Annotated in this window: 47 protein-coding genes and 2 tRNA genes; 20 read left to right on the top strand and 29 right to left on the bottom strand. The window is 64.6% G+C overall.

Translation table 11 applies throughout. The features are described 5' to 3' along the window. Positions 1-219: 219 nt before the first annotated feature. The 3 genes from J6595_RS02700 (at position 220) to J6595_RS02710 (ending at position 4153) form a co-directional block, all read left to right on the top strand. On the top strand, positions 220-612 hold the full coding sequence (locus J6595_RS02700; protein WP_209592878.1) for a response regulator: 393 nt from the start codon (positions 220-222) through the stop codon (positions 610-612). A gap of 285 nt (positions 613-897) precedes the next feature. Then, entirely contained in the window at positions 898-2667 is a 1770-nt protein-coding gene (ggt, locus tag J6595_RS02705) for a gamma-glutamyltransferase (RefSeq protein ID WP_209592879.1), read from the top strand. A gap of 229 nt (positions 2668-2896) precedes the next feature. Continuing rightward, a complete protein-coding gene (locus tag J6595_RS02710) occupies positions 2897-4153 on the top strand; it encodes a sensor domain-containing diguanylate cyclase (RefSeq protein WP_245197544.1) in 1257 nt (418 codons plus the stop codon). Between the two features lie 55 nt (positions 4154-4208). Here J6595_RS02710 and ilvA read toward each other — a convergent pair whose 3' ends face one another. The 3 genes from ilvA to J6595_RS02725 all read right to left on the bottom strand — a co-directional run bounded on the left by ilvA (position 4209) and on the right by J6595_RS02725 (position 8414). Next, positions 4209-5468 carry a threonine ammonia-lyase IlvA gene (ilvA, locus tag J6595_RS02715; RefSeq protein WP_209592881.1) on the bottom strand — a complete coding sequence of 420 codons (1260 nt, stop codon included), beginning with the start codon at positions 5466-5468 and terminating at the stop codon, positions 4209-4211. Between the two features lie 843 nt (positions 5469-6311). Continuing rightward, positions 6312-8126, bottom strand: a complete 1815-nt coding sequence (gene ade, locus J6595_RS02720; protein WP_209592882.1) for an adenine deaminase — start codon at positions 8124-8126, stop codon at positions 6312-6314. A 204-nt stretch (positions 8127-8330) separates the two neighbouring features. Next, positions 8331-8414, bottom strand: a tRNA-Leu gene (locus tag J6595_RS02725). Positions 8415-8623: 209 nt separating this feature from the next. Here J6595_RS02725 and J6595_RS02730 point away from each other — a divergent pair. Continuing rightward, positions 8624-8785 (top strand): hypothetical protein, encoded by a 162-nt coding sequence (locus tag J6595_RS02730; RefSeq protein ID WP_209592883.1) that lies wholly within the window; start codon positions 8624-8626, stop codon positions 8783-8785. A 344-nt stretch (positions 8786-9129) separates the two neighbouring features. On the opposite strand, the gene J6595_RS02735 is transcribed toward J6595_RS02730, so the two are convergent. Continuing rightward, positions 9130-9972: a class I SAM-dependent DNA methyltransferase gene (locus J6595_RS02735; protein WP_209592884.1), complete on the bottom strand. Its 843-nt coding sequence runs from the start codon at positions 9970-9972 to the stop codon at positions 9130-9132. 33 nt (positions 9973-10005) lie between these two features. Further along, on the bottom strand, positions 10006-10638 hold the full coding sequence (locus J6595_RS02740; RefSeq protein ID WP_209592885.1) for a pyroglutamyl-peptidase I: 633 nt from the start codon (positions 10636-10638) through the stop codon (positions 10006-10008). A 290-nt stretch (positions 10639-10928) separates the two neighbouring features. Between J6595_RS02740 and J6595_RS02745 the strand changes: the two genes are divergently transcribed. Then, positions 10929-11141 (top strand): cold-shock protein, encoded by a 213-nt coding sequence (locus J6595_RS02745; RefSeq protein ID WP_163464969.1) that lies wholly within the window; start codon positions 10929-10931, stop codon positions 11139-11141. 393 nt (positions 11142-11534) lie between these two features. Here J6595_RS02745 and J6595_RS02750 read toward each other — a convergent pair whose 3' ends face one another. After that, a complete protein-coding gene (locus J6595_RS02750; RefSeq protein WP_209592886.1) occupies positions 11535-12674 on the bottom strand; it encodes a site-specific DNA-methyltransferase in 1140 nt (379 codons plus the stop codon). A 280-nt stretch (positions 12675-12954) separates the two neighbouring features. Between J6595_RS02750 and J6595_RS02755 the strand changes: the two genes are divergently transcribed. Continuing rightward, positions 12955-13635 (top strand): HAD family hydrolase, encoded by a 681-nt coding sequence (locus tag J6595_RS02755; RefSeq protein WP_209592887.1) that lies wholly within the window; start codon positions 12955-12957, stop codon positions 13633-13635. Between the two features lie 310 nt (positions 13636-13945). Here the strand turns inward: J6595_RS02755 and J6595_RS02760 are convergent, their stop codons facing one another. After that, on the bottom strand, positions 13946-14509 hold the full coding sequence (locus J6595_RS02760) for a hypothetical protein (protein WP_209592888.1): 564 nt from the start codon (positions 14507-14509) through the stop codon (positions 13946-13948). A 129-nt stretch (positions 14510-14638) separates the two neighbouring features. Between J6595_RS02760 and thrC the strand changes: the two genes are divergently transcribed. The 4 genes from thrC to J6595_RS02780 all read left to right on the top strand — a co-directional run bounded on the left by thrC (position 14639) and on the right by J6595_RS02780 (position 21124). Next, entirely contained in the window at positions 14639-16063 is a 1425-nt protein-coding gene (gene thrC / locus J6595_RS02765) for a threonine synthase (protein WP_209592889.1), read from the top strand. Then, positions 16060-17361: a M16 family metallopeptidase gene (locus J6595_RS02770; RefSeq protein ID WP_209592890.1), complete on the top strand. Its 1302-nt coding sequence runs from the start codon at positions 16060-16062 to the stop codon at positions 17359-17361. The genes thrC and J6595_RS02770 overlap by 4 nt, the downstream gene beginning before the upstream one ends. Positions 17362-17440: 79 nt before the next feature. After that, positions 17441-18058 (top strand): GNAT family N-acetyltransferase, encoded by a 618-nt coding sequence (locus tag J6595_RS02775; protein ID WP_209592891.1) that lies wholly within the window; start codon positions 17441-17443, stop codon positions 18056-18058. 171 nt (positions 18059-18229) lie between these two features. Next, the gene (locus tag J6595_RS02780) at positions 18230-21124 is read left to right on the top strand and encodes an EAL domain-containing protein (protein ID WP_209592892.1); all 2895 of its coding nucleotides are present in this window, start codon (positions 18230-18232) and stop codon (positions 21122-21124) included. Positions 21125-21349: 225 nt separating this feature from the next. On the opposite strand, the gene J6595_RS02785 is transcribed toward J6595_RS02780, so the two are convergent. Then, a complete protein-coding gene (locus J6595_RS02785) occupies positions 21350-21964 on the bottom strand; it encodes a YqgE/AlgH family protein (protein ID WP_209592893.1) in 615 nt (204 codons plus the stop codon). A gap of 313 nt (positions 21965-22277) precedes the next feature. On the opposite strand from J6595_RS02785, the gene J6595_RS02790 reads away from it, so the two are divergent. Together J6595_RS02790 and J6595_RS02795 are read left to right on the top strand one after the other, a co-directional pair. Next, complete coding sequence (locus J6595_RS02790) at positions 22278-23177, top strand: protein-disulfide reductase DsbD domain-containing protein (protein WP_209592894.1); 900 nt, start codon at positions 22278-22280, stop codon at positions 23175-23177. A 139-nt stretch (positions 23178-23316) separates the two neighbouring features. Continuing rightward, positions 23317-23802 (top strand): peroxiredoxin, encoded by a 486-nt coding sequence (locus J6595_RS02795; RefSeq protein ID WP_209592895.1) that lies wholly within the window; start codon positions 23317-23319, stop codon positions 23800-23802. 95 nt (positions 23803-23897) lie between these two features. Here J6595_RS02795 and J6595_RS02800 read toward each other — a convergent pair whose 3' ends face one another. The 13 genes from J6595_RS02800 to coxB all read right to left on the bottom strand — a co-directional run bounded on the left by J6595_RS02800 (position 23898) and on the right by coxB (position 35004). Continuing rightward, positions 23898-24935: a M42 family metallopeptidase gene (locus J6595_RS02800; RefSeq protein WP_209592896.1), complete on the bottom strand. Its 1038-nt coding sequence runs from the start codon at positions 24933-24935 to the stop codon at positions 23898-23900. Between the two features lie 403 nt (positions 24936-25338). Next, a complete protein-coding gene (locus J6595_RS02805; protein ID WP_209592897.1) occupies positions 25339-25620 on the bottom strand; it encodes a hypothetical protein in 282 nt (93 codons plus the stop codon). 28 nt (positions 25621-25648) lie between these two features. Beyond that, positions 25649-26113, bottom strand: a complete 465-nt coding sequence (rnhA, locus tag J6595_RS02810) for a ribonuclease HI (RefSeq protein ID WP_209592898.1) — start codon at positions 26111-26113, stop codon at positions 25649-25651. Beyond that, positions 26110-27099, bottom strand: coding sequence for a homoserine kinase (locus J6595_RS02815; protein WP_209592899.1), 990 nt, complete (start codon positions 27097-27099; stop codon positions 26110-26112). Before J6595_RS02815 ends, rnhA begins: the two co-directional genes overlap by 4 nt. 1 nt (position 27100) lies before the next feature. Further along, the gene (gene ispH / locus J6595_RS02820) at positions 27101-28111 is read right to left on the bottom strand and encodes a 4-hydroxy-3-methylbut-2-enyl diphosphate reductase (RefSeq protein ID WP_209592900.1); all 1011 of its coding nucleotides are present in this window, start codon (positions 28109-28111) and stop codon (positions 27101-27103) included. Positions 28112-28199: 88 nt separating this feature from the next. Next, positions 28200-28928, bottom strand: coding sequence for an SURF1 family protein (locus tag J6595_RS02825; protein ID WP_209592901.1), 729 nt, complete (start codon positions 28926-28928; stop codon positions 28200-28202). Positions 28929-29016: 88 nt separating this feature from the next. After that, complete coding sequence (locus tag J6595_RS02830; protein ID WP_209592902.1) at positions 29017-29415, bottom strand: DUF983 domain-containing protein; 399 nt, start codon at positions 29413-29415, stop codon at positions 29017-29019. Positions 29416-29510: 95 nt separating this feature from the next. Beyond that, positions 29511-30389 (bottom strand): cytochrome c oxidase subunit 3, encoded by an 879-nt coding sequence (locus J6595_RS02835; RefSeq protein WP_209592903.1) that lies wholly within the window; start codon positions 30387-30389, stop codon positions 29511-29513. Between the two features lie 103 nt (positions 30390-30492). After that, positions 30493-31107 (bottom strand): cytochrome c oxidase assembly protein, encoded by a 615-nt coding sequence (locus J6595_RS02840; protein WP_209592904.1) that lies wholly within the window; start codon positions 31105-31107, stop codon positions 30493-30495. Next, positions 31104-31241, bottom strand: a complete 138-nt coding sequence (locus J6595_RS02845) for a protoheme IX farnesyltransferase (protein ID WP_425342115.1) — start codon at positions 31239-31241, stop codon at positions 31104-31106. Before J6595_RS02845 ends, J6595_RS02840 begins: the two co-directional genes overlap by 4 nt. Before the next feature lie 2 nt (positions 31242-31243). Beyond that, positions 31244-32185 (bottom strand): heme o synthase, encoded by a 942-nt coding sequence (locus J6595_RS02850; protein ID WP_209592906.1) that lies wholly within the window; start codon positions 32183-32185, stop codon positions 31244-31246. 255 nt (positions 32186-32440) lie between these two features. After that, on the bottom strand, positions 32441-34042 hold the full coding sequence (ctaD, locus tag J6595_RS02855; RefSeq protein WP_209592907.1) for a cytochrome c oxidase subunit I: 1602 nt from the start codon (positions 34040-34042) through the stop codon (positions 32441-32443). 26 nt (positions 34043-34068) lie between these two features. Then, positions 34069-35004: a cytochrome c oxidase subunit II gene (gene coxB, locus J6595_RS02860; RefSeq protein ID WP_209592908.1), complete on the bottom strand. Its 936-nt coding sequence runs from the start codon at positions 35002-35004 to the stop codon at positions 34069-34071. Positions 35005-35392: 388 nt separating this feature from the next. Here coxB and J6595_RS02865 point away from each other — a divergent pair, with 388 nt between their 5' ends. Together J6595_RS02865 and tldD are read left to right on the top strand one after the other, a co-directional pair. Next, positions 35393-35947: an invasion associated locus B family protein gene (locus J6595_RS02865; RefSeq protein WP_209592909.1), complete on the top strand. Its 555-nt coding sequence runs from the start codon at positions 35393-35395 to the stop codon at positions 35945-35947. Between the two features lie 212 nt (positions 35948-36159). Then, a complete protein-coding gene (gene tldD, locus J6595_RS02870) occupies positions 36160-37578 on the top strand; it encodes a metalloprotease TldD (protein WP_209592910.1) in 1419 nt (472 codons plus the stop codon). Positions 37579-38000: 422 nt separating this feature from the next. Here tldD and ldtR read toward each other — a convergent pair whose 3' ends face one another. After that, complete coding sequence (ldtR, locus tag J6595_RS02875; protein WP_209592911.1) at positions 38001-38510, bottom strand: transcriptional regulator LdtR; 510 nt, start codon at positions 38508-38510, stop codon at positions 38001-38003. A 186-nt stretch (positions 38511-38696) separates the two neighbouring features. Next, positions 38697-39119, bottom strand: a complete 423-nt coding sequence (locus tag J6595_RS02880; protein WP_209592912.1) for a DUF6163 family protein — start codon at positions 39117-39119, stop codon at positions 38697-38699. 289 nt (positions 39120-39408) lie between these two features. Between J6595_RS02880 and hemB the strand changes: the two genes are divergently transcribed. The 6 genes from hemB (at position 39409) to J6595_RS02910 (ending at position 44694) form a co-directional block, all read left to right on the top strand. Further along, a complete protein-coding gene (gene hemB / locus J6595_RS02885; protein WP_209592913.1) occupies positions 39409-40431 on the top strand; it encodes a porphobilinogen synthase in 1023 nt (340 codons plus the stop codon). Between the two features lie 635 nt (positions 40432-41066). After that, positions 41067-41942, top strand: a complete 876-nt coding sequence (locus tag J6595_RS02890; protein ID WP_209592914.1) for an ABC transporter permease — start codon at positions 41067-41069, stop codon at positions 41940-41942. Further along, positions 41939-42922, top strand: a complete 984-nt coding sequence (locus J6595_RS02895) for an ABC transporter permease (protein WP_209592915.1) — start codon at positions 41939-41941, stop codon at positions 42920-42922. The genes J6595_RS02890 and J6595_RS02895 overlap by 4 nt, the downstream gene beginning before the upstream one ends. A 50-nt stretch (positions 42923-42972) precedes the next feature. After that, on the top strand, positions 42973-43968 hold the full coding sequence (locus J6595_RS02900; protein WP_209592916.1) for an ABC transporter substrate-binding protein: 996 nt from the start codon (positions 42973-42975) through the stop codon (positions 43966-43968). 154 nt (positions 43969-44122) lie between these two features. Continuing rightward, positions 44123-44198, top strand: a tRNA-Lys gene (locus J6595_RS02905). Positions 44199-44331: 133 nt separating this feature from the next. Beyond that, positions 44332-44694, top strand: coding sequence for a hypothetical protein (locus J6595_RS02910; RefSeq protein WP_209592917.1), 363 nt, complete (start codon positions 44332-44334; stop codon positions 44692-44694). A 146-nt stretch (positions 44695-44840) separates the two neighbouring features. On the opposite strand, the gene J6595_RS02915 is transcribed toward J6595_RS02910, so the two are convergent. The 6 genes from J6595_RS02915 to J6595_RS02940 all read right to left on the bottom strand — a co-directional run. Further along, a complete protein-coding gene (locus tag J6595_RS02915) occupies positions 44841-45023 on the bottom strand; it encodes a hypothetical protein (protein WP_209592918.1) in 183 nt (60 codons plus the stop codon). A gap of 164 nt (positions 45024-45187) precedes the next feature. Then, complete coding sequence (locus J6595_RS02920; RefSeq protein WP_209592919.1) at positions 45188-48130, bottom strand: DNA translocase FtsK; 2943 nt, start codon at positions 48128-48130, stop codon at positions 45188-45190. Positions 48131-48387: 257 nt separating this feature from the next. Next, positions 48388-49893 carry a cytochrome P450 gene (locus J6595_RS02925; protein WP_209592920.1) on the bottom strand — a complete coding sequence of 502 codons (1506 nt, stop codon included), beginning with the start codon at positions 49891-49893 and terminating at the stop codon, positions 48388-48390. Positions 49894-49989: 96 nt separating this feature from the next. Next, entirely contained in the window at positions 49990-51267 is a 1278-nt protein-coding gene (locus J6595_RS02930) for an NAD(P)/FAD-dependent oxidoreductase (RefSeq protein ID WP_245197545.1), read from the bottom strand. A 2-nt stretch (positions 51268-51269) separates the two neighbouring features. Beyond that, positions 51270-51431 (bottom strand): DUF3096 domain-containing protein, encoded by a 162-nt coding sequence (locus J6595_RS02935; RefSeq protein WP_209592921.1) that lies wholly within the window; start codon positions 51429-51431, stop codon positions 51270-51272. A 176-nt stretch (positions 51432-51607) separates the two neighbouring features. Beyond that, a partial coding sequence (locus J6595_RS02940; RefSeq protein WP_245197546.1) for a methyl-accepting chemotaxis protein occupies positions 51608-52354 on the bottom strand: 747 nt, incomplete at its 5' end.

Here is a 52354-nt window from a genome sequence, read left to right on the forward strand (position 1 = left end):
TACGGCCCGGCGGTCTGCCGGCGGCTCCGCGGTCGGATGGCTTCTCCGGCTCGCGAAAACAAGCCGTTCATCTCGGCCCCTCGGAAAGTACGTATTGCCAAGATCATCTGAATGATCGAATTTACTACACCTGTACATTGAAATATAAGTAAATTCATCGGATGGTATCATCCTTATAATGTACTTCTCCAGAACAACGGTTATGGTGTGGATACGAACATGAAACGTAGCGTCCTCATAATTGAAGATGACCTGATCGTCGCTCTGGCTCTGGAGGATATGCTGATCGAGATGGGTTTGGAGATCTGCGACACCGTCATCAGTGAGGATGACGCGGTGGAAGCGGCGATCCGGCACCACCCCGATATCGTGGTCTCGGACTTTCATCTCAAAAACGGAAACGGAGTTTCAGCCAGCCTGCGAATCCAGAGCGTGATGGACGTCTCGGTCCTCTTCATCTCCGGGAGCCGCAAAGAGGTCGAGCAGCGCGTTCCCACGGCGATCTGCATAGACAAGCCCTTCACGCTCACGAGCGTCGAACGCGGGCTCACGGCCGTGCTTTCAGCCTGCCAGGCCCGTGCCGATCCATCGGTGAGCGGACCCCACGTTTGAACGCAACACGGATTCACTTCGCGAGATTGGGATCGAAAGTCGTCCGCCGTCGAGGTTGCACAGATCAATCAGGCAAAACAGCTTCGAACAGCGACCGACTTTCAGCCGAGCCCCTGCTTTCCTCCCGGCCGGGGCTCGGCGCATGAGGGGCCCTGATCGGTCGAACCGATCAGCGAACTGAAACGCTCCTCGATGCCGAAATCGGACCGCTGTTGCGGCACATCTGGAGATGTTGGCTCGCCCCGTCATTCCGGCTATCACTCAACGATCAGAGGGAGCCCAACGATGACGTCACTCCGCCCGGTCCTCGCAGCCGCCATTGCCGGGCTCCTTCTTGCCATTCCCTGCCGCGCCCAACAGGCGGCAGATGCTGTAGAGCCTGAAGCGCCAACGGGCATGCGCCCTGTCTCGACAGAGCCGGCGAAGGCTACGAAGTTCATGGTCGCCGCGGCCAATCAGCTTGCCGCCGAGGCCGGGCTTCAAATCCTGAAAAAAGGCGGCAACGCCATCGACGCGATGGTGACGACACAGCTCGTCCTCAACCTCGTCGAGCCGCAATCCTCCGGCATCGGTGGCGGAGCGTTCCTCGTCTATTTCGACGCCAAGGCCGGGCGGCTGACCACCTTTGACGGCCGCGAGACCGCGCCCGCCGCCGCCGATCCGACGCTGTTTCTCGACGAGGCGGGCGATCCGCTGTCGTTTTACGACGCCGTCGTCGGCGGTCGCTCGGTCGGCACCCCCGGCACGCTTCGCCTCATCTTCGATACCCATGAACGCTTCGGCGCGCTCGACTGGAAAACCGTGGTCCAGCCTGCGATCGACCTTGCGACGGACGGCTTCAAGGTCTCGCCGCGGCTTCATGCGCTGATCGTCGAGGAGGGCCAGCGCCTCAAGCGCTTTGCCGGCGCGCGCGATTATTTCTTCGATGCAAAGGGCGAGCCGCTGAAGGTCGGCGCGATCCTGAAGAACGAAGCCTTCGCCAAGACGCTTCGGCTGATCGCGGACAAGGGCGCGGCCGGCTTCTACGAGGGCCCGATCGCCGAGGACATCGTGCGGACCGTCCAGAACGCCGAAGGCAATCCCGGGCGTCTGGCCCTCTCCGACCTCAAGAACTACCGGATCGTCGAGCGCGAGCCGGTCTGCCTGACCTATCGGGCCTATGAGGTCTGCGGCATGGGGCCGCCCTCCTCCGGCGCACTCACCGTCGGCCAGATCCTCGGACTGATCGAACCTTTCGACATCGCGGCCCTTGGCCCGGGCAGCGCGAAGGCCTGGCGGCTGATCGGCGACGCCTCGCGCCTCGCTTTCGCCGATCGCGGCCGCTACATGGCCGACATCGACTATGTGCCGATGCCGCTGCGGGGGCTTCTCGACAAGGACTACCTCGCCACCCGCTCGAAGCTTCTCATGGGTGACACGGCGCTGGCCAAGGATGCGGTCGCCCCCGGCACGCCGCCCTGGGATCACGCCATGCTGCGCGGCGATGACGTCGCCATCGAGCTGCCCTCGACCAGTCATTTTTCGATCGTTGACGGAACGGGCAACGTCGTCTCGATCACGACGACGATCGAGAACGGCTTCGGCTCGCGGCTGATGACAGGCGGCTTCCTTCTCAACAACGAACTCACCGACTTTTCCTTCGAGACCCATGACGCGGACGGCGCCGTGATCGCCAACGCCGTTGCGCCGGGCAAGCGCCCGCGCTCGTCCATGGCCCCGACGGTGGTGATGCAGGACGGCAAGCCCGTGCTCGCCATCGGCTCACCGGGCGGCAGCCGGATCATCGGCTATGTCGCCGAAGCCCTGATCGCCGTCCTCGACTGGAACATGAACGTGCAGGAGGCGGCGAGCCTGCCGCATCTCGTCAACCGCTTCGGCACCTATGACGTCGAGGCCGGCACCGATGCGGCCAAACTCGCCGGCCCGCTCAGCGACCTCGGCTTCGAGGTGAAGGAGGCCGACCTCAACTCCGGCATTCACGCCATCGCCATCACGCCGGAAGGGCTCGAAGGCGGCGCCGATCCACGCCGCGAGGGTGTGGCCCTGGGAGAGTGATTGCGCCGGGATGGTTCGGGGTCGGTCCGCGCGGCGGACGCTTTGCCGCTCCTTCAGTTTTACGGTTTTTTCATCGAGGTACCGCAATCCATTCAAGGAAGATTTTTCGCTCTCTTCCTATAGTGTCTCTCTTCAGGTCTGAAGATAAGATAAGATGACGATTGCGACCCTCATGGCTCACTCTAGCCGGTCTCAAATATACGATCTTCAGAGCGCCATTTCGCGATCGATGGCGTTGATCGAGTTCTTCCCTGATGGTCATATTTCGTTTGCCAATGAAAATTTCCTGAAATTGATGGAATACCAGGAAGGCGAAGTCATCGGGCAACATCATTCGATGTTTCTAAAACCGATGGATCGGGACCATCCGCACTATCGGGCCTTCTGGGAGCTTCTTCGCAGCGGCGAGTTCGTCCGCCGCGAGTTTTGCCGTGTTGCCAAGAGCGGGCGCGAAGTCTGGCTGCAGGCCAGTTACAACCCCGTGATCGACGACCAGGGCCGGGTTCGCAGCATCGTGAAGATCGCCACCGATATTACGGCGGACAGGCAGCGTTCGGCGACGCATCAAAGCACACTGGAAGCGATCTCCCGCTCGACGATCATGGTCGAGTACACCCTGGACGGCACCATCCTGTCGGCCAATGCCAAGTTCGCGGCGCTGATGGGCTATGACGTCCAGGATTTGCTTGGCCGCAACCACTGCAGTCTGGTGCCCTCCGCAGGCGCCGCCGGACCGGCTTACCGGACATTCTGGAACCGGCTGAGATCGGGCGAATCCGTCGAGGACGAATTTGCCTACGTTTCAAGATCCGGGTGCAGGATCTGGCTGAAGGCGAGCTACAATCCGATCCTCGATGCGTCGGGACACCCCTGCTCGGTGATGATGATCGCCACCGACATCACCGATCGGCTGGAGCAGAACGCCGAATCGGAACGCCTTGCCCTGATCGATCAGCTGACAGGCGTCTCGAATCGGCGTGGCTTCGACCTTGCCCTTGCCGCGACGACCAGCGAGCGGGCATCGCGGCCGGAGCCGGTGTCGCTGCTCATCCTCGACGTCGACAACTTCAAGGCCTTCAACGACAGCTATGGACATCAGGTCGGTGATCGCTGTCTGCAGGTGATTGCCCGGGCGGTCGAGCTGGCGGTCCAGCAGCATCCGAACGGCCTCGTCGCGCGCTATGGCGGCGAGGAATTCGCCGTGATCCTCTCGGACACCGGGCCTTTAGAGGCCCTGCGCATCGCCGACGACGTTCGCACCAAGATCGCCGAGCTCGCGATCGGACATCCCGGCAATACCGGCTGGGGCATCGTCACCGCCAGCATCGGCAGCGCCACGCTGGTTAAGGCGCAGCGCCAGGGGACGGCGAAGGATCTCGTCGCCGCCGCCGACGCCGCGCTTTACGAGGCCAAGCGCAGTGGTCGCAACCGGACGGTCGCCGCTGCCACTTTTGGTGAAGAAAGCCAGGTCGAGCCGGCATCGTGATCTCTGGATCGGTCCCGCCCGGGAGCGACCGGACCGGCGCGAAGACGGGCCATGGTCAGATCAAAAGATCGGCAACGATCTGATCGTCCGTGATGTCCTGATAGCGGATGCCGTCCTCGGCAAAGCGCGCCAGCAGGGCCGGAAAGTTTGCCGGGTCCCTGGTCTCGATGCCGAGCAGGATCGAGCCGAAGTCGCGGGCCGACTTCTTCAGATATTCGAAGCGGGCAATGTCGTCGTCCGGCCCCAGAAGATTGAGAAAGTCCTTGAGCGCGCCTGGACGCTGGGCGAGCCGCAGGATGAAATACTTCTTCATCCCGGTATAGCGCAGCGCCCGCTCCTTGACGTCGGGCAGCCGCTCGAAGTCGAAATTGCCGCCCGACACGACGAGGACGACGGTCTTGCCGGCCACCTCGTCTTTCAGGCTTTCCAACGCGTCGATCGCCAGCGCTCCGGCCGGCTCCAGGACGATGCCCTCGAGGTTCAGCATCTCCAGCATGGTGTTGCAGAGCCGGCCCTCCGGCGCGAGGATGACGTCGTCGGGCTGAAAGCGCCTGAGCGTTTCGAAGGGGATGTCGCCGATCTGCGCCACCGCGGCACCGTCGACGAAACCGTCGATCTGCGGCATGCGCGTCAGGATGCGCTTCTCGAGGCTCGAGCGAAGGCTCGGCGCGCCGAGCGGTTCGACGAATCTCAGCGCCGGCGGCGAGCCCCCCTCCTCGTCGAAATAGCGCGTCATGCCGGAGGCGAGCCCGCCACCGCCGACCGGCATCACGACGAGATCGAGGCACTCGTCGCCGAGCTGTTCGCGGATTTCGCGCGCAACGCTCGCCTGGCCCTCGACGATGTCCTCGTGGTCGAAGGGCGGCACGAACTCGGCATTCGCAGCCGCCGAATAGGCCTTGGCGGCCGTATAGCAGTCGTCGAAGAAATCGCCTGTGAGTTCGATCTCGATCGCCTCGCCACCAAAGACGCGGGTCTTGTCGATCTTCTGCTGCGGCGTCGTCACCGGCATGAAAACCCGGCCCTTAACGCCGAAATGCTTGCAGGCGAAGGCAAAGCCCTGGGCATGATTGCCGGCCGAGGCGCAGCAGAAGGCGCGGACGGCCGCGCCGGAAGCCATCGTCTTGCGCATGAAATTGAAGGCGCCGCGGATCTTGTAGGACCGCACGGGCGTCAGGTCCTCGCGCTTCAGGAAGATGCGGGCGCCGTACTTCTTCGAAAGATGCTCGTTGAGCTGCAGGGGCGTGGCGGGAAAGAGGTCGCGCAGCGCCGTTTCAGCGGTGGCAACGCGTGAGATGAAGCTGTCGTCGGTCATTCGTCAGATGTCTCGTCGTTCGGCCGGAGGCTGGATCGGGGCCCGGGTCGTGATTGCTCCGTGACACGGGCGGCCGCGATCGGCTCTGCGAACCGGGAATGGGCCGCGCCGGGGCACGCGGCGAAATCGATCCTGGAAATCGTCGGCGGGGCCCGCGAAGCGTCCACACCAGACGGCCGGTCGCGGCGGGGCTTCAGTTCACGGACGAAACTGAAGCGCTTGCGGCGCCGGCGCCGATAATCGGAATGGCGCGCAAAGAGATGATGATGCGGAGCGAAATCTCTTTCGCGGACCGATCGATCGTCATCCTGAGCGCTCCTTCCTTTGCCTGACCACTCTGCCCCTTGCGGACCGACCTGGCCTTCTGAGGCCGACTTCAGCGGCCCGAATTTTGGCGCGTCATGCGCCAGTATGGCGGATTTGTCAAAACCGCCGCCATCGGCTCGGCTTGCCGCGACCGGCCCAGGACGTGTCCGAAGCACGCGAATCTTGATGAAACGGTAGCGAAACATAACCGAGGCGAACAAGCCATTCGCACGAAACAAAGCCAGACTAACCTTTGGTCATCGCAGCCAGGACATCTGACCCGATATCGACAAAGGTTTCAAACGAGGCTGCTCCAATCTACCCGGATCGCATGCCGCTGTGATCCGGGATGGTCGGCTCCGACGATCAACGCCCCAAATCGTCGGAGCCGCCGCCTTTCTCCCCAAAGCCCCCGGCCCGAAACCGATCATCCGACCGCATCCGGGTGACGACAAACGGACGCAACAATCGGCGGCCGGTGCATGGCCTTCCTGGGCCGAGGCCTGCGATCAGCCACCTCGACGCGTCCGTCCGCCTTCAGACGAAGACGTCGACGATCTTGAAGTTCGCGCTGTCGACGATCCCCTTGTCGGAAATCCTCAGAGCCGGAATGACGGAGAGGGCGAGCAGCGAATGCTGCATATAGGCGTTGTTGAGCGAGCAGCCGGCCTCGCGCATCGCCGCGATCAGCGCATCGGCCTTTTCGGCCACGATCTCGGCCCGCTCGTTCGACATGAGACCGGCGATCGGCATCTCGATCAGCGCCTTCTCCTCGCCATTGGAGAAGAACACGACGCCGCCACCGACATCTCCCAGCCGGTTGGCGGCGAGCGCCATGTCGTCCTCGCTGGTTCCGACGACGATCATGTGATGGCAGTCATGGGCGACCGTCGAGGCCATGGCACAGCGGGTGCGATAGCCGAAACCGGAGACGAAACCGTTGGTGACGTCGCCGCTCGCCCGGTGCCGCTCGACGAGAGCGATCCGGCAGACGTCGTTTTCGAGGTCCGGCACGGCGATACCGTCCCGGACCTGAAGGCTGGCCGTCAGCGCCTTGGTCGGCGCCTGATTCTCGACGACACCGATCACGCGCGCGACGACGCTATCGCCGGCGCCCTTCGGGGCCTCGATCTGAAAATCCTCAGCCGCCAGACGGCGGCCGAGTTTCACCGTATCGCGCGCCTCTGCCGGGTAGGCATGGGCAGGCATGTCCGCTTCCAGACGTCCGGATGCGGCAAGGCGCACGCCGCGGCCATACACTTCGTCGATCGAAAGCTCGGCGAGATCGGAGACGATCAGGAAGTCGGCCCGGCGGCCCGGCGTCACCGACCCGATCTCGCGCTCCAGCTTGAAATGCTCCGCCGTGTTGATCGTCGCCATCTGGATCGCGGTCATCGGCTTCAGGCCGCGGGAAATGGCGTGGCGCACGACCCGGTCCATATGGCCGTCGCGGACGAGCGTCCCCGAATGGCAGTCATCCGTGCAGAGGATGAAATGGCGCGAATCGAGCCCCATTTCGGTGATCGCCCTCACCTGTTCGGCGACATCGTACCAGGCCGAGCCGAGGCGCAGCATCGCCTTCATCCCCTGGCGCACGCGCGCGGCGGCATCCTCCATGCGCGTGCCCTCGTGGTCGTCCTCGGCGCCGCCCGCGACATAGCCGTGAAAGGCGAGGCCGAGATCCGGCGAGGCATAATGGCCGCCGACCGTGCGGTTCGCGGCGCGGGTGGCGGCGATCTCGCCCACCATCGTCTTGTCATTGGCGGCAACGCCGGGAAAATTCATCACCTCGCCAAGACCGATGATCAGCGGCCAGGCCATCGCCTCGGCGACGTCCTTCGGTCCGAGAACGGCGCCGCCCTCCTCCAGCCCCGGGGCCGAGGGAACGCAGGACGGCATCTGCACCCAGACATTGACCGGCTGCTCCATCGCCTCGTCATGCATGAGCCTGACGCCGGCAAGGCCGAGAACATTGGCGATCTCGTGCGGATCGACGAACATCGAGGTGGTGCCGTGGGGAATGACGGCCCGGCAGAATTCGGTTACCGTCACCATGCCGCTCTCGACATGCATATGCGCGTCGCAAAGCCCCGGCATGACATAGCGGCCGGCCACATCGACGACGTCCGTCTCCTCCCCGATCGCGTGGGAGGCATCGGGCCCGCAATAGGCGAAACGGCCGGCGGCGACGGCGATATCGGTCTTCGGGATGATCTCGCCGGAATGCACGTTGACCCAGCGCGCGCTCCTTATGACGAGATCGGCTTTCGCCCTGCCCATGGCGACATCGACGAGCCGGCTTGCCACCGCTTCGAAAGGGGGAACGCTCTGGCTGTTCGCATTGTCGGTCATCGAAGATCCTTCTGGTGGCTGTGTGTGGCCGGCCGACACCTGCGATGCTTCTGGCTGGCGGCGCCGGGATTGCGTGGCGCGAACGCCGAGATCTGCAACAGTGAGGATTGGTATGCCCGAGTGCCGCGTCCGCTCCAATCGCACATGCAACTTATTGCGCATTTTGTCGCAGCGAAGCGTCTTTAGAGACAAGCGGGCAAAGCCTGGTACGGGCGGCGGGACTCGAACCCGCACGACAAAAGTCCAGGGATTTTAAGTCCCTTGCGTCTACCATTCCGCCACGCCCGCGCCCGCCGCGAAATGAGCGGTTGGCGAGGCGGCTGTCAAGTTTTGTTGAGCGACGGCAACATTCGCCAGAAATGCGCTTAGCAACGGCCAAAGATTGCGGTATGATCGCCTCATGCCTTGGAAGCGCCGGATTCATGGAACTTCGGACAGGAGGAAACACCGTGGCATTGAGGGGTGAAACACAGTTTCCGTCGGATGACCGGACGACCATGTCCTGGGTCGATGCGCCCGATGTGCTTGAAGACGAAGGGCTTTTGCGGCGGCTGCGCGCCAATAACGATGCGCTCGAAAGCTTGCGCGAGGCCCTCGATGCGGAGACTCAGGTTTTCGCCCCATTCGCCGCATATTCGCCATCTTTGGCCGACGAATAGCCAATTTTTGCGGTTGCCGCGTATCGGTGACCGTCGTTTTCCGAGAGATCGTTGTCGAAGATCCACACTGCGCGCGGGATATGTTCACCCTTGTGTGCATACCGGTGGCAGCGCGCTTTGCCGGGCAAGCCTCTCCGGCATTCAGACATGCGCGACGCCTCGGCCCGTTCCGGCGCTTTCGCGCTGGCTTCGACCAGTGACGCGCGTGGCAGCGCCGGCCTCGAAAGCCGGAACCGATTGTCGGCAAGCCTGAATGCAAAGAATTCAATCAGCTTGGATCGAACAAACGAAACGGGACGAGCGTCCCTCACCTATGCGCGGGAAGCCACGGCGCTCGCTCGCCGTCAGGTCGTCATTTGCGCAACGAAGAGATGGCCCGGCGCCGGTTGGCCCTCCTGCATTCTCACCGTGATCGGCTCGAAGGCGAGCACCGAAAGCCCCTCGGCCTCGAGCGCCGCCCGCAGATAGGCTTCGCCGTGATGGAAACGGTGATCACGGCCGACGGCAAAGCCATCCGTGGCGCCGGCCGTCCCCGAACCGTTCTCGCCCGCCGCGAAGGTTTCCGTCGATGCGACGAACAGCCCGTTCGGCGAGAGCCTTGCCGAGACGGCCGACAGAAGCGGCGCGAGATCGCCGATATAGGGAAGCACGTCGGCAGCGCTGATCAGATCGAAGGGCTCGTCCTCGTCGAACTCTTCCAGAAAACCCAGGGCCTCGCCGATATAAAGATGGTCATAAGCGCCCGAATCGAAGGCGATCTCGACCATGTTCTCGGATAGGTCTACCCCGAGCATCTCGTCCACCCGGCCATCCAGCGCGACGCCGACGAGGCCGGTGCCGCAGCCAAGATCGAGCCCCCGGTCGAAATGGTGGAGATTTAGCCGCGCCAGAGACTTGGCGATCAGCTCGGGCACGCCGTAGCCGAGCTGGCGCACCAGAATGTCCTCGAACATTTCGGCCTGCTGGTCGAACAGCGTCGAGACGTAGCTTTCGCCGGCGGAGGCCGGCATCTCGCCCATGCCGAGCGCGGCAAGCCGCAGCCTGGCGCCGACATGGTCGTCGGGATCGATATCGAGGCATTCGCGATACGCCGCCGCTGCAGCCTCCGGCTTGCCGGCCTTCTCCTCAGCCAGAGCGCGGCGATAGACGGCGTCGAGCGCGTCCTCGTCGAATGTGGTCCCGGCCATGGCGCGGAGTTCCTTTAATTTTCAGGGTGGCGATCAGGCCTCAGTGCGGGCGGGAGCGGCAATTTGCAAGAGCGCCTCTCCTGCCGCGACCATGCGCTCCATCGGCATGCTCATGAAGACGTCGGGGAGCGGCGGGTGGGCGACGAGCTCACCGACAGCCTCGTCGCTGGACGGCAGATGAAAGAAACCGAATTGCCTCACCCCGAGACCGTTCGCCCCAAGGGCCAGCCGGTACAGCGTGTCGTTGCAGAGATAGCTGCCGGCGTTCGACGACCATTCGAAGTCGATGCCGGCGCCGCGCAAAGCCGCCGCAACGGCAACCCAGTCGAGACGGCATGGCAGAATTTCAGGCCCGTCGCCGATCGAGGGCCCTGCGGGAAAAGCACCGACGGCATCCGCCCGCCCGAGTTCGCGGCGGTTGCGGGCACAAAGCTCGATCCGGAACCGCTCGGCCCGAAGGTGCGCTCCGAACATCAGCACCGTGTGCGGACGCCGGGTTTCAATCGTATATTTCAGCTGCGGCCAGCTCTCCTCCCATGCAACGGGAAGCACGGCAGCCGCGCCGCCCGCTTCTGCCAGCTGCGGTGCGAGCGTCTCGATCAGGTCTTGTGACGGATTGCGGGCAACACCGGGGAAGGCAGAGAAGCCGACGACGAGGAACGACATGGACGAATGAATTCCGCTACTTGCTGTCAGAGACGAGAGATGCGTGAAAGCTGTGCCGCAATGAAACGTGAAGCGCGTCAGAAATCTTTCACTTGCAATGATGGCGATAAATTAGCATTGTTACGCCTGTTCGGGCAAATTCGCGAACACGGGTAATGGACGAATTGCGTATCGGGAGCGCCTCTCTCGGGTGGGCCGAAAGGCCTGCGATGTATCGGTTCCTATCCTAGTCAAGACTTGCCTGCCGCCGCCTTCGGGCGCCCATATATGCCAGGATGAGGATTCCGATAATGGCACAGACCGGCACGGTCAAATTCTTCAACACCGAAAAAGGTTTCGGGTTCATCAAGCCGGACAATGGCGGTGCGGACATTTTCGTCCACATCTCGGCGGTCCAGGCCTCCGGTCTGCCGGGCCTCGAAGAGAACCAGAAGGTCTCCTTCGACACCGAGCCGGACAAGCGCGGCAAGGGCCCGAAGGCCGTGAACCTGCAGTCGGCCTGATACCGACACCCGCTTCGAAAAGACAATTGCTCGCCGCGGCCCGGCTTCGGCGAGTGAAACGACACGGCGCCTTCGAGGCGACGTACCCTATCGATCGCGAATCCTCTCAAGGCGCGGCGGCGGTGGCCCAGGACTGATCCGGGCAATCGCCGGTTGCGCCTTTTCCTTGTGTCGGCCGGCCTCTGTCAGCCTGCTTCTGTCGCAGGTCGCGGTCGCCTGACGGGTCAGCGCCGCCGGCCCCAGAGCGTCCTGATCCGATTTGGCACACAGCCACCCCGGACCGAAGACCGGTGTCGATTTCCGACAAGCAGTCTTGGTGATGTGACAGTCTGCCAGCGTCGCTTCTTTTCCTTCGAATGGCGGCAGAACGCTACGCGGCGCGCGCCTTGCGGCTCAGCCCGCCGCCTTTTTCAGCGCCATGCGCTCGCGTACCAGCCGGCGGAGTTCGTCGATCGGCTTCAGCTCGCCTTCCGCCTCGACGTGCCAGAAGGTCCAGCCATTGCAGGCCGACAGCCCCTGAACCTTCGCGCCCACGCGGTGGATCGAAGCCGCCTCGCCCTTGACCGAGACCGTGCCGTCGGCCCGCACATGGGCGACGTGGCGCCGGGCGGCGTCGGTGAGCTCGGTTCCAGGCGCGATCAGCCCCGCTTCGAGAAGGCTGGCGAAGGGAATGCGAGGCTCGGCGCGCTTGCCGGGCTGGATCATCAGGCTGTCAGCCGACAGCGGCTCGACGGCGGCGATGCGGCGCGTCGCCGCCTCGACATAGGCCTCCTCCCGTTCGATGCCGACGAAATGCCGGCCGAGCCTTTTGGCGACGGCTCCGGTCGTGCCGGTGCCGAAGAACGGATCGAGCACGACGTCGCCCGGTTTCGTCGACGCCAGGAGAATGCGGGCGATGAGCGCCTCCGGCTTCTGGGTCGGGTGAAGCTTCTGGCCGTCCTCGTCCTTCAGCCGCTCGCCGCCGGTGCAGATCGGGAACAGCCAGTCCGAACGCATCTGGAGGTCGTCATTCGCCGCCTTCAGGCTGTCGTAGTTGAAGGTGTAGCCCTTGGCGTTCTGGTCGCGCGAAGCCCAGATCAGCGTCTCGTGCGCGTTCTGGAACCTGCGGCCGCGAAAGTTCGGCATCGGGTTGGACTTGCGCCAGACAACGTCGTTGAGCAGCCAGAAGCCGAGATCCTGCATCGAGGCGCCGACACGGAAGATGTTGTGATAGGAGCCGATCACCCAGATCGTCCCGTTCGGCTTCAGGACGCGCCGCGCCGCCAGGAGCCAGGCCCGGGTAAAGGCGTCGTAGGCCTGAAAACTCTCGAACTGGTCCCAGGCGTCGTCGACGGCATCGACCTTCGACTGGTCCGGCCTGTGCAGGTCGCCGGCAAGCTGAAGATTGTAGGGCGGATCGGCGAAGATCACGTCGACCGATTTTTCCGGCAATGCCTCCATGCGCGTCACGCAATGGCCCTGAAGCACGGTGTCCAGGAAGCCGTAGGCCGGCTCGGGCGACCGTTTCAGGAGTGAGGAGCGGGACAAAGCCATGGTGAAAACCGTCTACGCGAGGAACACTAGTCTGCAGCATGGTTACCGAGCAGGGTAAACAATCGATAAAATCCGCAGATGATTTCGCGCTTCGGTGAAAAATGCGGGTTTCTGCCCACCCGCCGATGCCGGTCCCGGCGGAGCTTTCCGCAACAGTGACGAAGCCGCACCCTGCGCCCTGCATGGTTTTGCACCCGGTGCCCGTCGTGCTACCGCAGGACCGAGAACACTCACGATATTTTTCTCGAACAGTCTTCGTGAAACCGCGAAAAGGCCAGACATGCCACAGCCACAACTCCTCATCTTCGATTGCGACGGCGTGCTCATCGATTCGGAGGTGATCGCGGCGAAGGTTCAGTGCGAACTGATGCGCGAGGAAGGCATCGACCTCGACGCTGCAGACCTTGCTCAGCGCTTTGCCGGCCTGACCTGGCCGGCGATCGTCGAAAGGCTGAAAGAGGAGACCGGGCACCGCTTCAGCCAGGCCTTCATGCAGCGCGTCGACGACGAGATCGACAGGCGCCTCGGCACGGAAGCCGAGGAAATCGCCGGCGCGCACGAAATGCTCGACCGGCTGGAAATGACCCGCTGCATCTGCTCCAATTCCAGCGCCGCGCGGCTCGAACTCGAACTCGACCATGTCGGGCTCTGGGATCGCTTCCGTCCCTACGTCTTTAGCGCCATCGACATCGGCAAGGCCAAGCCGGAACCGGACATTTTCCTGCATGCCTTGAAAGTCTTCGACGTGCGCGCCGAAAACGCGATCGTCCTCGAGGATTCGGTTCATGGCGTCGCCGGCGCCAGAGCGGCGGGCTGCCGTGTTGTCGGATTTACCGGCGCAAGCCACAGCTATCCCGGCCATGCCGACGCCCTGACCGAAGCCGGCGCCGAGACGGTGATCAGCCGGCTTGCGGATTACCCGGCGGTCGTCGAGGTCCTGGGAGACTGGCAGGACGGGTAACGCCCGCCCGGCCCCCGGCGGCCACAAAGCGGCCGGCCGCTCAAGGCGCCCGCCGAAATTCCAGCGAAATGCCCTGCAGCTCGACGCACAGCCGTCTTTCGGCCCCGCGTCTCGCCGCAAATGCCGGCTCATCGCCCCGTCCGGGCGGAATTCGGATGCCTTCGATGCTGGCCGATCGCTCGAAGCGCCAATCGTCAGAGACTGAAAGCAAGGCAAGCCGGCCGATCGACCGGGCTGTTCACTTTTCGGCATCGCGACAGCGATCGCCCGGCCGTCGCGCGGCGATCGTTCTCAGGATGATGGCAGCTATTCAGCCCTGCTTCGGCGGGCCTTCGTCGAAGCCTGTGTAGATGGCGATGCCGCCGGTCGCCGGGGGAATGACGATCTTGTCTTCCACAAAGCGGAAAGTTCTGGCGGTGCCCCCCTTTTCGACCGGCACGGAGAGCTTTCCGAGATTGGAGTAGATCACCCCGTCCTGTCCGACCACGGCGACGCGGATCGGCAGTTCGACGCTGCGGTTCTTCGCCGCGCGGCCGGGCATAAGACGACCCTCGACCCCGACCGTGATATGCAGCTTGCCGTCGACGATCCGACAGTCGCGCTTTGCATTGACGATCACCGCCTGATAATCGAGCGCCTCGTCCACTTTCTTCTGGAGGGTGGACGTGCCTTCACGGATCGAGGCTTGCGGGCAGTAGCGCGCTTCCGTTCCTTCCGCTGCGGCGGTCTCGACGGGTGTGTCCGCAGATTGTTGAGAAGCGGCTGGCGGGAGGCCGAGATCGGTGTTGGTGACCTCGTTCGCGGTCGTACACGACGCAAGGCCCGCTGCGAGCGCCGCGACGATGAGGTTCCGGGTGACCGGCACTGTAGGCATCGCTGGGTTCTTCCCTTACTGTGAGGGGCCGTTCTATATCAGCCCGGCCCCGCATAGGCGACAGGGCAGGCGGGCGGCAAGGCGAACAGCGCGATTTCCAACGCGGGTTCGGCAGGGAGTTTTGAAGACGTGAAGTATGTGAGTACGCGCGGCGAGGCGCCGGTTCTCGGCTTCGCCGATGCCCTCCTGAAGGGACTTGCGGCCGATGGCGGCCTCTACGTGCCGCAGAGCTGGCCGCAGCTGTCGCCCGAAACGATCGAAGGTTTTGCCGGCCGGCCCTATGCGGATGTCGCCGAAGCGGTGTTTCGTCCCTTCGTCGGTGACGACATCCCGGCCGATGCGCTGAGGGCGATGATCGACGAGGCCTATGGCACCTTCGCCCATCCCGCCGTGGCGCCGCTGGTCCAGATCGGGCCGAAACATTTCGTTCTCGAGCTCTTCCACGGGCCGACGCTGGCGTTCAAGGACGTCGCCATGCAGCTGATTGCCCGGCTGATGGACCACGTCCTCGAGGAGCGGGGCGAACGCGCGACCATCGTCGGCGCCACGTCTGGCGATACCGGCGGCGCGGCGATCGCGGCTTTCGCGGGCGGCGAGCGCACCGATCTCTTCATCCTGTTCCCGACCGGCCGTGTCTCGCCGGTGCAGCAGCGGCAGATGACGACGTCGGGGGCTGGAAACGTCCATGCCGTGGCCGTCGACGGTCACTTCGACGACTGCCAGGCGCTGGTCAAGTCGATGTTCGCAGACCGCCGTTTTGCCGGCGAGGTCCGGCTGTCGGGCGTCAACTCGATCAACTGGGGTCGGATCATGGCCCAGATCGTCTACTATTTCACCGCCGCCGCGAGCCTCGGCGCCCCCCGGCGCAAGATCGCCTTCACGGTCCCGACCGGCAATTTCGGCGACATCTTCGCCGGCTTCGCCGCCATGCGCATGGGCCTGCCGGTGGAAAAACTGGTGATCGCCACCAACGCCAACGACATCCTCGCCCGCACGCTTGCGACCGGCCGCTACGAGAAGGGCGACGTCCACGCGACCATGTCGCCCTCGATGGATATCCAGGTATCCTCGAATTTCGAGCGGCTGATCTTCGAAGCGAGCGGCCGCGACGCCGGCCTTGTGCGTCGCCTGATGTCCGGCCTCTCGCAATCGGGCGGCTTCGACCTGCCACACGAGGTGCTTGCCGCGATGCGCGAGACCTTCGATGCCGGGGCGAGCGACGAGGCGGCGACGGCGACGACGATCGCGCGCGTTCTCAAGGCGAACGCCTATCTCCTCGATCCCCATACGGCGGTCGGCGTGCATGTCGCGGAAGAGATGCTGGCGAGCGATGCGGCGAACGGGACGGCGATGATTACCCTCGGCACCGCCCATCCGGCAAAGTTTCCAGAGGCCGTGAAGCGCGCCGCAGGCATCGAGCCGGCCTTGCCGCCGGCCCATGCCGGGCTGATGGAACGGGCCGAGCGCTTCGACCATCTGCCGGCCGATCTTGGCGCGATCGAGGACTACATCAGGGCAAGAACCAGAGCCGAGACGGCGGGAGACAGGACATGAGCGTCGAAATCACCCGGCTCGCCAACGGCCTGACCATCGCGACCGAGACCATGCCGACGCTGGAGAGCGCCGCGCTCGGCATCTGGGTCAAGGCCGGCGCCCGCGACGAGCGGCCGAACGAGCACGGCATCGCCCATCTCCTCGAACACATGGCCTTCAAGGGCACCAGCCGGCGCACGGCGCGCCAGATCGCCGAGGAGATCGAGGATGTCGGCGGCGATCTCAACGCCGCCACCAGCGTCGAGACCACCTCCTACTATGCCCGCGTCCTGAAGAACGACGTGCCGCTGGCCATCGACATGCTCACCGACATCCTGGTCGATTCGCGCTTCGACGAGGCCGAACTCGAACGCGAGCAGCAGGTCATCCTGCAGGAGATCGGTGCGGCCGAGGACACACCCGACGACATCGTCTTCGATCATTTCCAGGAAGCGGCCTTCAAGAACCAGATCATCGGCCGCCCGATCCTCGGCACGCGCCAGACGGTGAAATCCTTCACGCCGGACGATCTGAGAAGATATCTCGCCCGTCATTATGGCCCCGACCGGATGGTCGTCGCGGCGGCCGGCGCGGTCTCCCACAAGGCCGTCGTCGAACAGGTGGCGGCGGCGCTCGGCTCCGACGCCACGCCGGCCCCCGTCGCCAGCGAAGCGCGCACCCCGGCAAGCTATGTCGGTGGCGAATATCGCCAGAGCCGTGAGCTTGCCGACGCTCAGATGGTTCTCGGCTTCGAAGGCCGAGCCTATTACGCGCGCGACTTCTATGCCTCGCAGGTGCTGTCGCTGATCCTCGGCGGCGGCATGTCGTCGCGCCTCTTCCAGGAGGTGCGCGAGCGGCGGGGCCTCTGCTACGCGATCTACGCCTTCCATTGGAGCTTTTCCGATTCCGGCGTCTTCGGCATCCACGCAGCGACGGGCGAGGACGAACTCGCCGAACTCGCCCCGGTCATCATCGACGAACTCATCGAGGCGGCGAACGGCATCTCCGAGGCCGAGGTGACGAGGGCAAGGGCGCAGATGCGGGCAAGCCTCCTGATGTCCCAGGAAAGCCCGGCATCGCGCGCCGGCCAGATTGCCCGGCAGCTGATGTTCAACGGCGAGGTCATCCCCAATGACGAGCTGATCGCCCGGCTCGACGCGATCACCGCGCCGAGGCTCGCCGATCTGGCCGGCCGGCTGTTCACCGGATCGACGCCGACGCTGGCCGCCATCGGCCCCGTGTCTCGGCTGCCCACTCTCGACGCGCTCGGCAGCCGCCTTGACGCGATGCCCCGGATGAAGGTCGCGGCGGGAGCCTAGAAACGGAACGCTCCGGCTGCCCGCGCCTTCGGGCAGGCAGAGCGCCCTTTTTAAGCCCCGCCCCAAACCAGCACGCGCCATGAGCCTGATCGATCACCTCAGCCGGCCGAACCTGCCCATCCTGACCGGCGACGGTGTCGTCCTTCGCCTGCCCCGCCGCTCGGACTTCGCCGCATGGCGTTCCTTGCGCGAGGAAAGCCGCAGCTTCCTGACACCCTGGGAACCGGTCTGGACCCCCGACGAACTCACATGGCCTTCGTTTCGCCGCCGTATTGCCCGCTATTATCAGGAAGCGCGAGAAGGCAGCGGCTACAGCTTCTTCGTCTTCGACGATGCGGGAACCACCCTCCTCGGCGGCGTCAGCGTCGGCCATGTCAGGCGCGGCGTTGCCCAGTCCTGCATCCTCGGCTACTGGATGGGCGAGCGTTTTGCCGGCAAGGGCCACATGCGCAGGGCCGTTGATACCGTCAAGCTCTTCGCCTTCGGGGTCGAGGGGCTGCACCGCATCGAGGCGGCATGCCTGCCACGCAATCAACGCTCGATCCGGCTTCTCGAAAGATGCGGCTTTTCCAACGAGGGTCATCTGCGTGGTTACCTTAAGATCGCCGGCCGCTGGGAAGACCATTGCCTCTACGCGCTGCTTCAAGAAGAATGGCAGGGTTCGGCGGGCAACGTCCGGCAACAGCTTCCGGCATAGGTCGGCGGTTAGGGTCGGCGCATAGGGATTGACTTGCGGCTTCACCTTGCTGCCAAAAGCCACGGCTGGCCGTGGGGCGGACGGATGCGGCGGAAACGAAACTGTGCGGCCGGCTCACAGCCGACGCCGATCGAACGGCCCGAGACGGCCGAGAAGAAAGCGCCGGGGGGCATGCATTTCATCAATCTGCGTCGGCTGATACCCTTCGTCCTCTGCAGTCTCGTCCTCGTCGCCGGATGGGTCGCGCCGGCTTTGGCTCTCGAGCCGGTCAGCGTTTCGAGCGAAGACGTCGCGGTCGACCTCAAGCCCGCGACCGACATCTATTACGGCCAGGGCCGCAATTTTCAGGTGACCACCGTACCGGGCGCCGACGGCATCGTCCGGCGGATCGAGGTCGAGGCGAAGTCGCCCTCGCCTTCCGGAAACTGGGCGGTCTTCGCGCTTGCCAACAACACCGACGAGCAGCTGGACCGTCTGGTCGTCGCCTCGCATTTCCGGCTGGTCAATTCGGGCATCCTTTCGCCGGATCTCGGTTCGCAGCGGATCGCCTCGATCACGCCGAGCCAGGGCTTCGCCCTCGAGCGCCAGCCGAGCACCGACGCCGACGTCTTCCTCGTCACCCTCGATCCGGGATCCGTCGTCACCTTCGTCGCCGAACTCACGAGTTCGAAGCTGCCGGAACTCAGGCTCTGGGAGCCGAACGCCTACAAGGACACGATCAACGCCTTCACGCTCTATCGCGGCATCGTCCTTGGTATCGCCGGCCTGCTCGCGGTGTTCCTGACCATTCTCTTCGTGGTCAAGGGCTCGGCGATGTTCCCGGCGGCGGCGGCACTCGCCTGGGCGGTGCTCGCCTATATCTGCATCGACTTCGACTTCTGGCAGAAGCTGTTGCCGATCGGGCCTGGCCAGGAGCGCATCTGGCGGGCGGGAACCGAGGTCGCCCTCGCCTTCACTCTGGCGATGTTCCTCTATGCCTATCTCAATCTCAACCGCTGGCACCGGGCGCTGTCGATCACGCTCCTGGTGTGGATCGTGCTTCTGGCGGGGCTCGGCGGCCTCGCCGTCTTCGAGCCGGTGGTCGCCTCCGGAATCGCCCGGCTCTCGCTCGCGGCGACCGCGGGCATCGGCCTTGCCCTGATCATCGGCCTGACCTTCCAGGGCTTCGACCGCGCGGTGATGCTGATTCCGACATGGTGCCTGATCATCCTCTGGCTCGTCGCGAGCTGGATGACGGTCACCGGGCGGATCGACAACGACATCATCCAGCCGGCGCTGGGCGGCGGCCTCGTCCTCATCGTGCTCCTGATCGGCTTCACGGTGATGCAGCACGGCTTTGCCGGCGGCAGCTTCGCCCAGGGGCTGTTGTCCGACATGGAGCGGCGGTCCCTCGCCTTGGCGGGTGCCGGCGACGCCGTTTTCGACTGGGACGTCCCGCGCGATCGCATCTTCGTCGGCGCCGACGGGGACACGCTGGCGGGCATGCCGATCGCGGCGATGAACGGGGCGGCGCGCGACTGGCTGCCCGTCCTGCATCCGGACGATCGCGATCGCTTCAAACTGACCTTCGACACCGTCATCGAACACCGGCGCGGCCGGATCGTCCAGGAGTTCCGGATCAACGACGAGGACGGCCATTATCACTGGATTCAGCTCCGGGCCCGGCCTGTGCTCGGCTCGGACGGCGAGGTGATGCGCTGCGTCGGCACGTTGAAGGACGTGACCGATCAGAAGAAGGCCGAAGAGCGCCTTCTGCACGATGCACTGCACGATCAGCTCACCGGCCTGCCGAACCGGGAATTGTTCGGCGACCGGCTCGAAGCGATCGGCATCCTGGCCGCGACCAGAGACGACGTCCGGCCCACCATTTTCGTCATCGACATCGACCGCTTCAAGCAGGTCAATGACGACTTCGGCCTGGCTGTCGGCGACACGATCCTCCTGACGGTCGGCCGGCGGCTGAAGCGCATCCTGAAGCCGCAGGATTCGCTGGCACGGCTCGGTGGCGACCAGTTCGGTCTGATCCTCGTCTCCCAGAGCGACGTCTCCTCCGTCGCCGCCTTCGCCGAAACCCTGCGCGAGGCGATCAAGGCGCCGATTTCGCTGGCGGGGCGCGAGATCGTCCTGACCGGCTCTGTCGGGCTTTCGGGCTGGGCGGAGGGTGCGACCAGCGAGGAGACGCTGAAGGAAGCGGAACTCGCCATGTATCAGGCCAAGCGCTTCGGCGGCGACCGCATCGAGCCGTTCCGGCCGGCCTACAAGTCCATCGGCTCCGGCCGCCTGCAGCTCGAATCGGACCTTCGCCGCGCTTTCGAACGCTCCGAACTCTCCCTCGCCTTCCAGCCGATCGTCGATCTCGACAGCGAGAAGGTCGCCGGCTTCGAGGCGCTGCTGCGCTGGGAGCATCCGCGACGCGGCGCCATCTCGCCGGCGGAATTCATCCCGATCGCCGAGAATACCAGCCTGATCGTTTCCCTCGGACAGTTCGCGCTGGAAGAGGCCGCCAAGCGTCTGGGCGATCTGCACCGGGCGACCGGCGACGACAGCTATTTCATGTCGGTGAACATCTCGAGCCGCCAGCTGATCCGGCAGGACCTCATCGCCGATGTGAAAAACGTGATCGACCGCTACAAGCTGTCGGCCTCGCGCCTGAAGCTCGAACTGACCGAGTCCATGGTGATGGACAATCCCGAGCGCTCGGCCAAGCTTCTGGAAAGACTGCGCGGTCTCGGCGTCGGCCTGTCGCTCGACGATTTCGGCACGGGCTATTCCTCGCTCGCCTATCTGATGCGCTTTCCCTTCGATACGTTGAAGATCGACCAGTCCTTCCTGCGCAACAACAACCAGCCGCAGCGGCCGATCATTCTGCATTCGATCGTGACCATGGCGCATGATCTGGGGCTGAAGGTGGTCGCCGAGGGGGTCGAGAGCGAGAGCGACATCGTCCAGCTGCGTCAGCTGGACTGCGAATACGCCCAGAGTTTCGCCTTCTCCCCGCCACTCAATTTCGAAATGGCGCGCCGGCTTCTGGTCGATCGCTCCGCGAGTTTGAAGCGGGCGAGCTGAGCGACATCGCGCTCGCGGCGCGGAGCCCCCCGGACGACGAACGAAGGCGCAAGAATCCAGACATGGCAGCGCTTACGCTGCGCCTCGCACCGGACATCGGCCCAAGACGGGCATTGGAGATAGCGGCGGAGCAGTGACGCAACCCTCAACGGTTCGCCATTCTTGTGGGCCCCTCCCCGAGGACGACGACGCGGCGGAGGACCTGCGGTCGGCCTCGCTCAGCCCTCAGGCGTGCCCCGCCTCGCCCGCCAGAAATGCCGGGTCGACACCCAGAAGGCCCAGCGCCCGCTTGTATTTGGCGTCGAGATCGTTGTCGAAGACGATGCCGAGATCGGCCTTGCAGGTCAGCCACCCGTTGGCGGCGATCTCTTCCTCGAGCTGGCCCGGAGCCCAGCCGGAATAGCCGAGAGCCATGATCGCCGTTTTCGGCCCCATGCCCTCGCAGATCGCTCTCAATATATCGACCGTCGGCGTCAGCGCGATGTCCTCGGCGACATGGACGGTGGATTCGGAATCATAATCGTCGGAATGAAGGACGAAACCGCGCCCCTTCTCGACCGGCCCGCCGACGCAGACCGACACCTCGCGCCCGCCCGAGGGCAGGCGGATGTCATCCTCGCTCTCGACGACCCCGAGCTGGGTCAGCAAGACCGGAAAGCTCATCGGCTGCGACTTGTTGATGATGAAGCCCATGGCTCCGTTCGGCGAATGGGCACAGACATAGACGACGGTCCGCGCGAACGGCTCGTCGCTGACAGTCGGCATCGCGATGAGGAAGTGCCCCTCCAGCGAATGAGCCACGTCGTTTTCATCGGAATCAAGATCGATATCGAGCTTCATACTTCCTCACCGCATGGTTTGCGACAGCGGACCTCCGTCGATTCGGCGCCTTCAGAGCGCGAACCCTTCCCCGGCACGAGGCAATCACGAACGGTACACCGCATCATGACGTCGATGGGGCGACCGGCCGATAGACTGCCGGTATGAAGTTTGCCGGCATGCACGAAAAAACGTTTCCCGAAACGAAGGTGGCACCCGCCACGAATAATGACCAGAGCAGAATTGCCACGAGCTTTCCAAATTTGACAAAAAGCCGTTATCTCGGCCATCGCCACCCTTGTCCATCCCGCGCAAATGAAGAAAGAGACCGGACATGCTGAGCCTCTGCCGCCATTTTCGCCAGGATCGTCTTACCGGCGCAAGGCGGCATGCGATCTGTGCGGTCAGGCCCTGGCGGCGCCGTTTGACTGGCGCGGTTCTCAAGACCGCTGCCGCCATTCTTCTTCTTGCCGCTTCGCCGTCGATGGCCGCCGGCAGCCGGACGAGCGTTTTTCAGAACGACGAAGTGACGTTGCGGCTGGTGCGCGCAGCCGGGCCGGACGCCGGAACCGTGCGGGTCGCGCTTCTGGTCGATCTCGCGCCGGGCTGGAAGACTTACTGGATCGATCCGGGCGCCTCGGGCATCCCGCCACAGATCGATCTGTCGAAGACAGAAGGCGTTGCAAGCGTCCATGACCATTTTCCGCCGCCGCATCGCTTCGGCGAAGACGACACACGCGCCAATGGCTACAAGGGCGATGTCGCTTTCGCCTTCGAGCTCGACACCCGCCCGGGCGAGACGATCGGAGCCGTGAAAGCCGCGATTTTCCTCGGGGTCTGCAACGACATCTGCATTCCGGTCCAGGCCGAGCTTCAGACCGCCGGCGCCGATGACGAAGCGGCCGTGACGAGCGCTTTTGCCGCTCTGCCGCAGGCGGCGCCGGCTGGGGCGTTTTCCGTCTCGGCGGGCCCCGACGGCAAGACGCTGAGGGTGACGGTGAAGTCCGGTGATGAGCCGAAAGACGACGCCGCGCCCGATCTCTTCGTCATTTCGAAGGACGGCTGGTATTTCGACGAGCCGACGCAGGTGACACGCAAGGGCGACACGCAGGTCTTCGATGTGCCGATCGCCGAAGCCCCGGCCGGCGCGCAGACCAGCCCGGCGACGATCGACCTTCTCTACACAGCCGGCAGCGCGGCCGTCGAGGCTGAGAACGTTCCGGTCGAACCTTGAGGGTTGAGCCCAAGCCCGCGAAATCTTCCTCGCCGTCGCGCTCCGCGCTGGACAAGTCTGGTCAGGACGCCAGATCGAGGCTTGGCCAAGACGGAGGGGACGATCCGCCCGCCAGCCAATTTCAGCGGAGTAAAGTGACATGACCATCGCCGTCGGCGACAAAATTCCGAACGCCACCGTCAAGACGCGCACCGAGGACGGACCGGCCGATCTTTCGACCGAAACGATCTTTGCCGGCAAGAAAGTGGTGCTTTTCGGCGTGCCGGGCGCCTTCACCCCGACTTGCTCGATGAACCACCTGCCTGGGTTTCTCACCCATAATGACGACTTGCGTCAAAAGGGCGTCGACACCATCGCCGTCGTCGCCGTCAACGACATCTTCGTCATGGGCGCCTGGGAAAAATCCACCGAGGCGACCGGCAAGATCCAGTTTCTTTCCGATGGCAATGGCGAATTCACCAAGGCGCTCGGCCTCGACATCGACCTTTCGGTCGCCGGACTCGGGGTGCGCTCCAAGCGCTATTCGATGCTGGTCGAGGACGGCGTCGTGAAACAGCTCAACATCGAGGAAAGCCCGGGCCAGGCGGACAAATCCAGCGCCGAGGCCCTGCTCGAGCAGATGTAAGCCGAAAGAACCGGAGCCGACGCAGGCTCATCACCCCCGCGCGGATCGCGCGGGGGTTTTTCACTTCCTGCCAGTGGCTGGAACCCGCGAAAGGCTCAGCGCGCCGCGATAAAGGCCGTCAGGATCTTGCGCGCTGCCCTGAGATCGCGCTTGTCGATCATCTCGGCGACGGTGTGGATGTAGCGGGTGCCGACGACGATGCCGATCGCCCGCGCGCCGATACCGGCCTGCTGTCCCGCCGCGCCGTCCTGGCCGCCCCGGGCGAGGATGGTGCGCTGGCAGGCGATGTCGCGCTCCTTGGCCAGCGTCTCGATCTCCTTGACGAGGCCGTAATCGGCAATGAACGAGCCGTCCTTGATGTGCAGCCCGAATCCTTCGCCCTGCACGGTCGTGCGGTCTTTTTCGGGAACGCCCGGCGTGTCGCAGGAGAGCGTCGTGTCGACGCCGATGACGATGTCCGGCTTCACGCCGTAGGACGCGGTCTTGGCGCCCCGGAGACCGACCTCCTCCTGCGCGGTGAAGGCGACCGTCAGCTCGCAGTCGTGGGAATGGCCGTTGTCGACCAGCTTGCGCACGGCCTCAAGGCCGAGCCAGCAGGCGATACGGTTGTCGAGGGCCTTGGAGACGATCTTCTCGCCCATCTCCTCGAAAGGCTCGTTCATGACGACGTAGTCGCCGACCTGGATGCGCTTCTTCGCCTCGGCGCCGAGCCCGGTGTCGATGACGAACTCGTTCGGCTCCGGCATCTTCTTGCGCTCGTCGGCCGACTGGATGTGGATCGGCTTGCCCTCGGCGTTCATCACGCCCTTGATGTCGCCCTCCTCGGTGCAGACCAGAACCCGGCGCGAGAACAGGTTGCGCGGATCGAAGCCGCCGACCGGATCGACATGGACGAAGCCCTTGTCGGTGACGTGGGAGACGAGAAAGCCGATCTCGTCCATGTGGCAGAGAAGGAGCAGCTTCTCCGGCTTGTCGCCCTTGCCCTTGCGCGTGCAGATCAAGGAGCCCATCGCGTCGGTGCGGATGTCGTCGAAGAGGTCCTTCGCCTCCGCTTCGATCACGGCACGCACGCGGGCCTCGCGGCCGGGAACGCCGGGTGTTTCGCAGAGCTGTTTGAGAAGGTCGAGATTCATGGGGAGTCCTGTGGGATCGGATTTGCGGTTGGGGCGGCCGTGGCGCAGGGGCCCGAGGCCGAGTTTTAGCAAAGAGAACTGCTGGTTTCGCTGATCATGCCAAACTGGCGCCGATTGATAATCGCATCGGCTCAGGCCTGCCAGCTGAACCCTCGCTGAGATCTCGCGATCGCAGACGGGCGATTGCCGGGGCCACAAGTCTTACCGGCCGCGGAATGTCGAAGCGGACCTCTGAATTTGTGATCGTTCGGCTAATCCGGAATTCCATCCCAATTGCACGACGATGTTGCGTCCGTCCTGCAGTCCCCAGATCAGCGCGAGCTGCTGGCGAAATAGACCGTAATGATCGCCATAGCCAGAAAGCCAACTGGTGTCAGAAGCATCAGCCAGAAGTCAGGACTGCTCATTTTCGCAACTCCCTCTTCAGGTACGATGTCGCGATTAAATGTATGGTGACTGCCACGACGAAGCAAACCGATCCGATCACGGCCCGCATCCAGGCTTCCACGGGCACCCTCTCCGTGGTGTAGATCGCGTTCAATATCGGCGCGACGCCACCCACTATGGCGAGGCCGACAGCCAAGCCATTCAAGAACGTCGCCGTGAGCTTGGCAGCTTCGATGTCGGCATCGACCGGCTGTTTCGGACGATCTTTCCGCAACCCCTCGTTCGTCGGCAGCGTCATCGCTCACCACCCGGCCTCACCCGTCGCCTCACCCCCGGCGCTTCTTCTTGAACGGCTCCATCCCGGCCCGTGCCAGCTCGTCGGCGCGCTCGTTCTCGGCGTGGCCGGCGTGGCCTCGAACCCAGTGGAACGTCACGTCGTGGCGGTTCTTCTCTTCCTCCAGCGCCTGCCACAACTCGACATTCTTGACCGGCTTGCCGTCGGCGGTCCGCCAGCCCTTCTTCTTCCAGCCGAAGATCCACTTGGTGATGCCGTCGCGCATGTAGTTGGAGTCGGAATAAAGATCGACGGCGCAGCTGCGGTTCAGCGCCTTCAGCGCCGAGATCGCCGCGAGAAGCTCCATGCGGTTGTTGGTGGTGTCGGTTTCGCCGCCCTTCAGCTCCTTCTCCTGCCCGCGAAAGCGCAGGATGGCGCCCCAGCCGCCGGGGCCGGGATTGCCCGAACAGGCGCCGTCAGTGAAAATTTCGACGCGCTCGCCGCTCGCCTCGCTCATGCCATTCCCTTCGTGACCGCCGCCTTCTCCAGCCCGTATTCGGACGCATCGCGCACGCCGCGATGAAAGCGCAGTTTCTTCAGATATTCGCGCGGATCCTTCTTGGTGACGAAACTGTCGTCCGGCACGTTCAGCCAGTCATAGAGCCGCGTCAGCATGAAGCGCATGGCCGCGCCCCGGCACAAAAGCGGCAGCTTGTCGTATTCTTCCTCCTCCAGCGGCCGCACCGAGGCATAGCCGGCAATCAGCGCCCGGCCCTTGGTTACGTTGTAGCTGCCGTCCTGTTCAAAACACCAGGCGCCAAGCGTGATGGCGAGGTCGTAGGCAAGGAGGTCGTTGCAGGCGAAATAGAAGTCGATGAGGCCGGACAGTTCGCCCGAAAGGAAGAAGACGTTGTCGGGAAAGAGATCGGCGTGGATGACGCCCTTCGGCAGATCCTGCGGCCAATGCGCCTCGAAATCGGACAGTTCCGCCTCGATCTCTGCCGACAGCCCCGGCTCGACCTCGTCGGCGCGGCCCGCACAGCTCTCGTAGAGCGGGCGCCAGTCGCAGGGCGCCAGGCCATTGGCACGGGTGAGCCCGAAGGTCTTGGCACTTTCGTGCATGCGGGCGAGCGCAGCGCCGACGGCGCGGCACTGGTAGGGGCTGGGACGGCGCGTCCACATGCCGTCGAGAAAGGTGAAGATCGCCGCCGGCCGTCCGGAAAGCTCGCCGAGGGCATTGCCGTCCCTGTCATGGACCGGCAACGGGCAGGACAGGCCGCCTTCGGCAAGGTGCTCCATCAGCCCGACGAAGAAGGGCAGGTCGGAGCGGTTCACCCGCTTTTCGTAGAGCGTCAGAATATAGGTGCCGCCGGTGGTGCGCAGGAGGAAATTGGAATTCTCCACGCCCTCGGCGATGCCCTTGTAGCTCGACAGACCGCCAAGATCGTAGCGGCACAGGAATTCCGCGAGCTCGGGCTCGGTAACGTCGGTATAGACAGCCAATCTACTCAGCCCCGCCGTTGACGAAGGCCATGTCGGCCTTGGTCAAGGGTATGTCGCGCAGCGAACGCATCACCGGAAAATTCTCGTTCTCCTCGGCCGTCTGGACGAGGTCGATGACAACGTCGAAGCGCTCGCGCAGGGAGGCGATGATCGCGTCGACCAGTATCTCGGGCGCCGAGGCGCCAGCCGACATGCCGACGACGGGATTGTCGCCCGTCAGCGCCTCGAACGGCATCTCCTGCGGGCCCTGGACGAGCACGCCCCTCTTCGAGCCCGCCCGCTCGGCCACTTCCACCAGCCGCCTGGAATTCGACGAATTCGGCGCGCCGACGATGAGGAAGAGATCGGTTCCCGGCGCCGAGGCCTTCACCGCCTCCTGGCGGTTGGTCGTCGCATAGCAGATCGATTCCGACGAGGGCGCGGTCATCGCCGGAAACTTCGCCTGAAGCGCCGCGACGATGTCGGCGGTGTCGTCCAGCGACAAGGTGGTCTGGGTGACGAAGCCGAGGGCGTCCGGGTCCTCGGGCTCGAAGGCGGCGACGTCCTCGACGGTCTCGATCAGGCTGACGGTGCCGGGCTGAAGCTGGCCCATGGTGCCGACGACTTCGGGATGGCCGCGATGGCCGATCAGGATGACGTGACGGCCGCGCTTCACATGAAGCATCGCCTGCTTGTGAACCTTGGAGACCAGCGGGCAGGTCGCGTCGAGATAGAGCATTTCGCGGTCAGCCGCCGCCGCCGGCACCGATTTTGGCACGCCATGGGCGGAGAACACCACCGGCTGGCCGTCGTCGGGGATCTGGTCGAGCTCCTTGACGAACACCGCGCCAATGTCCCGCAACCCGTCGACGACGTATTTGTTGTGAACGATCTCGTGGCGCACATAGACAGGCGCGCCGTATTTCTTCAGCGCCAGAACGACGATCTGGATCGCCCGATCGACGCCTGCGCAGAAGCCGCGCGGCTCGCACAGGCGCAGGGTCAGCTTCGGCTTTGTCGCGGTAAGGGACACGGATTCTCCAAGGACGATCGGCGGGTCTGAAAGCGGCTTTGCGGCGCTTCTTCGGCTGGGCCGAATGAAGGCATCCGCACCCGCCGTGTCAAGCACGTCGGCGATATCGCCTGACGACCATCAGCCCGGTCATCACCACGAGGACGAGGCCGATCCCGTACCAGGTCGCCGCATATTGCAGATGATCGTTCGGCAGCGAGACGACGGTCGTTCCGCCCACCGGCCACCCGCCATCCGCCTGCCCCGGCCCCGCATCGACGAAGAACGGCAGGAGCTTGCCACCCGCCGGGATGGCGACGTTCGCCGCCATGGCAGGGATGTCCTGCCAGAAGAAGGTCTGCGTCTCAGGCTCGTTGTCGGGCATGAAATAGCCCGGCTTTTGCGCCGGCGGCACGCGGGCGAGACCGGTAAGCGTCGTCACCTCGTCCGGCTGGCCCGCGCGCCGGGTGGCCGGATCCTTCATCTCATAGGGCACGAAGCCGCGATTGACGAAGAGGACGTTGCCGCCTTGCAGGACCATCGGCGTGAAGACGTTCCAGCCCGACTGCCCCTCGAAAGTGGAAAAGAAGTAGCGTTCGTCGGCATTGAGAAACCGGCCGGTGACGGTCACCGGCGTATAGGCGATGGCGTCCCCGGCCTCAAAGTTCCGCTCCAGCGTGGCGAGGTCGACGGGCTCGGCGTGGATGCGCTGCTCGATCTCGGCGATCAGGCCCTGTTTCCAGTAGAGCCGCTCCACCTGCCATGTTCCCAGCGCAAAGAGGATCGCGATCCCTGCAAGGCAGAAGCCGAGCGCCACGGCAAAGCGCGTGGTGCTCATGGGCGCCTGTGTCGCTGCCCTTCCGCCGGGGTCGCCACCCGCCCCGGAATGCTTGTCAGGCGTGGTCAAGGCTTCCGGCACGCGCGCCTCACTCAGCCCGGTCGTCGGCGGTTTCGAGCCGGCCCTCGGCGGCGCGGTTCTTGTATTGCAGCCCGACCATCGTCCCTTTGAGGACGCGCAGGAGCGGCAAGGCGAGAATGAGGGTGAGCGGAACCCACAAAAGAAAATGCACCCAGAGCGGCGGCGACACGGTCACCTCCATCCAAAGGGCCAGTCCGCAGACGACGAAGCCGATGATCAGGATGACGAAGACCGCCGGCCCGTCGCCGGAATCGGCAAAGGCGTAGTCGAGATCGCAATTCGAGCAGCGCCTGTCGAGACGCAGGAAGCCGGCGAACAACCGGCCCTCCCCGCAGCGCGGGCAGCGGCCGCGCGTCGCCGCCTTGACCGGGTCCGCTTCGGCGTGAAAGGCGCTGTCCGCCGCCATCAGGCGATCCTTTCAAACGATGAAGGCGGCCGTGCCGCCTTCATATACGTCTTTGATGATGTCTTCGGCCGAGAAGGGCCGAAAGCGGCCCTGCCTCAGGCGTCGAAGACCGGCGCGCCCCAGCCACCCCAGACATAGATGCAGAAGTAGAGGAACAGCCAGACGACATCGACGAAGTGCCAGTACCAGGCGGCCGCCTCGAAGCCGAAATGCTTCTGGGGCGTGAACTGTCCGGCCATGGCGCGAGCCAGACAGACGATCAGGAAGATCGTCCCGACCAGAACGTGGAAGCCGTGGAACCCAGTCGCCATGAAGAAGGTCGAGCCGTAGATCGAGCCGGAGAAAGCGAAAGGCGCGTGGGCGTATTCGAAATACTGGACGTAGGAAAAGATGATGCCGAGGACCACGGTCAGCGCGAGGCCGAGCTTCAGGCTCTTGCGATCGCCGTGCAGCAGGGCGTGATGCGCCCAGGTCACCGTCGTTCCCGACAGAAGCAGGGTGATCGTGTTGAACAAGGGCAGATGCAGCGGGTCGAGCACCTCGATGCCGGCCGGCGGCCACTGCCCGCCCAGCACCTGCACGCGCTCGGCCTGGATCGCCTCGTTGGGAAAGAGGCTGGCGTCGAAGAAGGCCCAGAACCACGCGACGAAGAACATCACCTCCGAGGCGATGAACATGATCATGCCATAGCGCAGATGCATCGACACGACCGGCGTGTGAGCGCCCTCCTGGCCTTCCTTCACCGTGTCCGACCACCAGGCGAACATGACGTAGAGAACCACCGCGAGGCCGAGGAAGAAGATCCACGGGGTCGCGAGGTTGAGGCCGAGGATCTGAAAGTCGAGGCCGCTGAACCAGCGCATGTATCCGACGGCACCGATGAGCATGACCATGGCACCGACGGAACCGACGAATGGCCAAGGGCTCGGATCGATGATGTGATAGTCGTGTTTCTTGACGTGCGCGTCCGCCATGGCTCTCCCCGGTCTTTCTCTCACCGCCCGGCACCGTTTCTACAACAGCGGGCGGGCACGTTCCAGCATTCTCATGGCCGCGGCGACGTCGCCCGGCAAAAACTCAACTGTCCGAGCCGCCCTTGCTGCCTTCTTTCTTCGGCGTCGCCGCGATCGGCGCCGGATCATCGACCGGAAAGAAGGTATAGGACAAGGTGATCGCGAGAAGATCCTTCAGCTCTTCCGTTTCCGCAACCTCCGGATCGACATAGAAGACGATCGGCATCTCGACCGTCTCCCCCGGCTGGAGCGTCTGGTTGGAAAAGCAGAAACAGGCGATCTTGTTGAAGTACAGGCCCGCCGCCTCCGGCGTCACATTGAAGAGCGCCTGCCCGGTGATTGCACGATCGGAACGGTTCTCGACATGGTAGGAGACCTGTGTCTTCTCGCCGAGATGGACCCGGACCTCTCGCTGGTTCGGCCGGAACGTCCAGGGCAACCCCGGTGCGACATTCCCGTCGAAGCGAACCGTCACCTGCTTGTCGCTCACGCTCGTCGGCGCGGCCTCGGCACGCTGGGTGGTGCCGCCATAGCCGGTAACCTGACAAAACATGCGATAGAGCGGCACCGAGGCGAAGGCTGCGCCGAGCATTCCGGCGGCAAAGGCCGCACAGACGACCGGAACGACGACTGCGCGCGACAGCCGCTTTTCGCCCGTACCGTCGCGACCTGTGCTCATGATGCCATCTTCGCCAGGGATACGAGATAGAAGATCACGACCAGAGCGACCAGGACGATCCCGATCGCAATGGAGCGGTTGCGCCGCGCCCGTTCCTCCGCTGGTGTCAGCCTGATCCGCTCGGGTTCTTCCAAGATCACCATCCGCTCGCGAGAACCGTGGTGATCGCCGCATCGACCAGAAGCATCGTGAAAAGGCCGAACAGATAGAGGATCGAGAAGCCGAACAGCTTCTTGGCCGGGATCATCGCCTCGTCGCCATCGGCCATCTTCAGGACAGCGAAGGCGTGGCGCAAAAAGTTGAGCCCGAGAAGGATCGAGACGACACCGTAGGCCGGCCCGGCATAGCCGAGGAAAAACGGCGCCGCGCCGATCGGCGCGAGAACGAGCGAGTAGAGGAAGATCTGGATCCGCGTCGATCGTTCGCCGGCGACGTTGGGAAGCATGGGAACGTTGGCGCTGCCGTAGTCACGCAGCTTGAAGAGGGCGAGCGCCCAGAAATGCGGCGGCGTCCACAGGAAGATGATCAGGAAAAGAATGGTCGATTCGACCGAGAGACCGCCCGTTGCAGCCGCATAGCCGATCATCGGCGGGAACGCGCCCGCAGCGCCGCCAATGACAATGTTCTGCGGCGTAGAACGCTTCAGTCCCATCGTGTAGATGACAGCGTAGAAGAAGATGGTGAAGGCGAGGAAGCCGGCGGCGAACCAGTTCGAGGCGAGGCCGAGCAGACACACCGACAGGAGCGAGAGCGCCAGGCCGAAGGCGAGCGCCGCCTCGCCGCTGACGCGGCCGGCCGGCACCGGGCGCTTGGCGGTGCGGGTCATCACCGCGTCGATATCGGCATCGTACCACATGTTCAGCGCGCCGGCCGCGCCGGCACCAATGGCGATGGCAAGGATCGAGATGATCGCCAGCGTCGGATGCATGTGCACCGGTGCGACGACGAGCCCGGTCACGGCCGTCAGAACGACCAGGGACATCACCCGCGGCTTGAGGAGTGCGATGAAGTCCTTCGGCTCGGAGAGGCTGATCGCCTCGCGGGCCGCGACCCGTGACTGTGTTTCGACTAACGTCAATTCAAACCTCGATCATCGAAGCGTTGCGGCTGGGGCGGGCCCGCGTCCGGGCCCTGGCTGGCGCCATGCAGATCGGGTGCCGCCGTGTTGGCACCTACGCGCTCGGCTGTGCCCCGCGATGCTGTCTGGTCAGTACCGCCGCTTCCTGGGTCTTGTCACCATGGTTGCCGGCAAAATTCGTTGCCGGCAATCCGTGCTGGTCCTGTCAGCACGCCGCAAAGACAGAGGCGCGCTGCTGTTTTTTGAACCGCCGGATCAACGGATCCGCGGCAGTTCCTCCCACTGGTGGAAAGGCGGCGGCGACGGCAGCTGCCATTCGAGCGTCGTCGCCCCCTCACCCCAGGGATTGGCCCCGGCGACACGCTTCTTCGAGAAGGCTTCGTAGACACCATAAAGGAAGACGAGGACCGCGACGCCGGAAATGTAGGACCCCATCGAGGAGATGAAATTCCAGCCGGCAAACGCATCCGGATAGTCGACATAGCGGCGCGGCATGCCGGCAGCGCCCAGGAAGTGCTGCGGGAAGAACACGATGTTGACGCCGACGAAGGTCATCCAGAAGTGAATCTTGCCGATCCGCTCGTTGTACATGTAGCCCGTCATCTTCGGGAACCAGTAGTACCAGGCCGCGAAGATCGCGAAGACCGCGCCGAGCGACAGGACGTAATGGAAATGCGCGACGACGTAGTAGGTGTCGTGCAGGACGCGGTCCATGCCGGCATTGGCGAGCTTGACGCCGGTCACACCGCCGACGGTGAACAGGAAGATGAAGCCGACGGCCCACAGCATCGGCGTCTTGAAGGAGACCGAGCCGCCCCACATGGTCGCGATCCAGGAGAAGATCTTGATGCCGGTCGGCACCGCGATCACCATCGTCGCGAAGACGAAGTAGCGCTGTGTGTTGAGCGAAATGCCGGTCGTGTACATGTGGTGCGCCCACACGACGAAGCCGACGACGCCGATCGCGACCATGGCATAGGCCATTCCGAGATAGCCGAAGACCGGCTTCTTGGAGAAGGTCGAGATGATGTGGCTGATGATGCCGAAGGCCGGCAGGATCAGGATATAGACCTCAGGGTGGCCGAAGAACCAGAACAGGTGCTGGAACAGGATCGGATCGCCACCGCCGGCCGGCGTGAAGAAGGTCGTGCCGAAGTTGCGGTCGGTCAGCAGCATGGTGATCGCGCCGGCGAGAACCGGCAGCGACAGAAGCAGCAGGAACGCCGTCACCAGCACCGACCAGGCAAAGAGCGGCATCTTGTGCAGCGTCATGCCCGGGGCACGCATGTTGAGGATGGTGGTGATGAAGTTGATCGCGCCGAGGATCGACGAGGCGCCGGCGATGTGCAGCGCGAAGATCGCGAGATCGACCGCCGGCCCCGGATGGCCCGAAGTCGAGAGCGGCGGATACATCGTCCAGCCGGTGCCGGCGCCGTTCGAGCCCGGCGCGCCCTCGACGAACATCGACAGGATAAGCAGCGGGAAGGCGGCGGCAAGCAGCCAGAAGGAGATGTTGTTCAGCCGCGGAAACGCCATGTCCGGCGCGCCGATCATGATCGGCACCATCCAGTTGGCGAAACCGCCGATCAAAGCCGGCATGACCATGAAGAAGATCATGATCAGGCCGTGGCCGGTGGTGAAGACGTTGTAGATCTGCGGATCGCCGAAGATCTGGAGCCCCGGCTCCTGAAGCTCCATGCGCATCACGACCGACAAGGCGCCGCCGAAGACGCCCGCACAGATCGCGAAGATCAGATAGAGCGTTCCAATGTCCTTGTGATTGGTCGAATAGACCCAGCGCGTCCAGCCGTGCGGCTTGTGATCGTCATGGGCCTCGTGGGCGGCACCGTATGCCATGATCGTTTCCCCTCTAACCCGTCTATTCAGCGCGCGGCGACTTTGGCGCCGCTCTTGGCGGCGATCGCTGCGGTCAGCGCCTGATTGGCGCCATCGAGATCGTTTCCAGCCTCCGCGTACCAGCTGGCGAACTGATCCCTGGACACAACGCGCAGCGCGATCGGCATGTTGGCGTGGTTCTGGCCGCAGAGCTCGGAGCACTGGCCGTAGAAGATTCCCTCACGCTTGGCTTCGAACCAGTATTCGTTCAGCCGGCCCGGCACGGCATCGACCTTTACGCCCATCGACGGCAAAGCGAAGGAATGAATGACGTCGCCGGAGGTCGACAGAATGCGAATGACGGTATCGACCGGCACCACGAGTTCGTTGTCGACGGCGAGCAGTCGCGGATAGACGTTGATGTCGCCCTTGGCCTCGGCCGCCGCATCCTGATCGGACAGCGAATCGGTCAACTGCGCCAAAGGATAGGAATCGAATGAGACGGGCTCGGCCTGCGCCTCCGACGACGTGTCGCTCGGCTGATACTCATAGCCCCAGTACCACTGGTAGCCGGTCGCCTTGACGGTCAGCTCCGGCTCGCTCGGCGGATTGTACTGGGCGGTGAGAAGCTGGAAGGACGGGATCGCCAGGAACAGCAGGATGATCACCGGTGCCAGCGTCCAGATCACCTCGATCGTGGTGTTGTGGCTCGTGCGCGACGGCGTCGGGTTCTTTTTCTCGTTGTAGCGATAGATGCACCAGCCGAGCAGGGCGGCCACGAGGATGGTGATCGGGATGATGAAGGCCAGCGTGTAGTCGCTGAACCAGTGGATCTGTTCCTCGATCGGCGACAGCGCTTCCTGCAGGGTGATCTGCCAGTCGTGCGGCTGACCCGGCAGCAACGCTTCTCCGTCCTGCGCCATCGCAGCGCCGGCGGACGAGAGCACGGCAGCCGTGGCAAAGGTCGATCGTCTCACTCGCATGTTCTCCCTCACACACGCGGAGCCTAGATGCAGCGTCCCACAACCGCGCCGCCGAGCGGCGCGTCCCCCGCGTAGAATCGTCCCAAACTCCGGTAACCCACAAGCGTCAAACCACGAAACCGGCCAGATCGCAACTCCATATCTACGCCCTAGGCTTGCGGCATAATCGCAAGTCGTGGAGACGTTCCTGCCGCAAAATCGACCCGGAGGCAGCTCGGCCTTCCGCATTGCGACAGGGCGGGGCTTCCTGTCGCGGTGTCGGCGTCGTAAGTTCGCGCGAACGCTGCTCGATGCGATCCGCCGAGCCATGATCGCAGCGGCCCGCCCTATGCCAACGCCCCTCGCAACCGGGGGATTGACCCACACGACAGATGATTCGGATTTCGACATGACCATAGCGCCGAGATCGCTCGCCATAGCCGTTTCGATCGCGGCAGCAGTTTTCGCGACAGGCAGCCTTTCCTTCGCCAGCCCGGCCGCCGCGCAGGCCGGCGCGACAGGCACGGTGAAGTCGCGGCACGGCGCCTGGGCCGTGGTCTGCGACAATCCGGCCGGGGCCAGCGGCGAACAATGCGCCCTTCTTCAAAACGTCGTGTCCGACGAGCGACCGGAGCTCAGCCTTTCGGTCGTCGCCCTGAAGACGGCCGACGGCAAGGCGCGCATCCTCAGGGTCCTTGCCCCGCTCGGCGTGCTTCTGCCGCTGCCCGATTACGGGCTCGGCCTGATCATCGACGGCAAGAGCGTCGGCAGAACCCAGTTCACCCGCTGCTTTTCCGACGGCTGCTACGCCGAGGTGCCGCTCGACGACACGCTCCTGAAGCTCCTGTCGGAAGGCAAGGAGGCGGTGTTCACCTTCTTCCAGTCGGCCGAACCGAACGCCGGCGTCGGCATCTCCGTCGACCTGAAAGGCTTCAAGGACGGCTTCGACGCCCTCGGAAAATAGGCGCCACCGGCGCCCCCGAAGGCTTTTCGGCGACCGGCATTCCCGCAGGAGCGAGCCCTTGACGGTCGCAGCTTTCCGATCCGTCATTGGCATCGCGGCCGGCCAGGACCTATCTTGCGATAAGGACGACCTGTCGGGCCTTGCCCGCTCACGATGCAAAGCGGCCAGAGCCGCAAGCCCAAAGCGGCGCGCGCCGCGAGGATGACCAGCCCATGAGCCTTTCCCTCCTCGACCGCTTCGACATCTCCCGCGAGGAGGTCGAGGCCGTTCTGTCGGACACGCTGTCCGGCGCCGACGACGGCGAACTGTTCCTTGAATATCGCGAGTCGGAATCGCTCGCCTTCGACAATGGCCGGCTGAAATCAGGCAACTTCTCGATCGATCAGGGGTTCGGGATGAGGGCCGTCGCCGGCGAGGCGGTCGGCTATGCCCATGCGGGCGACTTCTCGGTCAGCGCGCTCAAACGCGCCGCCGATGCGGTCGCCGCGGTGAAGACGGGACATTCGGGCGCCGTCGCCGAGCCGCCGGCCGGCACCAACCGCAAGCTTTACGGCGACGAGAACCCGATCCCCTCCCCCGGCTTCGAAGCCAAGGTGAAGCTGCTCACCGAGATCGACGCCTATCTCAGAGCCAAGGGCGACGACGTGCGCCAGGTCTCGGCGACGCTCGGCGCGACGTGGCAGACCGTCGAGATCCTTCGGGCCGACGGGCGCCTCGTCAAAGACGTCCGCCCGCTGGTCCGGATCAACGTCTCGGTCGTCTGCGGCAAGGGCGAGCGGCAGGAGACCGGCTCGGCCGGCGCCGGCGGCCGGCGCGGCTTCGGCGAATTCCTCGCCGACGGCTCCTGGCAGAACCTCGCCGACGAGGCGCTGCGTCAGGCGCGGGTGAATCTCGAGGCTGTGCCGGCGCCGGCCGGCAGCTTCGATATCGTGCTCGGCGCCGGCTGGCCGGGCGTCATGCTGCACGAGGCGGTCGGCCACGGCCTCGAAGGCGACTTTAACCGCAAGAAGACCTCGGCCTTCGCCGGCCTGATGGGCCAGCAGGTCGCGGCCAAGGGCGTCACCGTCGTCGACGACGGCACGATTTCCGAGCGCCGGGGATCGCTGACCATCGACGACGAGGGCACGCCCACCAACAAGACGGTGCTGATCGAGGACGGCAAGCTCGTCGGCTACATGCAGGACCGCCAGAACGCCCGGCTGATGGGGATGGCCGCCACCGGCAACGGCCGCCGCCAGTCCTACGCCCATGTGCCGATGCCGCGCATGACCAACACGATGATGCTGGAGGGCCCCTATGGCTCGGAAGAGATCATCGCCTCGGTCAAGGACGGCATCTACGCCGTCTCCTTCGGCGGCGGCCAGGTCGACATCACGTCAGGCAAATTCGTCTTCGGCTGCACCGAGGCCTACCGCATCCGAAACGGCAAGGTGGCCGAACCGCTGAAGGGCGCCATGCTCATCGGCAACGGCCCCGAAGCCATGCACCGCGTGTCCATGGTCGGCAACGACGTCGCGCTCGACACCGGCATCGGCATGTGCGGCAAGCAGGGCCAGGGCGTGCCGGTGGGCGTCGGCCAGCCGCATCTCAGGATGGATCAGGTGACGGTCGGAGGCACGGAAGCCGGATGAGAGCCGACGGAGCGGCGAGGTTCCCGGCCGCGTTCGACAGTCTCGCCGAACGGCACAGATCGAAGGCCTGGCAGGCAGGGATCAGGTGTCCGCTTTTATCGCGCTCGTCACGCTTGGGCCCCGTCCCGAGCGTCCAGTACGCCGATTAAGCTTCTGCTTCGTCGGAAGTTTCCGGATTCTCGGGGCAGGGTTCAGAATGACGATGCGTCGAGCGATGCGCCTTCTCGATCAAGTCGTGGCCAACCCGCAATAATGCTGTCGTCTCCCGTTGCGTCCAATAGGACGCAGGGCTCTTTCTTGCATTCCCAGGGACAGCCGTTTCGGCTTCTACGAGCGCTGCAGTCGAAACGCCGACCGCGCCCGCGGGGCCGAAGCCCCGGGGCGGATCGCGCCGGTTCGTTGAGGTCAGGCAGCCGAACCGATCAGAGACGGTAGAGGATCTGGTCGTTCCAGAAGCGGTCGAGGCGCTGGAGCGACTTGTTCATCTTGGAGAATTCCTGCTCGTCGAGGCCACCGACCTTGTCGATCGAGCCGATGTGGCGGTCGTAGAGTTCGCCGACGACCCGGGCGATCTCCATGCCGCTCTCGGTCAGAGAGACGCGGACGGCGCGGCGGTCGACGCGCGACTTCTGATGGTCGATGAAGCCGAGTTCGACGAGCTTCTTGAGATTGTAGGAGACGTTCGAGCCGAGATAGAAGCCGCGGGTGCGCAGCTCGCCGGCGGTCAGCACCGAATCGCCGATGTTGAAGAGCAGGAGAGCCTGCACGGCGTTGATGTCGGTGCGACCGGCCCTGTCGAACTCATCCTTGATCACGTCCAGAAGGCGACGATGCAGCCGCTCGACAAGCTGAAGTGTCTCGAGATAAAGCGACTTCAGTTCCGGCTTTTCTTCCTGAACGTGAACCGCCTGCACCTTGTTGTTCGCGACCATGTTGTTGCTCCGCTGTTGAAGTGATGGATTGTTTTTGTTTCGTATCCATCTTGGAGACCAATCTACGCGGCGCATCTAAAATTCGACTTAAACCTCAGACTTAACACCATCTTACAGTGTTCGAACGAATTTCTTGCTTAACGATTTTCCGACCGCCGGCCTCAGGCATCGTCCATGCCGGGCCCGTCAGCGCTCGAAGCGCCTGCCATCCTCGCGCCATGCCACGATCCTGAGGACGGCCAGCATGCCTAGCCCCCAGGCATGGGCGACGAGGCCGAGAATATTCTCGCCGAAAAGATCGGGAAAGCCGAGATGCATCACCACCTCGATGATCGCGATCAGCACCCAGATCACCGCCCCCCAACCGGCCGTCATCCAGAGCCCCATGCCGGCGACGGGATAAAGCACCGCGAGCGCCGGCGCTGCAATCCGCCACCAGATCGGCATCAGGTCGAAGCGGCCGAGACGGGCGGCGTCGACGCCGATCAGCCTGATCCAGTAGAAGATGCCGACGGCGAACAGGACGGCCCCGGCGCCACGGCAGAGCCAGACCCCCAGCCGGCGATTGAGGGTGGTCGCCTTCGATTCGCCCGTAAGCTCTATGGTCATGGCTGAACTCTACTCAGGGACAATACTCAGGCATTCGACACTCGGGCATTCGACGCAAGGTCTGGGCTGACCGCCTTCCCGGACGCGCCCGACCGCCGGGCAGCCGGGCCGCCGGGCCGCCGGGCCGCCGGGCCGCGGACCCTAGTTCCTTCCGAAGGCAGCGGTCAATCTTGCAGGAGCGGCCGCAAGGGCATAGGCAACTTGTCCGAGGACATACCGCATCGAGCCGGTGCGTCGCCATACGAGCGCACCCGCCTCGCCATCCCGTTCGCATTCACGGACCGTCGCCATGACCGATTTTCCCGTCTCGATCACCAACCGCATCGACGCCGCGACGGGAGGCATGCGCATGCGGCGCCTGCGCCAGGCAGCCTGGAGCCGGCGACTGGTGCGCGAGAACACGCTTTCGACGGCCGATCTGATCTGGCCGATCTTCGTGCGCGAGGGCGGCGGCGAGCCGCAGCCGGTCGCCGCGATGCCGGGCGTCTCGCGGCTTTCGGTGGAAGGCTGCGTCGAAGCGGCCAAGCGCGCCCGCGACCTCGACATCCCCCTCGTCGCCCTCTTCCCCTATACCGACCCGTCCCTGCGTGACGAAACCGGAAGCGAGGCGCTCAACCCAGGCAATCTCGTCTGCCGCGCGGCGCGGGCGATGAAGAAGGCCGTGCCGGAAGTCGGCATCATGTGCGATGTCGCCCTCGACCCCTATACGAGCCACGGCCACGACGGCGTCATGCGGGGCGAGCGCATTCTCAACGACGAATCCGTCGAACTCCTCTGCCAGCAGGCGGTCGTCCAGGCCGAGGCCGGCTGCGACGTCATCGGCCCGTCGGACATGATGGACGGGCGCGTCGCCTGTATCCGCCACGCCCTCGACGATGCCGGCTGCCGCGATGCGCTGATCATGGCCTACAGCGCCAAATACGCCTCGGCTTTCTACGGCCCGTTCCGCGAGGCGGTCGGCTCCGGCGGCATGCTGAAGGGCGACAAGCGCACCTATCAGATGGACTACGGCAACACCGACGAGGCCGTGCGCGAGGCGGCCCAGGATCTCGCCGAGGGCGCTGACATGATCATGGTCAAGCCCGGCCTGCCCTATCTCGACGTCCTCGCCCGGCTGGCACGGGAATTCGGCGTGCCGACCTTCGCCTATCAGACCTCGGGCGAATATTCGATGATCATGGCGGCGGTTCAGAACGGCTGGCTCGACGGCGACAAGGCGATGCTCGAGACGCTGACCGCCTACAAGCGCGCGGGCGCATCCGGCATCCTCACCTATTTCTCGCCCAAGGTCGCGGAAATGATGCGAGGCTAAGACGCGCGGCGCGGCGATGCGCGGACGTCTCCCGCCCCCGATCACTGCACCGAGGCAACACAATGATCGCCGCGTCGTCATCCCGGCCCCCGAGCCGGCGCCGCCGAGGACGAGCATGACGAACCGATCGAACTCTTTGCTGCGCCAAGCCGCTCGAACCCGAGCACCCTCATCCTGAGGCGCCGCCGCAGGCGGCCTCGAAGGGCGAGGGTGCGGGACGCGGTGGTGAAGGCCGACGCCGCTCGAAGCGCCGCCATCCGCGCCTTACGCCCCTCGCCCTTCGAGGCTCCACCGCTCGCAGAGCGGTTCCGCGCCTCAGGATGAGGGGCTTGGTGATCGCCGTGCCAGCGTCCCGCAGTCCTACTCTACGACCTTTGGCCGCGACCCTTCACCCATTCGCTCGACGACGTCGTAGGCATCGGATGAAGGCGCCCGTTCTGCGACGGTGACGCGCCGTCTGGGTCTCTTGTGGCCGCCCTTCGACTACACTTGACCTTTTCCAATCTCCCGGCGACGTTGGGCGGTGCAATGCCCGAGACGTTCAGGGGAATCGGAAAGGACCCACCATAAGCGCTTCGCCCGCCATCGCCGAACCGTCCGCCGGCATCGGATATTCCGGCCCGCTCGCCCGCTTCATGAAGCGCCGGGCGGCGGGACGCACCCTTCCCGTCCTCACCGTCTGCGCGGCAATCCTCGTTCTCTGGTATCTCGCCGCCATCGGCATGAACTGGGCGACCGAGACCGACAAGCTTGTCCGCGCCGGCGACTATTCGGTGACCGACGCGATCGCCGCCACCTGGTCCGCCAGGCGCCCGGTGCTCCCCGCTCCGCACCAGATCGTCGCGGAGCTCTGGAAGACCACGGTCGACGTCAAACCCACCTCGCCGCGCTCGCTGCTCTTCCATGCCTGGGTGACGCTCTCCTCCACCCTTCTCGGCTTCGTCTTCGGCTCGATCCTCGGCATTCTGATCGCCGTCGGCATCCTGTTTTCCAGGACCCTCGACAAGGCGCTGATGCCCTGGGTGGTGATCTCCCAGACGATCCCCATTCTCGCCATCGCCCCGATGATCATCGTCGTGCTCAACTCGATCGGCGTGCAGGGGCTTTTACCGAAGGCCTTCATCTCCACCTATCTGTCCTTCTTCCCGGTCACCGTCGGCATGGTGAAGGGCCTCAGAGCGCCCGATCGGATGCTCACCGACCTGATGCACACCTATTCGGCGAGCCCCTTGCAGACGCTGATGAAGCTGCGCTTTCCAGCCTCGCTGCCGTTTCTGTTCACCGGAATGAAGGTGGGTGTTGCTGCAGCCCTCGTCGGCGCCATCGTCGGCGAGCTTCCGACCGGCGCGGTGGCCGGCCTCGGCGCGAGGCTGCTTGCCGGCTCCTATTACGGCCAGACCATCCAGATCTGGTCGGCGCTGGTGATGGCGTCGCTGATGGCCGCGGTGCTGGTCTGGCTGGTCGGGCTTTGCGAAAAGGCGGCGCTCAAGCGGCAGGGAGCGCGGCCATGAGTGAGGCCCCTCTCGCCCAGGCGCTGGCCGGCAAGAGCTCCCCCGGCACACGGATCGGCTCGCTCGCGCTCCTGACCGTCCTTTTCGCCCTTTGGGCCTTCGTGTCGTTGCCTGAAGGCGGCTGGCTGCTCGTTCTTGCCGCTCTCGCCTTCTGGACGTCGGCCTTGAGGCTCACCGTCTTGCTGTCGGCACTGGAGCCGCAATCGAAGGCAGCACGGCGCGGCCTTTCCGTGGCAATTCCGGTTCTCTTCGGCCTCACATTCCTGTTTCTCTGGGAATTCGTCGTGCGCGGGCTGGACGTCCCCTCCGTCCTTCTGCCGCCGCCGTCCGCCATCGCCGCAACATTCGCCGCCTCGACCGGCCTCCTCTGGGCCGACTTCGTCCAGACCTTTCTGAAGGCCGTCCTCGCCGGCTACGCGATCGGCTGCGGCGCGGGCTTCCTCACCGCCCTCCTCGTCGACCGCTCACCCTTCCTGAAGCGGGGCCTCCTGCCGATCGGCAATCTCGTCTCGGCGCTTCCCATCGTCGGCGTCGCGCCGATCATGGTGATGTGGTTCGGTTTCGACTGGCCGTCCAAGGCGGCCGTCGTGATCATCATGACCTTTTTCCCGATGCTGGTGAACACCGTGGCCGGCCTCAACGCATCCTCCGCCATGGAACGCGACCTGATGCGCACCTATGCCGCATCGCACGGTCAGACGCTGACGAAGCTCCGGCTGCCGGCCGCCATGCCCTTCATCTTCAACGCCCTGAAGATCAACGCCACCCTCGCCCTGATCGGCGCGATCGTGGCGGAATTCTTCGGCACGCCCATCGTCGGCATGGGCTTTCGTATCTCGGCGGAGATCGGCCGCATGAACACGGCGATGGTCTGGGCCGAGATCACCGTCGCTGCCCTCGTGGGCTCGCTGTCCTACGGCCTGATCGCGCTGATCGAACGGCGCGCGACCTTCTGGCATCCCTCGATCCGCCGGGGATAGCCCGCACGAACCATCACCCAACCAACAGAGCAACAGGGATTATTCAAGCCATGAAAGCATCACTGATCGGCGCAGCCGTCCTTCTCGGCGCGGCAAGCTTCGGCAACGTGGCGAACGCCGCCGACGCCCTCACCCTGCAGCTGAAATGGGTCACCCAGGGCCAGTTCGCCGGCTATTACGTCGCCAAGGAGAAGGGCTATTACGACGAGGCCGGCCTCGACGTGACGATCAAGCCCGGCGGCCCGGACATCGCCCCCGAGCAGGTGATCGCCGGCGGCGGCGCCGACGTCATCGTCGACTGGATGCCGGCCGCGCTCGCCGCCCGCGAAAAGGGCCTGCCGCTGGTCAACATCGCCCAGCCCTTCAAGAAATCCGGCATGGAGCTGACCTGCCGGAAAGACACCGGCATCGAGAAGCCCAAGGATTTCAAGGGCAAGACCCTGGGCGTCTGGTTCTCCGGCAACGAATATCCGTTCCTCGCCTGGATGTCGAAGCTGGGGCTCTCCACCGAGGGCGGGCCGGACGGCGTCACCGTCATCAAGCAGGGCTTCAATGTCGACCCGCTGATCCAGAAGCAGGCCGACTGCATCTCGACCATGACCTATAACGAATACTGGCAGGTCATCGACGCCGGCATTCCGGCCGACGAGCTGACCGTCTTCAAATATGACGATCAGGGCGTCGCCACCCTGGAAGACGGCCTCTACGTCTTGGAAAAAAGCCTCGAAGACCCGAAGAAGGTCGAGGATCTCGCCAAGTTCGTGAAGGCTTCGATGAAGGGCTGGGCCTATGCCGCAGAACATCCGGACGAGGCTGCCGAGATCGTCCTCGACAACGACATGACCGGCGCCCAGACCGAGGAGCACCAGAAGCGCATGGTGCGCGAGGTGAACAAGCTGGTCGACGGATCCGACGGCACGCTCGACGTCGCCGCCGCCGAAAACACCGTGAAGGTGCTGATGTCCGGCGGCTCCGACCCGGTGATCACCAAGAAGCCCGAGGGCGCCTGGACGTCCAAGGTCACCGACAAGATGAAGGATATGTGAGGAGGCCTGCGGCCGGCGAAAGCCCGCGCCCTCAAAAGTCTGCAACGGCCGGCGCCCCGTCGCACCGGCCGTTATCCTTTTCGACGCCGCCGGTGTTGATTGTTCGGCGGCGATTCCGTATCAGGCCCCTCACCCGGACGCTTCGTCCGGCTCAGGGCGCGTAGCTCAGTTGGTAGAGCAACGGACTTTTAATCTGTAGGTCTTGGGTTCGAGTCCCAACGCGCCCACCAAATTCTGAAATGTCCAGCCCGGAGACATGGGTAGGAGAACGCTCCTAAGACATCGCATATGTTGCAGAAATTTTCCTTGATTTGCAGGGGCTCTCCGGTAGGATCGGCAGCTAAATGCAATCAGGAGTTCGATATGGCCGCTGATGCGCACGACCTTCAGAATCGTATCGAAGCATTGGAAGCAACGGTCAACCAATTACTGAAGATGCTTAATGAAAGGGCGGAACAAGAAGACGAGCTTCGTGGCCAGATCATGCAGACTACGCTTATCAACAGACGTCAGTCAGCCGCGAACTCTATTTTATTTTCACAGGCGGTTGGTCGCCTCGGAATGGTTATCGGTGTCGCGGAAGGTCGTCCGATAACGCGCGCCATCTTGAAGGAGCAAGTAGACAGCCTTCAGGCAGAGATCCATCCTGAATTCGCTGAAGCCGCTAAACTGCCGATGCACAACATCCGAATTTTTTGGACCGGCGAGGACGATGGCTTAGTTTGATGGAATAATTCGGAGGTAGTTGGTTCGAGCAGCAACGCTCCTACCGCTCTTCTCTTTTCACGCACGACACGTCGGCGGCAGATCGGTTACGCCGCGAGTATTCAAGTTGCACGTCCAGAAAGTCAATACCGTTTGGGTATGGGCTTCTAGAAGCCTGCGGCCGCGAGGATAGCTTGGATTACGGTTGCGCCGCCGATCGGCGCGATCAGCATTGCGACGACGAAGATGGCGATCGAGGATAAGACGATTTTCTCCTCGCGGTTAGTGAGACGCCTTCCCTCGGGGACTGACTCTGGTTGACGCCATTGATTCTTTTCGTCGAGATACATGGCTGGGCTCCGGCCTATCCTGCACTGTTCCGCGAAGTCTATCAGCCAGATTATAACGCATCTGAGCGGAGATGCAGCCCTCACGTTGCCTTGGCGAGGGCGACAAGTTTCGGCGCAGATGCGATAGTAGGCGGAGCGGCTGTGTCGCCTCGCCCATTTTGGTATCACATCTCGTCTTCGGTCGGCACCAGGATCTCGCGCTTGCCGGCGTGGTTGGCCGGGCCGACGATGCCCTCCTGCTCCATCTTCTCGATGATCGAAGCGGCGCGGTTGTAGCCGATGCCGAGGCGGCGCTGGATGTAGGAGGTCGAGGCCTTGCCGTCCCTGAGGACCACGGCGACCGCCTGATCGTAGGGGTCGTCGGAGTCATCGCCGCCGCCGCCGGCATTGCCCGAGCCGCCGCCCGAGCCGCCGCCGCCGGACGTCCCGCCCTCCTCGTCCTCGTCTTCGAGGATCGCGTCGAGATAGTCCGGCACGCCCTGGGCTTTCAGGTGATTGACGATCTTCTCGACTTCCGGGTCGTCGACGAAGGGGCCGTGGACGCGCTGGATTCTGCCGCCGCCGGCCATGAACAGCATGTCGCCCATGCCGAGTAGCTGCTCGGCGCCCTGCTCGCCGAGGATGGTGCGCGAATCGATCTTCGAGGTCACCTGGAAGGAGATGCGGGTCGGGAAGTTCGCCTTGATCGTGCCAGTGATGACGTCGACCGAGGGGCGCTGGGTCGCCATGATGACGTGGATGCCGGCGGCGCGGGCCATCTGGGCGAGGCGCTGGACGGCGCCCTCGATGTCCTTGCCGGCAACCATCATCAGGTCGGCCATCTCGTCGATGATGACGACGATGTAGGGCAACGGCTCGAGATCGAACTCCTCCGTCTCGAAGATCGGCTCGCCGGTGTCGCGGTCAAAGCCCGTCTGCACGGTACGCGACATCGTCTCGCCGCGCTCCATCGCCTGTTTGACGCGCGAGTTGAAGCCGTCGATGTTGCGGACCCCCACCTTCGACATCTTGCGATAGCGGTCCTCCATCTCGCGGACCGTCCATTTCAAAGCGACGACGGCCTTCTTCGGGTCGGTGACGACCGGCGAGAGGAGATGCGGGATGCCGTCATAGATCGACAGTTCGAGCATCTTCGGATCGATCATGATCAGCCGGCATTCGGCCGGGGTGAAGCGGTAGAGCAGCGACAGGATCATCGTGTTGATCGACACGGATTTACCGGATCCGGTGGTGCCGGCGACGAGGAGATGCGGCATCTTGGCCAGATCGGCGATCACCGCCTCGCCGCCGATGGTCTTGCCGAGGACGAGCGGCAGTTTGCCCTTGTTCTGGGAGAAGGCTTCAGACGCGATCATCTCGCGATAGTAGACCGTCTCGCGGCGCTGGTTCGGCAGTTCGATACCGATGGCGTTCTTGCCGGGAATGACGGCGACGCGGGCGGCGATCGCCGACATCGAGCGGGCGATGTCGTCGGCAAGGCCGATGACGCGCGATGACTTGATGCCCGGCGCCGGCTCGAGCTCGTAGAGGGTGACCACCGGGCCGGGGCGCACCTCGATGATCTCGCCCTTGACGCCGAAATCCTCCAGCACGCCCTCGAGTAGCCGGGCGTTCTCCTGCAGGGCTTCGGGCGACATGGAGGAGTCGCGTCCGGTCGCCTTCGGGGGCGAGAGGAAGTCGACGGAGGGCAGCTCGAAGGTCGCCGAATCGGCAACCGTCATCGGCTGCGGCTGCGGTTTCATCGCGACCGCCCGGCCGGAGCCGGTGCGCAGGCGCTGCTGGTCAGCCGTCACCGTGCGCTGCGGCACGACGCGCGCCGGCGGTTCGCTGTGAGCCGGCGCCCGCACAGGCGCCGGACGCTGCGGCTCTGAGCGGCGCTCGGGCGCTGGCGCCATCGCCGGTTCGGTCCGCTCCTTCTGCTGGGCCGCCTTGCGGCCGGGAAAGGCGACGATGTTGCCGGACAGGAGGCCGCGCCAGCCACCGCCCGCCTCTTCAGCACTGGCCTCGCCGTGGACGGACACGCGATCGCCGGCACTGAGGGTCATGGCGTCGTTCGCGGAATGATCGTCCGCCGGATGGACCTCTGCTTGAGGAACCGCGGCCTGGATCTCGGCCTCGAACGCCGCATCGTCATCGTCATCGACGAAGCCGTCGTGAGGGGCCTCGGTCCCGTATCGGTTTTCACTCTGCCAGTCGGCGCCGGATGCGGCTTGCCAGTCGCCAGCGAAATCGCCGTCGTCCTCGTCGTCCTGCCAGTCGGTCGGATCGACGCTGTTGCCGTCATTGACCGGCATCGAAACGCGGATCGCGCGTGCCCCAGGCTCCACCAGCGCGGCCGGCGGCGGCGGCGCGAAGGCGGCGTCGCCATCGTCCCGCCAGGCATCGAAGCCGGCGCCGAAATCGGGCTCCCTGTGCTTCTGGCGCTGCTCGCTGCGGCGCTGCCAGGCGGCCCTTGCGGAATAGAAGGAGTGGGCCGCGGCGCCGAAGAGGAGCGACAGCCGCCCCTCGTTCTCGCCCTCGTCCCCATCGAGAGCGTGCTTCTCGGCCTTGGTGGCATAGCGGCCGATCAGGGCGGCGCCGTTGAGATAAAGCCAGACGGCCGGCGCGGCGAGAAGACCGGCGAGCAGGATCGCGAAAGCGCCGCTCGGATAGCCGCCGAAGAGGCCGGCCGGAAGCCTGAGGAGAAGATCACCCGCAACACCGCCGATCCCGATGGGTAGTGGCCAGCTCGCCGGTGCCGGAAGGCAGCTGAGGGCGGCGCAGGCAACGAGCACACCGCCAACGGCAAACCATCCGCGCTTGCCGACATGGTCGATGCTGCGGCCGGAAAGGAGACGGAGCGCCCAGATCACCGGCAGGCCGATCACCAGCGCCGCGCCGATGCCGAAGAACTGCATCATCAGATCGGCAACGATCGCGCCGGTCGCGCCGGCGGCGTTTTCGATCATGTTCTGATTGGATTGGCTGAGCGAAGGGTCGGAGACCGACCAGGTGGCGCAGGCCAGGGTCAGATAGGCCGCGAGCGTCAGGAAGAGCACCGCCCCCGTGACCTCGAAACCACGCCGAAAAAGGGAATTCTGCTGCTCGCCGACTGCTGTATACGCCATTACCCGACCTGTCACGACGTTTCAAAGAGGCCTCGACCCGTCATTGGCCGACGTCCTCCAACTTGGCCGTGATTGATACCGGCGTGAGGTTAAGGTCCGCTTAAGATTAAGAGGCCGTTAGTAAACCGCCGCCAACAAGCGCCAAACTGTTTCAAATTTGTCGCGGCGCGCGGGGCTGCGGACGATGTTTTGCCTGGCGATTGCAGGCGGCCTTCATGCCACCTGCAGCGGCAAAAACACGATGCTGTCGCGCTATGTCAGGCGGGAACGGTGGCAGGCCTTGATAGCTCTGGCGCTGCCCCGTCGCGCCGCGGCTCGGCGATCGCCATCAGGCTCTCCGCGGAGCGAAGCGTCACGCGGTGGAGGAGGCGCGGCTCCGGCCCGTCGGCCTTGCGGAAACGGACCGCCTGGAGGAGCGAGGCGATCCCGGCCGTCATTTCGGTCAAGGCAAGCTGTGCGCCGACGCAGATCTTCGGCCCGGCTCCGAACGGCATGTAGACCGTGCGGGCCGGCCGGCCGCCCGGCGGCGCGAGAAATCGATCGAGATCGAAGACGTCCGGCCTTTCCCAATAGGCGGGATGGCGGTGGATGAGATAGACCGGCACGAGGATCGAGGCGCCGGCCTCGAGCGTGAGACCACCGAGGCGCTCGGCTGCGCGAACCGTCCGCGACAGTGTCGGAGCGGGCGGAAACAGCCGCATCGTCTCCTCGACGAAAGCGCGAACCGTGGCAAGCCGCGGCATGTGATCGGGCTCGACCGGCTCGCCGGCGGTGACGCTGTCGATCTCGGCGATCAGCCGCTCCTGAACGTCTTGCATGCGCGTCAGGAGATGGATCGCCCAGGCGAGCGCATTGGCCGACGTCTCGTGACCGGCCGACTGAAGCGTCAGCAGCATGTCGACCATGTCGTCGTCGGACAGAGCCCGGCCGGTTTCCGGATCGCTCGCCGTGATCAGGCGGTTGCAGAGATCGTCGGTGGAAAGGTCGCCGGCCCGTCTTCGGGCGACGAAGTCGCTGAGCATGGCCCGCGAGTCGATCCTTGCCCGCCGCTGCCGCGCCCTGCCCGGAAACGGCGTCGCCTGCGGCAAGGAGAACAGCGCATATGCGACCATCCAGGAGGTCGGCGCCAGATAGGTGTCGACATGGTTCATGATCCTGTCGGGATCGATCTCGCGCCGAGCGCCGAAAATCAGCCGGTCGATCACCGCAAGCGTCGCCGACTTCATGGCCTCCGACACGTCGACGGGCTCGCCTTTCGCCGCAAGGAAGGTCTGCGCCGTTTCCGCGAAAGGGGCGACGATGCCGGGCATGAAACGCTTCATGGCCGCGGGTGAAAACACCGGCGCGGTCAACCGCCGCTTCCAGCGCCAGTCGTCAGGCTCGGCGAGAAGCAGACCGTCACCGAAGATCGGCCGCAGGATGCGCTCGTCGATGCGGCCCTTGGGAAAATCCTCCGGCCGCTCGATGAAAATGGTTTCGAGCACGTCCCTGTCGGCAACATAGGCCAGCTTCTTTCTGGCGAAGGCGGGCGAAAACACCCTTGCCTCGAAGAGTTCGGCGGGTGCCGCCGTCGCCGGATTGGCGAGAAGCCGGCGAACGAAGGTCAGCCGTCCCGATCCCTTCGGCATGGCATGAAGCTTGACCGGCTCGAAATCCATCGCCCCCTCGCCTCCCCCTGCCGACGCGTCCTTTTCCGCTGAGCAATGGCCGATCGCGGCGACAAAACCGCCCCCGCTGTCACGCCATTCGCTCCGTTTCGGCATGTTAGCCGGCCACACAGGGCCCGCCCATAGGCTGGGAATGCGCAAATTGCCGCGCAGGCCTCGGGACGCACGGGCGCGCCACTGGAGATGGCCCGCTTACCCGTGGAGCTTCAGCTGCGCCCCCTTGGCCGGGGAAAGCCAGTCGGCAAAGATCGCGACGCCCCCGCGCAGCGGCCCGAGCAGGGTCCACTGATGGTGCCGTTGCAGGCTCTTGTAGGCGGCATTGGCAAACTTGCCCTTGACCAGGAAATCGCTCTTGCGACCGAAGCCGATCTGGCCGACGGAGCCGGCCCTCGCAAGAGACAGGAGCCGGCCACGGTCGTCGTAACGAAACGGGCCCGGCTCTTCGCCGGCGAGCAGCTTGGGGATTGCCGAACCGAGATATTCGGCCTGCTGGCTGGCGCACTGGGCCGTCGGGGGCAGCGCCGCGTCGGCGCCCTCGGGGGTGAAGCAGGCCGCGTCACCGAAGATCTGGATCGACGGATCGAGGGCGGTGCGCAACCTCGAATCGACGACGATGCGCCCTTTCGGGTCCATGTCGAAATCGGCGAGTTCGGCAAGGCAGGGATTGCCGACGAGGCCGGCGGCCCAGACCGAGATGTCGGCCGGATAGCGCGTGCCGTCGGCGGAGATCACTTCGTCGGCGGTGATTTCCGCGATCTTGGCATTGGTCAGCGTGTCGATCTCAAGGGTGGCCAGCCGCTCCTCGACGCTCTGGCGAAGCGCGGCCTCGGCGCCCGGCATGAGCTGCGACGCCGCCTCGGCGATGAGGATTTCCAGCATGTCCCGCGGCGCTCTGCCGTCAGCCCTGAAGAACCCGGCTTCGACCTGGCGAAGATTGGCCGCAAGTTCGGTGCCCGTCGCGCCCGAGCCGACGATGACGACCCGCGCCGGCCGGCCGGTCTCGCGGGCGCCGATCATCGCCGCGATGAAGCGTGCGCGAAAGCGGTCGGCATCGCCGCGTTCGTCGAGCCGCACGGCGTGTTCCGCGACACCCTGGGTGCCGAAGTCGGGCGTGACGCCGCCAAGCGCCAGGACGAGACGATCATAGGAGAGATCGCGGGGGGCGGCGCCGTGACCGTCGGGACTTTCCGGGCCGACGAGATGCACCGTCTTGCGCGCCGGATCGATCTTCGTGACGGTCCCCTGCTCGAACTCGAAGCCCCGCATCCTGGCGATCATGTAGTAGCTGAGTTCGGACAGGGTGGAATCGATCGTCCCGGCCGCAAATTCGTGCAGCCGCGGCTTCCACAGATGCGAGGGCTGGCGGTCGACCAGCGTCGCCGTCACGTCGTCGCGGTTTCCAAGCCGCGCGGCAAGTTCCGAGCCGCCCGCCCCGCCGCCGAGAATCAGCACCCGCTGCCGGCCGGCCATGATCAGCCCGCGTTCGCGATGTTGTGGAGAAGATCGGGAAACAGGCCCATCAGCCCGACGACGATCAGGTAGATGGCGACGATGACGTTCAACAGCCGCGGCACGATCAGGATCAGGATCCCGGCGATGAGGGCGACGAGTGGCTGAATGGCGATGATTTCCATAAGAGGTCCTTCCGTTCGCTCGCGATAGTTAGCGCGCGACAGCGCTCGTCAAAGAGCGGTGAAGCGATGGAAGGCAGATGTCGTTTAAAACGAGAACGGGGACGGTCTCGACCGTCCCCGTATAAAGGCGCGACGCATGCGTTGTCGCGCTTGATCGCAGGTTCCGGCTAGGCGGCTCAGAACTCCTCCCAGCTTTCGGCCGCTGCAGCCTCGCGAGGAGCAGCGCCGCCCTGGCCGGTCGCGCGCATCTGCGGCACGGGCTTGGCCGCATGCCTGGCCTCGGCGGCCGGACGGCTTGCGACAGCCGGCCGCTGGACGGCAGCCGGCGCCCTCGTGGACGGAGCGATGCTGCCGCGGACAGCCGTCGTCTTGAAGCGAGCGATCGCCTGGGCAAGTTCGTCGGTCTCGGTTGACAGCGTCTGCGCGGCGGCGGTCGATTCCTCCACCATCGCGGCGTTCTGCTGGGTCACCTTGTCCATCTGGTCGGCCGCACTCGAGACTTCGCGAAGGCTCGTCGCCTGCTCCCGCGCACTGTCGGCGATCCGCGCCACGACCTCGGCCATGCCCGCGACCTCGGCGACGATCTCGTCCAGCGACTTGCCCGATGCCGTCACCAGCGTCACACCCTTCTCGACCTGTTCCGACGAGGCGTTGATCAGGCCCTTGATCTCTTTCGCCGCTTCCGCCGAGCGCTGGGCGAGTGCCCGAACTTCCTGGGCGACCACCGCAAAGCCCTTGCCGGCTTCGCCAGCCCGCGCCGCCTCGACGCCGGCATTCAGCGCCAGGAGGTTGGTCTGGAAGGCGATCTCGTCGATCACGCCGATGATCTGGCTGATCTGCTGGGACGAGCCCTCGATCTCGCTCATCGCCGTCACCGCCTGGGCGACGATCTCGCCGCCCTTTGCGGCCTTCTGGCGGGCGGA

Origin of the sequence: Jiella mangrovi, assembly GCF_017815135.1 — a bacterium.
Taxonomy (GTDB): domain Bacteria; phylum Pseudomonadota; class Alphaproteobacteria; order Rhizobiales; family Rhizobiaceae; genus Jiella; species Jiella mangrovi.

Bases quoted from the DNA above. Each gene is read 5' to 3' on its own strand.
- J6595_RS02730 (WP_209592883.1), top strand. From the start codon at position 8,624: ATGTCCTGGGTCGATGCGCCCGATGTGCTTGAAGACGAAGGGCTTTTG.
- J6595_RS02770 (WP_209592890.1), top strand. From the start codon at position 16,060: ATGAGCGTCGAAATCACCCGGCTCGCCAACGGCCTGACCATCGCGACC.
- J6595_RS02740 (WP_209592885.1), bottom strand. From the start codon at position 10,638: ATGTCGTTCCTCGTCGTCGGCTTCTCTGCCTTCCCCGGTGTTGCCCGC.
- J6595_RS02930 (WP_245197545.1), bottom strand. From the start codon at position 51,267: ATGGCCGGCCGGCAGCGGGTGCTGATTCTCGGCGGCGGGGCGGGCGGC.
- J6595_RS02880 (WP_209592912.1), bottom strand. From the start codon at position 39,119: ATGACCATAGAGCTTACGGGCGAATCGAAGGCGACCACCCTCAATCGC.
- J6595_RS02700 (WP_209592878.1), top strand. From the start codon at position 220: ATGAAACGTAGCGTCCTCATAATTGAAGATGACCTGATCGTCGCTCTG.
- J6595_RS02895 (WP_209592915.1), top strand. From the start codon at position 41,939: ATGAGTGAGGCCCCTCTCGCCCAGGCGCTGGCCGGCAAGAGCTCCCCC.
- J6595_RS02915 (WP_209592918.1), bottom strand. From the start codon at position 45,023: ATGTATCTCGACGAAAAGAATCAATGGCGTCAACCAGAGTCAGTCCCC.
- J6595_RS02835 (WP_209592903.1), bottom strand. From the start codon at position 30,389: ATGGCGGACGCGCACGTCAAGAAACACGACTATCACATCATCGATCCG.
- ilvA (WP_209592881.1), bottom strand. From the start codon at position 5,468: ATGACCGACGACAGCTTCATCTCACGCGTTGCCACCGCTGAAACGGCG.
- rnhA (WP_209592898.1), bottom strand. From the start codon at position 26,113: ATGAGCGAGGCGAGCGGCGAGCGCGTCGAAATTTTCACTGACGGCGCC.
- J6595_RS02780 (WP_209592892.1), top strand. From the start codon at position 18,230: ATGCATTTCATCAATCTGCGTCGGCTGATACCCTTCGTCCTCTGCAGT.
- hemB (WP_209592913.1), top strand. From the start codon at position 39,409: ATGACCGATTTTCCCGTCTCGATCACCAACCGCATCGACGCCGCGACG.
- J6595_RS02710 (WP_245197544.1), top strand. From the start codon at position 2,897: ATGGCGTTGATCGAGTTCTTCCCTGATGGTCATATTTCGTTTGCCAAT.
- coxB (WP_209592908.1), bottom strand. From the start codon at position 35,004: ATGCGAGTGAGACGATCGACCTTTGCCACGGCTGCCGTGCTCTCGTCC.
- ldtR (WP_209592911.1), bottom strand. From the start codon at position 38,510: ATGGTCGCGAACAACAAGGTGCAGGCGGTTCACGTTCAGGAAGAAAAG.
- J6595_RS02825 (WP_209592901.1), bottom strand. From the start codon at position 28,928: ATGAGCACCACGCGCTTTGCCGTGGCGCTCGGCTTCTGCCTTGCAGGG.
- J6595_RS02755 (WP_209592887.1), top strand. From the start codon at position 12,955: ATGCCACAGCCACAACTCCTCATCTTCGATTGCGACGGCGTGCTCATC.
- J6595_RS02790 (WP_209592894.1), top strand. From the start codon at position 22,278: ATGCTGAGCCTCTGCCGCCATTTTCGCCAGGATCGTCTTACCGGCGCA.
- J6595_RS02745 (WP_163464969.1), top strand. From the start codon at position 10,929: ATGGCACAGACCGGCACGGTCAAATTCTTCAACACCGAAAAAGGTTTC.
- J6595_RS02735 (WP_209592884.1), bottom strand. From the start codon at position 9,972: ATGGCCGGGACCACATTCGACGAGGACGCGCTCGACGCCGTCTATCGC.
- J6595_RS02775 (WP_209592891.1), top strand. From the start codon at position 17,441: ATGAGCCTGATCGATCACCTCAGCCGGCCGAACCTGCCCATCCTGACC.
- J6595_RS02800 (WP_209592896.1), bottom strand. From the start codon at position 24,935: ATGAATCTCGACCTTCTCAAACAGCTCTGCGAAACACCCGGCGTTCCC.
- J6595_RS02865 (WP_209592909.1), top strand. From the start codon at position 35,393: ATGACCATAGCGCCGAGATCGCTCGCCATAGCCGTTTCGATCGCGGCA.
- J6595_RS02805 (WP_209592897.1), bottom strand. From the start codon at position 25,620: ATGACGCTGCCGACGAACGAGGGGTTGCGGAAAGATCGTCCGAAACAG.
- J6595_RS02830 (WP_209592902.1), bottom strand. From the start codon at position 29,415: ATGGCGGCGGACAGCGCCTTTCACGCCGAAGCGGACCCGGTCAAGGCG.
- J6595_RS02910 (WP_209592917.1), top strand. From the start codon at position 44,332: ATGGCCGCTGATGCGCACGACCTTCAGAATCGTATCGAAGCATTGGAA.
- J6595_RS02925 (WP_209592920.1), bottom strand. From the start codon at position 49,893: ATGCCGAAACGGAGCGAATGGCGTGACAGCGGGGGCGGTTTTGTCGCC.
- J6595_RS02750 (WP_209592886.1), bottom strand. From the start codon at position 12,674: ATGGCTTTGTCCCGCTCCTCACTCCTGAAACGGTCGCCCGAGCCGGCC.
- J6595_RS02935 (WP_209592921.1), bottom strand. From the start codon at position 51,431: ATGGAAATCATCGCCATTCAGCCACTCGTCGCCCTCATCGCCGGGATC.
- J6595_RS02900 (WP_209592916.1), top strand. From the start codon at position 42,973: ATGAAAGCATCACTGATCGGCGCAGCCGTCCTTCTCGGCGCGGCAAGC.
- J6595_RS02760 (WP_209592888.1), bottom strand. From the start codon at position 14,509: ATGCCTACAGTGCCGGTCACCCGGAACCTCATCGTCGCGGCGCTCGCA.
- ggt (WP_209592879.1), top strand. From the start codon at position 898: ATGACGTCACTCCGCCCGGTCCTCGCAGCCGCCATTGCCGGGCTCCTT.
- tldD (WP_209592910.1), top strand. From the start codon at position 36,160: ATGAGCCTTTCCCTCCTCGACCGCTTCGACATCTCCCGCGAGGAGGTC.
- ade (WP_209592882.1), bottom strand. From the start codon at position 8,126: ATGACCGACAATGCGAACAGCCAGAGCGTTCCCCCTTTCGAAGCGGTG.
- J6595_RS02890 (WP_209592914.1), top strand. From the start codon at position 41,067: ATGAAGCGCCGGGCGGCGGGACGCACCCTTCCCGTCCTCACCGTCTGC.
- J6595_RS02785 (WP_209592893.1), bottom strand. From the start codon at position 21,964: ATGAAGCTCGATATCGATCTTGATTCCGATGAAAACGACGTGGCTCAT.
- J6595_RS02795 (WP_209592895.1), top strand. From the start codon at position 23,317: ATGACCATCGCCGTCGGCGACAAAATTCCGAACGCCACCGTCAAGACG.
- J6595_RS02920 (WP_209592919.1), bottom strand. From the start codon at position 48,130: ATGGCGTATACAGCAGTCGGCGAGCAGCAGAATTCCCTTTTTCGGCGT.
- ctaD (WP_209592907.1), bottom strand. From the start codon at position 34,042: ATGGCATACGGTGCCGCCCACGAGGCCCATGACGATCACAAGCCGCAC.
- J6595_RS02840 (WP_209592904.1), bottom strand. From the start codon at position 31,107: ATGAGCACAGGTCGCGACGGTACGGGCGAAAAGCGGCTGTCGCGCGCA.